Raw genomic sequence first — 44193 nt, forward strand, 5'->3', positions numbered from 1 at the left:
GACCGAAGTCTAAGCTCCCTGCACATTTGGTTCGTTCATTCTTTGTTCAGTTTTCAAAGGTCAATCGCGCATCACGTATTACGTGATTGCTTATTCATGTTATCACGGCCTCGTTTATCCGTCAAGTATTTTTTGAAATATTTTTCAAAAAGATTTATTGAAGGTCGCTCGAAGCAGCAACTTTTATATCTTATCACCATCACGATTGCATGTCAACAATTATTTTCAATTGTTTTATTTTCTCTCGTGGACAACTTCTAAATACTACCACCCGACACCTCTCATTGTCAACATTTTCTAGAAGATAAAAATCCAAAGCCTCGAATAAATGACACTATTTATGAGTTCCTTCATTATATGCACTCTCCCAAAAAAGAATAATAAAAAAGCGGATATCCGGTTTTCGCCGGATATCCGCATGCATCTATTTTATTATTTACTGATTTTCTCATAGATTTCGACGATTTCTTTTGCCAAGTCTTTGAATGCGATGGACGTCATCAAATGATCTTGTCCATGGACCATCAATAACGACAGTTCCACTGCATCTCCAGATGCTTCTTGTGTCAACAGACCGGTCTGCGCATGATGGGCTTCCACCAATGCTTTTTCCGATTCGCCGATTTTTTCGTTCGCTAATGCAAAATCTCCTGCTTTTGCCGCTTCGATCGCTTCAATCGCATTTCCTTTTGCATCGCCTCCATGCATGATCAACTGCATGATGACATCCAGGTTCTTTGGTTCTGCCATGTTATAGACTCCTTCAGTGTTGTTTTGTTTATTCACCCATTAACGTTAGAGCTGTTTTCAATACTTTTTCGCCGTTCATCATGCCGTAGTCCTGCATGTTGATGACATCCATTTTTGTGTCCGTTCCGGCAACTTTATCTTCGAATTGTTTTTTCATGTATTTAACTTGCGGTCCCAGCATCAGGACATCGATTTTTTTCTTGGCCAAATGTGCGTCTGCTTCTGAAGCGGATACTGCGAAAATTTCAGCATCCAATCCTTGCGCTGCCGCCGCTTTTTGCATTTTTGATACTAGTAAGCTGGTGCTCATTCCAGCTGCACATACTAACATGATTGTTTTGTCTGCCATATTCATTCTCTCCATCCATAAAATAATTTACTATGCGATTATTATAACACACATGATAGCGTTTGTCGAAAACACTTTCATAAACTTTCAAACGTTTTCACCACACCGCTTTCTTTCGGGTTTCGTGGAGAGAGGACACTACTTCAGATTCTTGCCGTTTTGTTCTATGACCTCTTTGTACCAGTAATAACTGGCCTTTTTGTATCGTTTCAACTCTTTCGGACTTTCTTCATCTCGGTCCACATAAACAAACCCATAACGCTTTTGATACCCGTTCAGCCAACTTAAAAGGTCGGTATAACTCCAAGTGCAATATCCGAGCACTTTCACGCCATCTGTGATGGCTTCCTGGACTGCTTTGGCATGGTCGTTCAGATAATCGATCCGGTACTGGTCATGAATCTGTCCCTCTTCAAGCTTGTCGTATTCACCCAGTCCGTTTTCGGTTATCAGTATCGGCAGTCCGTATCGACTGTTTATCCGACGTAAGGCGATGCGAAGGCCCAGCGGATCGATAACCCAATCCCAATTGGTCTTTTCAACGAATGGATTCAGTACTTCTTTGAAAACGCCTGGAATTCCGCCTCTTTTGGTACTCCCCTTTTCGCCGGAATAATTCGGTGTGCCGATGCCGACGCCATCCAATGGATTCGCGGCAACCGTTGATGTCTGATAGTAATTCACGCCCATGAAATCAGGTTTCCCTGCTTTCAGTATCTTGAAATCTTCCGGTCGGATCTCAGGCTGCAGATCGTTTTCTTCCAACCAATTCCAGATGGCGGTAGGGTATTCTCCTTTTGCATAGACGTCCATCCAAAAATAGGCGTTCATTTCGTCGAAGTTCTCCGCTGCCAGAATGTTTTCTGGGCGTGCGTCAATAGGATAGCCTGGTGAGTAAGCGAAACTCGGCCCGATTTGCCCATCCATACCAAGCGACCGATATTTGTTGATGGCTGCCGCATTCGCTACGTTCGCATGATGATTGGCTTGGTACATCCGTTTCGGATCCTTGACTGCCGGGGGATGGGTCGCCATCATGTAGCCATGGGAAATGAAAATATTTTGTTCGTTCAAGGATACCCAATATTTTACCCGATCGCCGTATCTGCGGAACACGGCTTCTGCGTAGGTGGTAAAGTCTTCGATGATCTGGCGCGATTCCCAGCCTAGATACTCATCCTGCAGATATTGTGGGATATCCCAATGATACAAAGTGACAACCGGTTCGATTTGATTCGCCAGCAACTCATCAATTAGATCATCATAGAACTGCAGACCTTTTTCGTTCGTTTCATTCATGTTGTGAGGGAAGATACGGCTCCAAGCAATCGAAAAACGATAAGCCTTCAGCCCCTGTTCAGCCATCAATGCAACATCTTCTTTGAAACGATGGTAGTGATCAACTGCTACATCCCCGTTCGTTCCTTTAAATGTCTTGCCGGGAATCCTGACAAAGGTGTCCCAGACAGATGCACCTTTTCCATCTTCATCCCAAGCTCCCTCGACTTGATAGGCGGCCGAGGCAGAACCCCATAGGAAATCTTCCGGAAAATCTTTCATTTTCTTGTGCTGCATAGTATAACCCACTTTCTGTTTAGTTTTTATGTTCAAAATGCAAAATGGACCATCAATCCTATGAGAGGTTCATGGTCCATCTATGTTTGGTGTCTAGTGATTATTTTGCGATTTTCTCATAGATTTCGACGATTTCTTTCGCCAAGTCTTTGAATGCGATGGACGTCATCAAATGATCTTGTCCATGGACCATCAATAATGACAGTTCCACTGCATCTCCAGATGCTTCTTGTGTCAACAGGCCGGTCTGCGCATGATGGGCTTCCACCAATGCTTTTTCCGATTCTGTGATTTTTTCGTTCGCCAATGCAAAGTCTCCTGCTTTTGCCGCTTCGATCGCTTCAATCGCATTTCCTTTTGCATCGCCCCCATGCATGATCAATTGCATGATGACATCCAGGTTTTTTGGTTCTGCCATGTTGGTAACTCCTTCAGTGTTGTTTGTTTATTCGCCCATTAAAGTAAGAGCTGTTTTCAATACTTTTTCGCCGTTCATCATGCCATAGTCCTGCATGTTGATGATATCCATTTTTGTGTCCGTGCCGGCAACTTTATCTTCGAATTGTTTCTTCATGTATTTGACTTGAGGTCCCAACATCAGAACGTCGATTTTTTTCTTAGCCAAATGTGCGTCTGCTTCTGAAGCGGATACTGCGAAAATATCAGCGTCCAATCCTTGTGCCACCGCCGCTTTTTGCATTTTTGATACTAGTAAGCTGGTGCTCATTCCAGCTGCACATACTAACATGATTGTTTTGTCTGCCATAAGATTTCCCCATCCTTATATCTAATTTGAGCCCCTATGAAAGGGGCTCATTTTGACGTTATATGATTATGCTACTACGTTTCCTGAAGCATCAGCTTCAACTTCACCGATTTCAACACTATATGCTTTGTTGTCTTCTATTTTGAAGAATGGGTAGAAGACTGCAGCACTGATGACTGTTTCGATGATTTGCCATACAGCACCTCTCCATCCGCTGATCAAGAAACCAGAGAATACTGGAGGAGTTGTCCAAGGAATGTTTACCCCGTTCGTAAGTGGAACCAGACCGATGCTCATCACAAAGTAAGTAAGAATAGCCAAGATTACCGGAGTCAAAATGAACGGAATCATCAAGATTGGGTTCAATACGATTGGCATACCGAAGATCAAAGGCTCATTGATGTTGAACAATCCAGGTCCAATCGCTAATCTTCCGAGTGTTTTGAATTGAGTCGATCTAGCTACGAACAAGCAAAGCAATGCCAAACCTAATGTTGAACCGGCACCACCGATTTTAATGAAGTTTGCATAGAATTGGTAGTTGACGATGTTCGGCAATTCAGCACCTGCAGCGTAAGCATCTGCATTTTCTGCAGTCAGAGTCAACCAGATTGGTTGCATTACAGCGCCCAAGATGTTTGGACCGTGAAGACCGAATGAGAACAAAAGTGTTTCCAAAATCAGTACCAAGACAGTTGCAGGCAATGTTGCGCCTAAACTAGTCAGTGGTGCTTGGATGATTTCGAAGATGAACGCTTGCGCTGTTTCGTATGGTGTCAAAGCGAATACCATACGCAGGATGTTGAAGATCAGGATGACGAATAATCCTGGGATCAAAGCGTCAAATGATTTAGCAACGTTTGATGGGACCGAATCAGGCATGGTTAATTTCCAGCCGCGAGCCAATACCCAACGGATGATTTCAACTGCGAATACAGCACTCATCATACCAAGGAACAATCCGCTTGCGCTCAAGTTACCCATTGGGATTCCTGATGCATCGTCTGCGCTCAATAGTGTTGGAGTCAAGATAAGGAATCCTACGATACCGTAGATGATTCCTGCCAGATCATCCAAGTCATAGTGTTTTGACAAATCTTGGGAAATCCCGATCATAACGAATAATGTCATGATGTTCATTGTCATGTTATAAGGAACCATGAAGAATTCTGTCCAGTTGGCACCGAAGATACCTGCCATGAAGTCGGCGTAACCAGGAATCGGCAAGTTAGCGAACAACAGGAAAATCGATCCGATGATCAGTAGGGACATTGCTCCGAAGAACCCACTCTTGATTGCTGAAAGGTAACGGTTTTCGTTTAATTTATAAGCAATTGGTCCTAATTTTTCTTGTAATGTATCTAAGAATTTATCCATAATAAAATCCTCCTCTGTTAGGAACACTTGTGAAGACAGCGTGCCGTCTCCGAAAACAGTAAAATAAATTGATATGATTGCTTGTCCGGATTCTGCCAGTCAGTCTCAGAACAATGGGCCTTCGTCTTTCGCCTTCATTTGCCGCTGTTCTTTATCAACAACGGTTGGAGCGAAAAACTTTCCTTGCTTTCTACATCTAACCTTCCAGTTTCTCCCCGTTTGACGCGATCACTCCTTTGTACCAATAGAAACTATCTTTCCGGTATCTCTTCAGATCTTTCAGATCGAAGTCTTCCCGGTTGACGTAAACAAAGCCATAGCGCTTGCGGAACCCTTGGTGGGTACTGATGAGGTCGATTGCACTCCAGGTGCAGTAGCCGAACACATCTGCTCCATCCGTAACAGCCAGGTTCATCTGTTCGATATGGTTGCGGAGATAGTCGATCCGATAATGATCATGGACCTTCCCATCTTCCAGCTTATCAATACCGCCTAAACCGTTTTCAGTAACGATCAGGGGTTTGCGATAACGAGAGTAAATTTGGTTAATCGTCGTGCGGAATCCAGTAGGGTCGATCTGCCAACCGAATTCTGTATAAGGAAGATGCTCATTGTCGGATCCTGCAAAGAATCCTTCTTGGCTATCTGATAACTGCTGATCTTTTTTGCCTGTTGCGCGTTCCGTTCCGGCCGGATAGGCTTGAACAGTCGAGCTGTTGTAGTAATTGAAGGCGATGAAGTCGCATTCCGCGGATTTCAGTATCTCCAAGTCACCCGGCTCCATATCAGGCAATGCCTCATTTTCTTCCAGGTAAGCCCACACTTGGTGATTGTATACACCATACACGGCGATATCAAGATAAAGCCAGTTACGGATTGCGGTATACAGATCGGCTGCTTGGACGTCCGCCGGGTTGTTCGATTTCGGATAGACCGCCGAAATGTTCGGTGCCGGTCCGATTTTCACATCCGGCAATTTTTCGTGGCAATTGTTCATCACCATCGCCTGTGCAACAAGCATGTGGTGGTTTTGTTGGTACAAGGATTTCAGAGTGCTTTCACCTGTACCGACTGCAGCGCCGTGCAGGATCATCATGTTCTGTTCATTGATCGTCAGCCATAATTTGACGCGGTCTCCTAAGTTATCGAAGAGGACATCGCAGTAGCGGACAAAAGCATCGATTGTGGCGCGGTTTTCCCAGCCACCTTTTTCAGCAAGTCCTTGCGGCAAGTCAAAGTGGTAGACCGTCACTAGAGGCTCGATACCGTATTTTAGACATTCATCAACCAAATCGCTGTAGAACTGAAGGCCTTTCGGATTGACTTCTCCATCCCCGTCAGGAATGACCCGTGACCATGAAATCGAGAAACGATAGGTTTTGAAGCCCATCTCTGCCAACAAAGCAATATCTTCCTGCATGTGGTGGTAATGGTCAGTGGCTACCTTAAAATCGGAAGTATCGGGAACGATTTCCTTCACATCCTGAACCGATGGGCCTTTACCATCTTCGTCCCAAGCGCCTTCAACTTGATAGGCACTAGTTGCGGATCCCCATAAAAAACCTTCTTTAAACGGCTTCAATTTCTTATGATACATGCTCTCATCCCTTCCAATCGCTTTACAATGGGCAAGCCCACATATTTTAAGCGGTTACATCCACTTGGAAAACAAATGCTCTTTCGTTAAAAAGAGCGGTTTTACAGTTGCGGATGCGCTTTCTGTTTTTCAATATAAGCTTATTATAGGGTTTGTGAACGAAATGTAAACAGTTTCATCTCGTAAAGGAACAATGACCAGCTTTTGGAATGTTGTTTCATAAAAGAAACGATTTGTTTCAAACGAAAAATCTGCTAAAGCTTGTTGTTAAGCATTTGTTGCATGTAATTATAATTGCGTCTTGCCAGTGTTTCAATCAAAAAAACGGCCGGTAACTGCGAAGTCACGTTTACTTCTTCGTCGACGTATTCAGGTGTCAAATGATAGGCCAGGTTTATATCTGACTGCCTAGCCAAAGAATTGGTAGAGGAATTCGTGATGCTTATGATTTTGCTTCCTAAACTCTTCAGATCTCCAGTTTTCCTTAACATGATTTCTGTTTCTCCAGAGACGGAGCAAATGATTGCCACTGTATTTGTATATTGCCTGCTGATCAAATGAAATGGATAATATGGATCTTGGATATGGAAAGTACTTTGACCTAGATTCGAAAATTGCCGGGATGCGTATGCAGCGATCAGGCCAGAAGTTCCTATGCCAAAAAAGAGGGCAACGTCGGAATTGGCTATCATTTTGACTGCATCCTGTATTTTTTCTTCGTATTCCGATTGCATGGAACGGCTGAAAAACTCCTCAACGATCTCCGAGGTATCGAATACCTTCTTATTGTGTTTGCGGTTGTCCATTTCCTTCAGATGCAACTTGCACTCCCAGATATTTTCAAACCCTAGCTTGCTGATGGTCCGCGTAACCGTTGCCGGCGACACATGAGTCTCGGAAGCTATCTCGCGAACGCTCATACGGATCACTTTTTGGGTACGCTGCACGATGTACTCGTATACCTTTAATTCTGTATTCGTCAGTAATTTCACATTTTCTTGATTAAACACGTAAAAACCCCTTTATCCGGAACAAAATAAGCTCTGAGGCGTGCATGAGTTCGTTTTCTTTTCTTATTAACTATTTTACCATTTATTTTGAAAAAAAAAAAAACAAAACAATTTTATGCAACTCAAAAATTGTTTTGTTTCTTGTGCTGTTATTTTCAGAAAAATAAACTATTTCTCAGAAGATATCTTCCGATAAGCTTTTTCGGAAAGCCTCGATTTTCCGTAATCTGCTCTTTTCAGCGTGTGCGATGTCCAACTCATCCAGCAAGGGAACCAACATCTCGTAAGTTTCCAACACGCTGTCCCCGCGCATTTCGATTTTTGCAGGGAAGACTTTCGCTTCAAATAGATATTTGTACAGTTCAAATTGGATATCGCGCGATTTATCGGACGCCAGGACAGTCGCCAGCAGTACTTCTCCCGATTTTTTATCCGCGATGGCCATCATCTTCACAAAGCGCGGCCGTTCCCCTTCTTTGAAGGTGATTGGTTGCGGCAAATAAAATAAGTCTATTTCGAAGGTATTTCTTAAGAAGGTTTTCTTCTCCATCATCAAACGACGGATTTCAAACTGAGAAAGCATCAGATCATACGGACCTTTCGTCAATTCACCGCCGGTCAAGAACGCCAGAATATGCTCTTCTTTCAATTTCCAGACACTGTCTTTTGTACCGGCTTGGTAATAGTAGCGCGTCGGAACGTCATCTGCCGCAAAGGACTTGTCAAAGTCCAGTTTGCTGTAGATAGGGAACATTTCCAAAAAGCTCTCCAGCACGCGTTCGAAAAGAGTGATGTCCTCTTCGGTAGCCGACCACGGAACAAGTCCCGGCGTGAAATCCAGCAGCTCCGGCCAAGCTTTTTTTCCGCGGAATTTGACATCCGTTGTGCGGATACGGTTATAATCGATTTCTTCCAGTTTGCTTCGGTCGACAAATTCCAGTCTGATGTTTTTCAGCTTTTCGGTATATTCCCCGACACCGTCTGCATCCGTGAACTCCGACTCCAGCAAATCCAAATAGAGGATGTATTCCGAAACATCCCGAAATACGCTCAATCCGATGCTGTCCTCGTCCAAACCATCCAAAGCAAAGAATACAGGCTCCTTGCGATCGGAATATTTGATGCCGACAACATCCGTGTCTTTCATTTTTTCCCAAGGCTTCAATTTATGAAAAGCCTTTATGTTTTCGTACAATTTTTGATAATCTCTCATTTATATCTCCTATCTATTTACAAAACATAAGCCTATGAACCTTTATAAAAATGAAATTCGCAGAAGATGCTGCTTTTTAGTCAGTTATCCCAAGCGCTTTCCACCGCATATGTTGTTTCAGCTTATTGTGACAAATTCCTTTCCTATGCTATCATATCTTGAAGCGTGCATCAATTTTTCTTTTTTAAGGAGTCCAAAAATGACCTTTTCTTTCAAGGATATCGAACATAGCAAGTCAGTAGTCAAAGAAACCTCTCTGTACACTCACTATCACAATGAAACGGCCCTTTTTATGTATATCGAAAATTACGTGATTTTCCATCGCGTGCCAACCTTCGCTGAATTCATCGAGGCGGAAGCCTATTTGAAATCAGCGCATCAAAAAGATAACCAGGATTTCATAAAATTCATTTGGCCCGAAGATTGCGAAATTCCGCAGCCGATCATTTCCTATCTGGGTTCGAACGACTTCAGCCTCGATGTATTGGAACTGTACGCGGCCCTTCCCGGAACCTTTGAGCCGACGCGGATTGATGAAACACCTTCCGATGTCAAAGTGGAATGGGTGAACGCCGACAACCGCAGCGCCTATCTGGCTTTGTCCGCACGGGCAGACAAGGAAGTCAGCGAGGAATTCGCAAAACAAAAGCAGCCCTACACCCAAGCTAAATTCGACAACCCAGCTTTCCGTCCCATCGCGGCCCTGCGCTCCGATGAAGCGGTCGGTTCCATCGACCTTTATCTGAAAGAGGAAAGTATTGAAATCGATAACTTTCACGTTGCTGTAGATTCCCGGGGTAAAGGGATTGGAACGGCTCTGCAGCAATTCGTGATGGATCATGCCGACGGGAAGACCGTCCTTTTAGTGGCTGATGCAGCGGATACGGCGCGCGAGATGTACAATCGTCAAAATTACACATATATTTCTTTCCGCTACGAGCTCCTTAAAGTCTTCAAATAAACGGATCAACGGGCTGTCTCATACGTAGACGGCCTATTCTGCAGGCAGCAGCCATAACTAGAGCGAAAGTTGTCCGGTAATCCGATTGAATCGGACAACCAGAGTGCTAATAGCAACAAAAAGGGCTGCATCAGATCCAGAGAGTGCTACGCTGGTTCTGATACAGCCCCTATTTACTTTTCTCATTCGATTTCGTTGATTTGGTAGATTTCCACAGGATAGTTCGATTCGATTTCCTCAATGATTTTATCCACGATTTTTTGGCAGAGGACCCGCGAACTGTTGACAACCGCCAACCCGATGACGGCCTGGTTCAGCATATCTTGTGCCGATACTTCCGCAATGCTGACATTGTACCGTTGATGCATCTTGGCAAGGATGCTTTTCACAACGCTACGCTTATCCTTCAGAGAATTGGAATCAAAAAGCCGCATAGACAGTTCAACAGCCAAAACATTCATCGTCATCGCCCCATTTATGTTTGATATAGAAATATTATCTCTTCAAGACAAAAAATAACCGAAACGGCCCCTTCAGTCAAGGGATAGCTCCGGTTATCGGATAAAACAGAATTTAGGATTCATCATATCCTAGAACGGTTCTGAATCCTTAGTAAAAAATGCATCAACAGTCTCAGTACTTAATAGGCGAAAGACCTCAAACGTCGCACTGTGACGTTTGAGTGCCTAACGCTGTTCATGCCCACTCAGCCAAAAACGGGCTGTTTGGTCCTGAACCTCGTTAGTGCTCAAACTCTGAGCTTAGGATTCATCACACACTTTAGTAGTTGAACTCTGAATCCCAGAACTCTCCGCCTAAGTTGACAACCACACGCGGACAAAAACGTCCGCTTTGCGTTTGTCCTCTTAGTGCTCGATTTCTAAACGGGATTCATCGTATCCTAGTATTCTTCTACATTTTTTCGTTCGCCTTTGAAGTTGTTTTTCTTTTGGTGGCGTTCGATGAGGACTTTGGTCACATCGGCTACGTCGACGCCTTGGTCGTACAGGAGTACGCCGAGGTGATATAGCAGGTCTGCCGTTTCGCTGGCGACTTCTTCTTTGTCGTGGTTTTTCGCGCCGATGACGACTTCGAAGGCTTCTTCGCCGAATTTCTTGGCGATTTTATCTGTACCTTTGTCCAGCAGATAGTTTGTATAGGACTTTTCATCGTGTCCGACAGCGCGTTGGCGGATGGTCTCTTCCAGGTCATCCAGACCAAAAGCAACCGGGACATCGAAACAACTCTCCGTATTGCGGTGGCAAGTCGGTCCGGCCGGATCGACCATGATCAGCAACGCATCCTGGTCGCAGTCCAGGTACATGTCCTTGACGAACTGGTAATGCTCACTGGACTCGCCCTTTTTCCAGAGTCTGTCCTTGCTTCGGGAAAAGAACCAGACAACCTCGTCCCGTTTCGTCAATTCGAAGGCCTCTTCATTCATGAAGCCGACCATCAAAACATTTTTGTTCGTAAAGTGCTGAAGAACGACAGTCAATAACCCTTTCGTAAAGTCAGGCACTAGTGCATCGTATTTAGACATTGCGCATATCCACTCCATTCTCCGTGCAGCATTCTTTCACTTCGGCGATCGACACTTCTTCATCATGGAAGATGGAAGCTGCCAATCCGGCCGATACATCCGTTTCCTTGAATAAGTCGGCGAAATGCTGGGCATTGCCGCCGCCTCCGGAAGCGATGACCGGGATCGAGACCAAAGCTTGGATTTTATTCAGTAAACGGTGATCGAAGCCTTGCTTCATGCCGTCATAATCCATACTGGTGACCAGCAATTCGCCGGCTCCTAGTGCTTCCACTTGCTGCACCCAGTCCAACGTTTTGATGTCGGTCCGTTTTTTGCCGCCGTGGGTATAGCAATACCATTCCTCTTTGTCGGCTTCCCATTTCGCATCGACAGCGATGCAGATGCATTGGCTGCCGAACTTGTCGCTGGCTTCTTTGATCAGTTGCGGATTCGCTAAAGCCGATGAGTTCAGGCTGACTTTATCCGCTCCAGCGTTCAGCAAGCGGGAAATGTCGTCCGTCGACTTGATGCCGCCGCCGATCGTCATCGGGATGAACAGCTGTTGCGCCGTTTTGCGGATGACATCGATCATCAAGTTGTGCCCGGTTTCGGTTGCGGAGATGTCCAAAAAGACCAGTTCATCCGCACCCAAAGCATTGTAGCGCTTCGCCAGTTCGACCGGATCGCCGATTTCGCGCAATCCCTTGAATTGGATCCCTTTTACGACGGTGCCGTCCTTCACATCCAAGCAGGGAATGATCCGTTTCTTTATCATGCCAAGCCCTCCCAGAAAGCATCTGTATTGGCCGCTTTGCCGACGATCGCTGCCGCCACACCCAAAGCTTCCAATTTTTTGATGTCTTCGATGTTGCGGACGCCGCCGGATGCGGTGATGGGATGGGTCGAGAGCTCGACAAGCTTGCCCGTCAACTCAAAGTTCGGTCCGGCCATCTTGCCGTCTTTCGAGATATCCGTATAGATGATGCCGCCCAAGGCCATCGGATTCGTCGCTTCCACGACATCATAGATGGTCTGGCGGCCTGTTTCGGTCCAGCCGTTCACGGCGACCAGTTCGCCTTTAGCATCCAGCCCCAGGTAGATCTTGCCGGGGTATTTCGCCGTCATCTCAGCCAGCCATGGCAGATCCTGCAGCCCTTTCGTCCCGACGATCACATAGCTGGCGCCTTTTTCGAAATAGTGCTGGATGGTTTCTTCGGAACGGATGCCCCCGCCGATTTCGACAGGCAATGCGCTCTGTTGCAAAAGTTGCTCGATGAACGGCGTCTCTTCCGGTTTTTGGTTCAAAGCGCCCATCAAATCCACGATATGGATGCGTTTCACTTGCTCAAATTGCGCATAAAAAGCAATGGCTTCCTGAGGCGTGCGCTGCATTTCTTCTTTCGTGCCGTAGTCCCCTTCGGTCAGACGGACACTCTTGTTGTCGATCAAGTCGATTGCCGGCCAAATCTCTATCATTTATTTCCATCCTCCTTGCAAAGCTTGGTTCAAAATTTCCAGACCGTAATCCCCACTTTTCTCCGGGTGGAACTGGATGCCGATGACGTTATTCTTCTGGACGATCGCCACGATTTCCTGACCATAATCCGCTGTTGCCACAACATTTTCGTCGGTCACTACCTTGTAGGAATGGATGAAATAGACATCCTTATCCAAACCTGGATGGCTTGAATGCAGATTGTTCCAGCCCAAATGCGGAACCGGCAAGTCGCTGACGATGTATTTCACTTCGCCCGGCAAAAAGCCCAACCCATCGACATCGCCCTCTTCGCTATGCTCAAACAGGAGTTGCATCCCGAGACAGATGCCGATGAACGGCTTTGTCTGCTCCAACTCAGTCAGCAGTTCCCGCAAACCGATTGCATCGATCCGCTCGATGGCATCCTTGAAATGTCCCACACCCGGCAGGACGATGACATCCGCCTTGCGTAATTCTGCTTCTTCATGCGTCAAGATCGTTTCATAGCCCAGAAAACGGATGGCGTTCGTCAGGTTCGCGATGTTCCCCAAACCATAATCAACGATTGCTATCATTCGATCACTCCTTTTGAGGAAGGCAAGCGCTGCACGTCGGAATCGGCCATCGCGATGCGCAGGCTCTGCGCAAAAGCTTTGAAGATGGCTTCGATTTCATGGTGCGTATTGCCGCCGCGGATCAAGTCGATATGTGCCGTGTAACGGGCATTGATGACCAATCCATGGAAAAATTCTTCAACCAATTCCACATCAAAGCTGCCGACTTTTTCTTTTGAAAACGAGGCATTGAAGCTCAGATAAGGACGGCCACTGATGTCGATGACGGAACGGGCCAAGGTTTCATCCATCGGCACATAGGCACTCCCGTAGCGGTTGATCGCCCCTTTGTCCTGACCCAGTTCAGCCAATAGCTGGCCCAATACGATCCCGACATCCTCGGTTGTGTGGTGATCGTCCACATCTGTGTCGCCGTCCACCTGCACATCCAAAACGAAGTGGCCATGGAAAGCGAACAGATCCAACATATGGTTCAAGAAGCCCACACCTGTGTTGATGACGGATGGTTCTAAGCCTCGTTTCAAGGTGATGGCGATTTTCGTTTCTTTGGTAATGCGCTCTTTTGATACGCTCACAGCTGTTCTCTCCATTCTCTGATGATTTCGCCTAAGGCATCCAACTGTTCATCCGTGGCGATCGAGTAACGCACAGCCGTTTCGATACACGGGATGCCTGATTTTTCATAAGTCCGCGGCTGATAGCCGTGGTCGATGATCCATTGGCCCAAAGACGGCGCCAATTCACCGTAAGTGAAGACGAAATTCGTCTCGCTCGGCAGCACGGAAAGAATATCCGCTACACCTTCATTGAAGATTTTCTTCAGTTTGGCGGAAAGCCGGCGCTGATCAGCCATGAAGGCCCGCAAACGTTCCGGATGCTCCAGTAAGTAGGCCGCTATGCTCAAAGATAAAGTATTGAGCGGATACGGATGCGCGATGGAGTTCAACAACTGCATCGTTTTTTCCGTCGAACTGGCGATGCCGATGCGCAGGCCGGCCAAGCCGTAGATTTTTGACAAGGTACGCAAAAGGATGACGTGGTCACCGACCGGACGCGCCGGTGGATTGTCCACGAAATCCATGTAAGCCTCGTCCAAAATCAGATAGCCGCCGGAGTCAGCCAGCAGATCTGCCGTTTTTTGAATGAAAGCTGCAGGGTGCAGCCCGCCCAACGGGTTGTTCGGTTGCGAAACGATGAAATAGGAAGGCTTTTCCTTCTCGATGACAGCGTACACTTGGTCATAGTCAAAGGAATAATCCGCTCGGCACGGCACTTTGATGATTTCGCGCTGGAATTGCGCGGCATACTCTTCGTACATCACGAAATCCGGCTCCAGCATCAGGATCGGCCCGTCCCCCAAAAGGATTGTGCACTTCTGGATCCACTCATCCGATCCGTTGGCAAAAGCGATCAGGGCTGGATCTTCTCCGTGGAAAGCGGCGTACGCTTCCGTCAGGCGGTCGATGGCATCGTCCGTATACTCCTGGAAGCGTGTCGATACAGCTATTTCGGCAATTTCTTCATTTGTCAGCGCCCGGATCGGACTTTCATTTTTGTTGATGCGGATCATTTCTCGTCCCCCATTCTGACAGCCAGGGAATCGTGGTGGGCTTGCAGTGACTCTTCAGTCGCAATCAGCATCCCGGCCGGGGCCATTTTTTGGAACGTTTCTTTCTTCAGGTTCAAAACAGAGTTCGGGCGCAGGAAGTCATTTACGGACAAGCCGTTCGCAAAGCGGGAATTCCCTCCGGTAGGCAGCACGTGGCTTGGTCCGGCAACATAATCCCCGATCGCTTCAGGCGAATATTCGCCGATGAAGATCGCTCCGGCTGTTTCGATGGCATCAATGTAATCTTCTGCGTCTTTTGTCTGGATCGAGACGTGCTCGCCTGCAATCAGATTCACGACTTCGATGTTCTCTTCTTTACCGCTCGTCAAAATCGGGAAGTGATTGTGCTTCAAACTCTCCTCGATGACCTCGATGCGGCTTTGTTTCGCTTTTTGGACAAGCAGTTCGGCTTCAATGGCGGCCAATTTTTCTTCGTTGTCGCAGACAAGGAAAGTGCGGGCCAATTCATCGTGCTCGGCTTGCGCCAGCAGGTCGATGGCAACCCATTCGTTGTTCGCCGTTTCATCAACGACTACAACGATTTCGGATGGTCCGGCGATCGAATCGATGCCGACATCTCCGTAGACCAATTTTTTGGCCAAGGCGACATATTGGTTCCCGGGTCCGACGATTTTGTCGACGCGCGGAATGGTTTCCGTACCGTAAGCCAAGGCAGCCACGGCTTGGGCGCCGCCCACTTGATAAACGTGGGTCACGCCGCAGATATAGCAAGCGGCCAAAGTTGCTTGGTTGATGGCGGTCTTTTGCGGTGGGGTCACGACGATCGTTTCCTTTACGCCGGCTACATTGGCCAAAACGGCAGTCATCAGAACTGTGGAAGGATAGCTCGCTTTACCGCCCGGCACATAGATGCCGACTTTGTTCAGCGGATGGATCTTCTGGTACAGTTCCCCTGCCGGAGACTGTTGCCATTTGATGCTTTCCTGGTAGACCGTGATGTTGTCGCGGGCCTCCTCCAAAGCAGCGCGCAAGACCGCATCCAAGCTGTCATAAGCTTCCTTGATGACGCTCTGCGGCACTTCCAATTCCGTGATGTCCGCCCCATCGAAACGTTTTGCGTATTCGAACAGCGCAGCGTCGCCTTTTTCCTGAACCGTCTGGATGATTTCCATGACAGCCTGCGTCTTCGAAAAGTCGATTGTATTTTTTGTTTTGTATACTTCCTTGAACGTTTTAGTTGTGTACATTATTCGTCACCTTCAATTGATTGATTATAGTCTGGATTTCATCATATTTGGAAAAAAAAGCATGCTTATTCGAAATCAGGCGTGCGTTGATGTCGTCAAGTCGGACCTGCTCGCTCAAGCCATTATCATGCAGGGTTTTGCCGGATTGGACGATATCCATGATGGCATCCGCCATATCGATGGTCGCGGCCAATTCTACGGACCCATTCAGCTTGATGATCTTCACGGGTTGCTTGATGGAATCAAAATATTGTCTGGTGAAGTTCACGTACTTTGTTGCAACTACTGGATAAACGTCCTTCTTCTCTTTGCTGGCGATGGCGAAATGGCAATAGCCGAATGGCAAATCCATCAGATTGTTGATGTTGCAGTTCTGCTCGATCAGAATATCGCTTCCGGTGATGCCCAGATCCGCGATCCCTTCCTCCACATATACGGGCACATCTTCTCCTTTAACCAAAATGAAGCGGGTGTCCTTTGTCTGAATGACCAATTCCCGAGAAACGGACTTCAATGCTGTCGACCATTCCGTCAGGTTGATTTCATCCAAATATTGGATGAAATCCTTAAGCTGTCTGCCTTTTGATAGCGCGATAGTAATCATTTTTTCCCTCCGTTAATTGTTGATGGCCATTCCGAATGCTTTGGAAGAGCTTGTGTATTGACCGCCCGACGCTACAGGTTCCGTTTGGTTTTCTCCGTACAGTTGAATAAAGATTCCCTTGTAATAGGATTGGTTCGGCAACGCCAGCATATCCGCGTAGACGTAATCTACGTTCTTGCTCTTCAGCGTCGCTTCCCATTCCGCCAATTCATTCAAATGTCCCGTCAGTTCAGGATAGTGTTCCTTCAGATAGCCGGCCTGTTCGGTAGGCGCTTGGTCCATCAGACCGATCAGCGGATGGTCCGCACCCAAACGATGCTTCAAGGCATCCTGGTTTCTTTCGCAGATGAACTTGCGGACAGAAGCATCTTCCAACTCCCGCGGGCTCAGGATTTTTTTCAGTAATTTATTATGGCTGACTACCGCAACCGATAAGGAAAGTTCCAATTCCTTCTCCATGAAGGTGATCATATCGCCCAGAACCTCGATTTGCTTCGGAATCGAGTCGGTAAATGTTTCCACACCCAATTGGTGGCGCTCTTTGAGCAGCGAATAGACCGGACCGGAGTAGGCTATTTTATCGGCGCGTAAATGGTATTGCTTGCGGTATCTCACGATGGCATTCGTCCAGTCACTGCGCAAGGCGAACAGTTTATCGCCGCTTTGCCATTTGTGCCGGTTCAGCATCAGGTGCAAGTCATCATGAGACAGTTGTGTCCACTCAAATTTCTCTACGACTCCCAGGTCGATCAGATCGTACCCTAAGTGGTGGAAATGATGGAGAAACCCCATCTCTCTCTGTTTCTTCGCTAACAACGATTCATTGGTCATCATTTCGTCCAAACTGTCTCACTCCCATTTCTTTTTGATAGGTCGTCTGTTATCCTTAGAATATCGTTAGAATACCATTAGATGTTGATGTTATCATACCATAGAACGCTGCTATAATGTATCCTAAAATGATGATACTTTATGATGAAAGGAAGCTGTATAAAATATGCTCAGCGACAGACACGTCCATACCCCCTATTGCCTGCACGGTTCATCCGATGCAATGGAAAATTATGTGAAGGTTGCCATCGAGGCCGGCCTCGAGTCCCTCACATTCACGGAACACGCTCCCTTACCGATGGCAGATCCGCTTCCGGACAAAGACAGTTCGATGCGACCTGAGGATGTCGATGCCTACTTGGCCGAAGTCCGTACACTTGCCAAGAAGTATCAAGGCATCATCGAAATCCACGCCGGTTTTGAGTTGGACTACCTCGAAGGAAAGGAACCGGAAACACGTGCCTTTCTGGAAAAATATCCCGAGACAGTCCCTCACTCGATCCTGAGCGTGCATTTCGTGCAGCTCGCTCCGGAAGAGTACTTCTGTATCGACTTGGACCGCGAATCGTTCACGCAAAAAGGCGCAGAAATAGGCTACGAAACACTTTACACACTTTACGAAGCAGCGGTCAAAAAAGCCTTGGCATCCCCGTACGGAGAATTGACCCCGAAAAAAATCGGCCACATCAACTTGATACACAAGTTCCAAAAGGCCTACAGCGTCAGCGACCCCATCGACTGGAAGTTGCTGTTGGATAAGGTGAAGGAGAACGGATACACGCTTGATTACAACTTTGCCGGAATCGACAAGCCGGACTACGGAAAAACGTACCCGGACAAAGAAATGATGGCTTACGCGATAAAAATCGGCCTCTCCTATGAGATGGGTTCCGATGCCCATGCTTCCCATGAAGTCGCCCGCTATTTCGGTACAGCGGTAGTAGAAACGGAATTATAGAAAAAAATAAGCAGCCAAGCGGTTGGATTCGCTTGGTTGCTTATTTGCTTACTGGTAAATCGCTTTGATCGGATCCATTCTTGAAGCGCTCAGAGCTGGAATAATCCCAAATAAAAGTCCTGTTCCGATTGATACAGAAGTGGATAGAATCATGATGGTCGGCGTTAAGAATACCGGCATTTGCAAAAGCATACCAACTAAACTCGCAATCCCATATCCTAAAAACAAACCGATAATCCCACCAAGAAACGTAATAAAGGCTGCCTCCAATAAGAATTGCAACAGAATCATTCTCGGTTTAGCCCCGATTGCACGACGAATACCAATTTCGCGTCTCCGTTCTGTTACAGATACATACATGATATTCATAACACCGATTCCACCGACAAATAGGGATATGGCTGTAATGGCCAGCAAGAACATCATGATTCCATTGATGTAACTGTTGACCTCTTCCATCATCTGTTCATTGGAGCGATCTTGTTCAAAGACCCCCTCATCTTCTGGATAAGCTTCCACCAGATTTTCCAAGACGGTCATTGTGACCCTTTCATTATCCATTCCTTCTGCCACTTTCACTTTCAATGATTTAATCGGCTTAGAGCGCGTTAAAGTATTGTAAGCTGCTTGAGGAATGACACTCGTATAAGCGTCTTCCCATGTATAACCCGTATTTAGGAGATTACTGTCCTCCCAGTTGTAGGGCTCCTTGATTCCAATAATCTCATACATGAATCCATTGATACTGACAGCTTGACCAATCAGCGATTCGGGATCTTCGACCACGATACCGTAATCCAATATATCGTGAGATAAGATAATCATGTCTCGGTTTACATCTGAAGGCTGAAAATCGCGTCCATACAAAATATGGTTTTCGCTTTTATTCGGCACCATCATCGTATATGCTTGCGCTCCAAAATAATCCAAATTGACGTCAATCGAGTCCATCGCCATACCATTTGAACCATAATCGGGTACAACCGACTGAACGCCATCCAACCGGGAAATCCGTCGCATATCCGCTTTTGAAAAAGAAAAATCATCTTCCACATAACCCATTCCACTGTTATCACTCATTGCGATTGTGTGTTTCACAGTCACAACATTCGCTTCCGTCGTATTCGCCAATTCCATACTTTGTTGTTTCACGCCTTCACCCAGTGCAGCAATGGTCACGACCGAAGCAATTCCGATGATAATCCCTACCATGGTTAAAAAAACGCGAAGCTTGTGTGCCCGGAGACTCAACATTGTACTGAGCAAGATATTACGAATCATCTTACGGCACCTTCTTCCACGAAACTCCCATCATGCATCCGAATAATTCGCGTTGCATACTGCAATAAATCTTCGTCATGCGTTACCATAATGATTGTTTTCCCTTGCTTATTTAATTCTCGCAGCAGGCTCATCACCCCAATTCCGGTGTCGGAATCGAGCGCTCCGGTTGGCTCGTCCGCCATAATGAGAAGCGGTTCATTGATGAGGGCTCTTGCGATTGCGACGCGTTGTTGTTGTCCACCGGAAAGTTCTTTGGTTTTGGCTTTTATCTTTTCAGGAATACCGACTAAACTTAAATACTTCTCAGCAGCTTCCAACCGGTCTTTCTTGTTCACTTCGCCAGCATAAATCAATGGGAGCTCGACATTTTGGGCGACATTCAAAGAATCAATCAAGAAAAACTGTTGGAAAATGAAACCGAAATGTTTGTTGCGTATACTGGATTTTTTATTTTCATTCAACAGGGATACGTCTTCACCCAAAAATGAATAGGTACCCGTTGTTAAGCGGTCCAAAAAGCCAATCATATTCATCAAAGTTGTTTTTCCACTTCCAGATTTACCGACAATCATCAAGAAGTCGCCTTCATGAATAGTCAAATTAACCTCTTTCAATACCACCGTTTCTAACTCGCCTTTCCCAAACTTTTTGGTCACATCTTTCATCTGAATCAGTGACCTGCGTTTTGTCGCCTCCATCTTATTCCTCCTCCAGGTCCACTTCCATCGAAGTAGGATCTAAAAGATCACCTTCTTGAACATCCGCTTCAGAAGAAACAATAATTTCGTCTTGTGCTTCTAATCCGCTTGTTACCACGATACCTGCTGCTGTCTCTTCAGTCGTTTGGATCACGCGTCGTGTGACAGTACCGAAATCATTTACCAAGACATATGTCACATCGCCGTCTGTGCGGATGGCTGCTTTGGGAACAACAACTTGATTTTCTTCTAAGTTGATGGTTGCTTGCACATGATAACCGTTCACGATACGCTCTAAAGAATCAAAACTCAATTTCACAGGATAACTCGACATAGAGGATCCCTGAGTGTACGGATCCGATACTGTGTTGGCAGGTGTTGTATCGACAAAAGACACTTTCCCTACCGTGGTGAAATTACTGGAAACGACCGTGATATCAGCTACTTGGCCAATCGTTACTTTTTCCAAATCTTTTTCATTCACTGTTCCCGCAACATAAAAGTTTTCCGAAATTAATGCCAGTACAGGCACATCCGCTTTCTTTTCTTCCGGAATAACCACTTTACCGGTGAATGGTGCGGTCACTTCTGTATAGACGGACTCTTCCAACGATAAGATATTGTTGTATATTTCCTTGATTTGCGCATCCAAGTCATATAAATTGAAGTCCATTATCAATTCATCCAATGTTTGAGCCCGTTCTTCTTCCTGCATTTCATAGAAGCGATCAATGGCAAGTTGCTGTTTGTAGGCTGTATTCGCCCGGTTCGTCTCAAGCCGCGCAGCTTCGTTATACAATTGCGTAACTTCTTTCTGCACTGTTTCATTTGTATAGCTGTACAGTAAGGTCCCCGCCTCCACCACTTGCCCATTTTCTACTTGGAGATCCCCTCTTGTACCTAAGTTTTCTTCTTGATAGAACTCCTGAGATTGTTCAGGCGTAACGACACCGTTCACAAAAATTTGTTCTATCGCGGGCACTGTATAATATTCAATGCCATACGGATCCTCTTCCACTATCGGTTCATCCTCTGCTGGTTTCCCTAAATAATTCGGCAAAAAGATTACCCCTAACACTGCTACAACTGAGATAATGCCCATCCAAAGCCACTTTTTCTTTTTCACACTCCAACCTCCTATATAGTTACGTTTGAGTGTATTATACCCTTAATACACCAAAATGCAATCCTTTTCATAAAAAGGACTGCTCCTTTAAGCAATCCATTTAAATTATCACTGAAGTTTCAAGATTGAATTTCCCGCCAAATACTGGTACATTTATCTAGTAACGAAAAACATTACATCTAGTGTCGAAAACTAGATTGAATTTCCCAGTCCAGAAAGCAGGTTGTCCCGTGAAACTTAAACCAGAATTGGAAGACCATCAGCAACAGCTGCTCAACTTGACATTCATCCGATTTGACGAATTACCTGATTTTGGCCTCTACAGCGATCAAGTGATCGCCATCATCGAAAAGCAATTAAGTTTCCTGAATGCCACCCAGGAAGAACGCATCATCACGCCGGCTATGATCAATAATTACGTAAAACTGCAGCTGATCGATAAACCCGAGAGAAAGAAATATTACAAAACGCACATTGCTCAACTGATCGTCATCACCTTGCTCAAGCAGGTGTTGCCTTTGTCGGAGGTGAAAAAAGGACTGGAGCTGCAAGTCTCCATCCGCGGATTCCAGATCGCCTTCGACACTTTCTGCCAGGAATTGGAATACGCCTTCCGGATGCTTTTCCGCGACCTTGATAAAAAAGAGCATTTCACCTATACCTTGGAGGACATCCACAGCGAAAACATCGCTTTGAAGATGATCACGTTGTCGCTTGCTTCGAAATTGTTGACACAAAAAATCATATTGGTCGATGGCGTCAGTCACGCATCCCAAAAAGGAGAGAATACAAATGATGAAATCTAATTCCATTGCCGTCTTGGCCGATTCCTGCAACGATATTCCACAGGAGTTGCTCGACAAATACCACATCTACATCTTACCGTTGATGATCAATTATAAAGACGCGAGCTATCGCGATCGGGTCGACATCACACCGGAGCAAGTCTACGAAAGATTCCAGGAAGAAATTCCAAAGACAAGCTTGCCTTTGCCGGAAACGATTGCCGACACTTTCGCAAAAATCAAAGCGGACGGTTTCGATCAAGTGATTGTATCAGCCATTTCCAGCGGTTTGAGCGGCACCTGCCAAGCCATCAGATTATTGGCGGACGATATCGAAGACATGCAGATTGTCGTCATCGACACGCTGAATATCGCCATCGCATCAGGATTTGTGGCACTTTACGCTGCCGAACAGATCGAAGCGGGACTTCCGTTCGAGGAAGTCGTTTCGAAAACACAAGCAGCCGTGAAACAGTCCACTATCCTCTTCGGCGTCGGCACCTTGGAGTATCTGATGAAGGGCGGCCGCATCGGTAAAGTTTCTGGAATCCTGGGAAGCGCCTTGAACATCAAACCGATCATCTCCTGCAACGAAGACGGCATCTACGACACGGTCGCAAAAGTGCGTGGCCGCAAACAAAGCATCCAGAAACTGATTGATATGACCCGCGAAAAACTGGGTCAGCACAAAAATTACTACCTTTCGATCTGCCATGGGGATGCCTACGAAGAGATGCTCGTTATGAAAGACCAGCTGAAGGACTTGGTTGCTGGGGCCAAAATATACGCTGAAGGTCAAATCTCGCCAGTATTAGGTGTCCACACCGGGCCCGGATTGTTGGGAATCGGCATCATGGTGCTTGAAGATTAAAAAGAGTGTGATGAATCCCGCTCTAGAAATCGAGCACTAAGAGGCAATTACGAGAACGGGCGCTTTTTGCCCGTGACGTAATCGCAGCTTAGGCGGAGATTTCTGGGATTCAGAACACGTTTAATAAGAGTGTGATGATTCGCGGGAGGGGACGAGCACTAAGAGGACTAACACAAAACGGACGTTTTTTGTCCGTGTGTGGTAGTCAACTTAGGCGGAATTCCCTGCGAATCAGAACACGTTTGATAAGAGAGTGTGATGATTCGCGGGAGGAAAGGAAAATTCAGAGGCACCTCCGGACAGGCATCACTCGCCGGAGGACATAGACGATGATTCGTCCCAACTCCGGCGAAGCATTCCTCATCGAAGAACACAAGACAAAATATTGGGCGAACTCCGGTGATGCCTGCGTTCACCGGAGTTGCGCGCAAAAAAAGTGGCTGCCTTTTTTTTACAGGGCAGCCACTCTTTTTCACGCTCATTTAATTAGTTTGATTTCATCAATTCATCGACATAAGCAACTGTTTCCGGTTGATTTGCTTCGATTTCAGCGATTTTCTCTGCGAATTGCGGCAAGTGCTCTTTGTGTGCATACAACAATTCATCCAATAACGTCTTGGCTGTTGTACCGCCCGGCACAAGTGGGTTGATTGTGAAGGCCTGCAATGCAGCACCATAGCTGCCTGTGATGGCCGCGCGGATGACTGTTTCTTCCATCGCTTTCATGCCTTGCAATAAGCCACGGGCCGCGGAAGGCATTTCACCCCAGTTGTATGGTTCTGCTCCATGGGCTGTGATCAAGGCGGAAACTTCTACGACGCAATCATAAGGTAAGTCTTGAATCGTACCGTTGTTGGCTGTCGATACAACCATGTCCGTACGTTTGTCGTTTTGGATCGACGCAATCACTTCACAGGCAGCATCACTATAGTGCGTACCGCCGCGTTGCGATAATTCTTCCGGTTTGTAGTTCAAAGCAGGATCTTTGTAAAGTTCGAACAAGCGTGTTTCCGTTGCCTTGACGACTTGCGCACGCGTTTCGCCTTTTTCGAATTCTTCAATAGAATGCTTCAACATTTCATCTTCGATATAGTAATAACGATGGTATCCGCAAGGAAGCAATCCTAAGTCCTTCAGTTGCTCGTAGTGGAATTGCGCACTGTGGATATTTTTCAGATGGTTCTCATCTTCGGTTTTTTGCGGTCCGTAAACCATATCGATCACTTCATCTGTGCGCTCCGCCCCCTTGTCATCCCAGACACGGTGCCAGTGGAAGTGGTTGATTCCGGCAAATTTGAACAGTAATTCATCTTCAGGAATCGCTAATTTTTCTGCTGCGACTTTGCGGTGTCCGATCGGAACATTGCATAGGCCGATTGTTTTCTTCCAACCGAAATGTTTGATGGCTGCTTCAGTCACCATACCTGCAGGGTTCGTAAAGTTGATCAACCAGGCATCCGGACATTGCACTTTCATATCCGCAATGATCTGGCCGATGATCGGAATCGTACGGAAAGCTTTGAACATTCCGCCTGCACCATTGGTTTCTTGACCCAAAACACCATGGGACAATGGAATGCGCTCATCTTTGATACGAGCATTCAATAAACCTACACGGAATTGCGTCGTAACGAAATCCGCATCTTTCAATGCATTGAAACGATCCAATGTCAGGTGGACTTCCCAGTCCAATCCAGCCGCCTCGACTTGGCGTTTCGCCATTGCGCCAACGATTTCCAGTTTTTCCTTGCCTGCTTCTATATCCACCAACCAAATTTCTTTGATAGGCAATTCATCTTTTCTTAAAATGTATCCTTCAATCAATTCCGGTGTATAACTGGAACCTCCACCAATCGTAACAATCTTCAAAGCTTCTTTCGACATGCATGCTTCCTCCTATTTTTGGTTTCTCTTTGCTTTCCGGCTCAAAAATTCTGTCGTGACAATGCATTCCTTAAAAAAGCGGCTATAGTTCCGCACAACCCGTTAGGAAAGGCTTTCATTCCAACCTTCCGTGAGAGGGCTTTTCGCTCTCATGAGTTCATTTTAGCACAACTCTGACACTTCCGGAGAATCCCCTTACATTCTGATTACAGGTTTGCCACAATGATTTTCGTTTCAGAAAAGAAACGATTTGTTTCATCCTCAAATGATATCTAACGCCGTTTTGAAAGTGGGCGCCGGGAACCGTGCATCCAATCGTTTCAGATCTTCATCATCCAGACGGATTGTTGCCGCCTGAGCATTGAGATACGTATGGTCAGGGTTGGAAGATCGCGGTATCGCTACAACATCTGGATGGATGAGGCACCATGCCAAAATGATCTGGAGTGCTTCGACACCGTGTTTTTTTGCGATGCTCTGCACTTCTTCACTCTCCAGCAATTGCTCGCGCAACCTGCCTCCCTGAGCCAATGGCGAGTAGGCCATGGTCGGAATGTTGTGCTCCCGTTGCCATTTCAGCAAATCGAACTCTATCCCACGTGAGCCCAAATGATACAAAACTTGATTCACTTGACACTGGTTCCCGTGTTCCATCGACAAAAGATCCTGCATATCATGGATGTCGAAGTTGGAAACGCCCCATCTGCCGATCTTTCCTTCCGCCTTCAACTGCTCCATTCCGGCTATCGTTTGCGACAATGGCACATTTCCTCGCCAATGCAGCAAATAGAGATCCAAGTGGTCCGTATCCAATCTGCGCAAACTTTCGGCACAAGCAGCCAAAATCTCGTTTCGGCTCGCTCGATGCGGGTACACTTTGGAAACAAGATAGACTTGGTCACGGATGCCTTTGATCGCTTCCCCAACCAAGCGTTCCGACTTCCCGTCCCCGTACATTTCGGCTGTATCGATCAACGTCATTCCCAATTCCACACCTAAACGCAAAGCTTCTATTTCCTCTTGCCTTTTTGCAGGATCCTCACCTAAGTACCATGTTCCTTGCCCCATTTGCGGCATGATGCTGCCATCCGGTAACGCCACCATCCGATTGGCATTCGCTATCCGTAGCGAAGCCTTGATGTTTTCGTCTATGTTCGTCATTTATAGACCCCATCCTTTCTGTTCTTTGACACCGTTCCTTACCTCAAGTATACCTTTTTTTGTCGTTAATACAAAAAGAATCGCAGCGCTTCCATTTTTTCGATTTGTTGGCCTTTTCCTTTGGCGAATTCGATTTTGTGGCTTATGATAAGGACAGAAAGCTATTTCGGCTATCATCAAAGTCTGATTAAATGAATCAAGGAGGACGAGTGGATGAAATACAGGAATCTAGGGAAAAGCGGTTTGCGTGTCAGCGAAATCGCATTGGGCAGTTGGTTGACCTACGGAAAATCAGTAGCGGATCAGACAGCGGAGGCATGCATCCGAACCGCTTATGATGCCGGCATCAACTTTTTCGACACAGCCAACGTTTATGAAAAGGGTGCTGCTGAGACCGTGCTCGGAAAAGTGCTGAAGGACTATCGGCGCTCCAGTTTGGTCGTCGCCAGCAAAGTTTATTTCCCGATGGGGGATCGTCCGAATGACCGGGGCTTGTCACGCAAACACATCATCGAAGCCTGCGACGCCAGCCTGAAGCGTCTGGACATGGATTATCTGGATCTCTACCAATGCCACCGTTACGATCCGAGCGTACCGATGGAGGAAACACTCTGGGCGCTCGACGATCTGCAGCGTCAAGGCAAGATTCTTTATGCCGGAGTCAGCGAATGGCCGGCCGCCAAAATCCAGGAGGCTCACCAGATTGCAAAACAGCATAATTTCCGGCCGCTCATTTCCAACCAACCGATCTACAATATGATTGAGCGTTACATCGAGGTCGATGTGCTGCCCGTCTCCGTCGCCAATGGCATGGGGCAAGTCGTCTTTTCTCCATTGGGACAAGGCATCCTGACCGGCAAATACAGATCCGGCCAACACGTTCCGGAAGGCAGCCGTGCCGCCAACAGCAAACTGAACAGTTCAATGCAAAAGTATCTGGAAAACGAGTCCCTGTTGGAAGCCATCGGAGAAATCGAAGCCATCGCGCATGAATTGGAAATAACCATGCCGCAACTGGCTCTAGCCTGGATTCTGCGCCAACCCGGCGTCAGCTCAGCCATCATCGGCGCCAGCCGTCCAGAGCAGATCGAAGATAACATCAAGTCGGTGGATATCGAATTGACGGATGAATTGCTGCTTGGCATCAACCAAATTTTGTTGAAAGTAAGCAGCTTTAAGCCGAGAAGCTGAGCATACGATGAATCATTCCGGACATCAAAAAAGCCATCCTTATATCCAGGGTGGCTTTTTTTGCCTGTTCTCCATCCATTTGTTCTCCAAATCGAAGAAAAACGTGTGACCTCCGGCGAACGGTGGCTTCGCAGGAGGTCGCCTACATTTTCGGTTACGTTCTCCGATGAGGGAGGCTCCGCAGGATTTGCGTTTGCTGACGATCAGTTTACTCCGGCAAGCGACGCTTCACCGGAGCTGAGCGGAAATCCGAAAGTTCCGAACCGATCTGTTCCGCCCGCACGTTCTTAATCCAGCGCCAGAATTTCCAGGATGGAACGGACATCGCGGACAGATACCTGACCGGGTGCAGAAACATCTTTGGCCGCCGCAAAAGTCAGGCAGGAACCGAACAGTTCTCCGGCCAAGCGCGAAATGACGCCGTATTTGCCCATCGACATCGTGATGCAAGGGCGGTCAGCTTTCTCTTTTTTCATTTCCAACGTCGCCGCCAGCAGCGTCAAGACATCTTCCTCGCTCTGCGGCATGACCGCGATCTTTGTAATGTCTGCCCCGAGTTGCTGCATTTTCACCAATCTTGCGACGATCTCCTCTTTAGGGGGCGTTCGGAAGAACTCGTGGCTCGACAGAACGACTTTCACGTTTTGTTCGTTCGCTTCGGCAATCAACTTGATTACGTCTTCTTCCGAACTGAACAGTTCCAGATCGATCATGTCTACCATGCCGCTCCGGATCGCGAAACGGTTCAATTCAAAATAGCGGTCCAAGCTCAGCTCGCGCTCGCCGCCCTCTTTTTTAGTGCGGAAGGTGAACAGCAAGGGCTTTTTATAAAGGCTTTTGATTTCGGCCAATAAAGCTTCCACTTGCTCGGGATGCTCCACTCCTTCGAAAAAATCGATGCGTAACTCCGCCAGATCAAAAGCGACGTTTTCCAGTATTTTGACAGCAGCAAGGATGTCCTGTTTTGTTTTCCCTACCAACGGCACGCAGATTTTCGGCCTGCCTTCATTGAAGACTATATCTTTCACTTGAACGATTTTCACTGGTGTATCCCCTCCATGGCGCATTCGCGTCCCTGCTTCCTTGAACAAACCCTTCCGATCAAAGGAAGCGGAACTTCCGAGTATATGATACTTCCCATTTTATCGTTAATCGCACCAAAAGCATAGGGACACTTTGCGGAACTTTTCCGCTCCGTTCATTTTTCGATCTGTTTTTCTATCTTGTGACAAAAAGAGCGACACCATGGGCCGCGAGAAAAGTCGTTTGTGCTTCGGCCACCGACACGGTCCGGTTTGCCCAAACTTCATGCATTTCTCCTCCAATGGATTGTAGCCATTCCCCGGCCACTTCAGGCAAACGGGCCGGTTCATCCGACAGATTGAAGCAGGCGACATATTTCCTGGTGTCACTTTCCGAAACCCAGATCACCAACTCTTCCTTTCGGTACACTTCTCTTGCATCGCGCCCGTTCTGATGGGCGTCGATCAGATAAGGTTCGGTCAACAGCGACCGCGTCCAATCATCCAACTTCCGCAGATCCCCGCCGAACAGCAAGGGCGAACGGAAAATCGACCACAATGTCATCAGTGAGCGCTGCTCCTCTTTCGTGAACCGCGTCAGCCGCGCCTCCGATCCGTCAGCCACGGTCCGGGCACCGATATGCCCCAGCGGCAGCATATCGCAATCCGGCCAAGTTCCGGCGCCGACAAAAGCCGACCACTTTCCGCAGCGTCCGAACATGTCATACAGCTGCTCCCAGTTGTCCCACAGATCGTCTGTCAGCCGCCACATGTTGGCATTCCGTTGGAAAAAGGTACCCCGTTCGATCGGGGCGGGTTCCGGTGAGAGGCTCAACACCATCGGCCTGCCGCAACTGTCGATGACTTTGCGGATCAGCTCGATTTCTCCGCTGTGCGTTCCGTACAATTTCGAATCCGCGATATCATCTACTTTCAGAAAATCGACTCCCCAGGAAGCGTACAGAGCCAGTAACGAATCGTAGTACGCTTGTGCACCGTCCTTCGTGTTGTCCACGCCGTACATATCTGTGTTCCACGGGCAGATGGAATTTGTATCCGCAATGTCCCGGGCTGTTTTTTGCGTACCCAAAATCGGGCTATTGCCATGCACCGCCTGCCTCGGGATGCCGCGCATGGTATGGATGCCGAATTTCAGACCCATTGCGTGGACCGCATCCGCCAATGGTTTGAACCCTAGTCCCCCTCTGCTCGAAGGGAATCGGTTTTCGGCAGGGATCAGCCGGCTGTATTCATCCTGACGGAGTTCGATGAACGGATGATAGGCGCAGGAATCAGCGAGAGGTTCATACCACTGGATATCCACGACAATGTATTCCCAACCGTAGTCCTTCAAACTTTTCGCCATCACTTCGGCGTTGCCCAATACTTCCTCTTCCGTCACGCTGGCTCCGAAAGAATCCCAGCTGTTCCAACCTTTTGGTGGTGTTTCTGCGTAGCTTCTAAACATGCGTATCCTCCTTATCGACCCATACTTGCATTTCTCCCAAAGAGCGATTACCCCAGTTGTAGTAGGGGATGAACGTGAGCATTTTGGGAATGGTTTGCGGTTTCTGATGAACGCGGTACAGCTTGCCCTGCCACCCATCTTCCATCACTTGCAGCTCCCCTTCAGCTTCCAGGAAGACGCTATCGCCGAGCAGCTTATCCGATCGGAAACGTGGTCGGACCGATCCGGTCAATGCCAGCAGATGCAGTTGTATCCCGTTGTCCTGTTCTTCCAGGCAATAAATGAAAGGTCCCCGTTGCAGGGCGACTTTTCCCTTATCCGCTTTGACAAGTGGATGCGCCTCGATTTCGTTGATGGCGATGGTGTATGTTAATTCGATAGCCATCGAATCGGAGATGACGGTCACATAAGTGTAGCCATTGCTGCTTTCGGCAACCGTTTCTTGACCGTCCACAACCAGTACCGGATTTTCCGCCCAATAAGGGATACGGATGCCCAAACGCAGCTGTTCGGAGGATGCTTTTTCAACTGCGATTACGGTCTGGCCCGTTTCCGATACCGTATGCTTTTGCCGAATTGTGTAAGGTTCGCCGGCTTGCTCCCCGGCCAGTTCGCTGTCGATGAACAGATTCAGCAGCACTTCATCTTCCTTTTGCGTGAAGGCGTATCCCCCGACAGCGGGCAGCGTGCGCGCCAAGTTCGGCGGACAGCAGGCGCAGCCGAACCAGGAAGGCCGCGTCGCCTTCACATGGCTCTTATCCGGATTCTCAGCGCTCGCTTGGGGATCGACTTCCAACGGATTGACGTAAAAGAAGTGCTTCCCGTCCAAGGCCATGCCGCTGATGATGCTGTTGTAAAGTGTCCTCTCCATGATGTCCGCATATTGGCTGTCGGTTTCGGTCTTCAGCAATTCATTCGAAAAATTCAGCAGCCCGATCGCCGCGCATGTTTCGCAGTACATCAGATCGTTCGGCAAATCATAATCATAGGTGAAAGCTTCCCCGCGGACCGTCGAACCGATGCCACCCGTGATGTACATGCGCTTTTGGACGATATTCTCCCAGATTTTTTTCGCGGCACCGATCAGCTTTTCATCTTGCTTGTGGCGACCGGCCCCAGCCATTGCCTGCGCCATATAGACCAACCGAACGGCATGCCCTCTTGCCGAATCCTGCTCGATAACGGGCTTATGCGCTTGATGATAGACGGTATTGATGACAGGCTTCGGCCCTTGCTGCAGTCCCAAGCGATCATTTTCTTCCAGTTGCTCCGCAAAGAAATGTGGGTTCTGTCCGCGCACCTCCAGGAAGTAGCTGCTCAAATCCAAGTATTTCCGGTTGCCCGTCGACTCGTACAGCCGCACAAGCGCGAGTTCGATTTCCTGGTGGCCATCGCTACCGTCGATTTTCCCTTCCGATTTGCCGAAACGCGCTTCGATGCAGTCGATCGCTTTGTCGGCAATCTGAAGCAGCCGACCGGACCCGGTCGCTTCCTTATAAGCGATGGCGGCTTCGATCAGATGACCGATGCAGTACAGTTCATGGCTTTCGAACAACCTTCTGAACTTCAGGTGCGGGGCATCGATTTGATAATAGGTACTCAAATACCCGTCATCGTCCTGCGCCGCTTCCAAGAGTTCGATCGTTTCCTCCACTTAGGCGACCAGAGCTTCATCCTTTTCCAACGCGATTGTGTTGGCTGCCGCTTCGATCCATTTGTACAGATCGCTGTCCTGGAAAAGCCAGCCGTAATGGTGTCCTTCCTTCTGTCCAGCCGCAATCCTGAAATTTTCGATCACATGGCTTTTTTCCGTCGGGATGGTCGCATCCTCCCTTTCGCTTTCGATGACGATGTTCCCTCTGTTGTTGAGGACATCCCATTGGAATGGGATCATTTCCTCCCTCACCAGTTGCCTGTACTTCAGTCAGAAGCTGTCTGATACTGTCACTCTCGGGTGTTGTTGCAGCAATGGTTTGATCATTATCTATCCCCATTTCATCCAAATTTCAACCTGATTTTATGTCAAGATGCAAGAAAAGCCACCAGCAAGCCGGCAGCTATTCCTGTTGATATAAACGCTGATACAAAAGCGGTGCCTAAGCTGGATGGCGTTACCACTTACCCAAGGGGCAGCGTTTGTCCTGCAGACTGGCACGGAAGCGAACGAAGCAGCCACAATGCTTGCACGTATGCTCCGAAAGCGCCGGACACGCACTACAGACAATCAACCGCTGGTCCCGCAGCTCGTTTGAGGCGTGGTTCAGCTCCATCGACAGTTGCTCATCGATGGCGCTCTCGATATCCATCTCCATCATCTGATTGTTACGTTCGCAGCCTTTGCAGGTCATGTCAGTTTTCCTTTGCGTATACGGAAACGACACTCATCGGAGGCAGCGTGATCGTCAATTCGTTGCCATCCACCGCGAAATCAGTGAATGTTTGTTTCGCAACGGCTTCAGGATTTTCGAACGAGTTATGATCATCCGTGCTGTTTCCGAAGATGCCCTCTGCTGCTGTTTCCCCGAATACGCCGTCGACACGGCTCAACGTGATGGTTTCTGTGTCAGTCAGACTGTAGTTGCAGAAAGATGCCGTCATGACGCCGTCTTTTTTGGAAACCGTGTAACTGGTCGTGCCGGAAATGACCCCATCCGCATCGACAAGGGTTGCGTCCTGGTGATTTTTATAGAGATCGAACACATAGTAGGTAGGTGTCTTGATCATTTCTGCGCCCTCAGTCAGAATCATAGCTTGCAGCACATTGACCATTTGGGCAATATTCGCCATCTGTACGCGGTCTGCATGCTTATGGAAAATATTCAAAGTCAGACTTGCGATCATCGCATCCCGGATTGTGTTCTGTTGGTACAGGAAGCCCGGGTTCGTGCCTGGCTCCACAGCCAGCCAAGAGCCCCATTCATCCACGATTAGACCGACGCGTTTATCAGGATCATATTTGTCCATGATCGTGGTGTGCCGCGTGATCAATTCATCCATCTTCAAAGCGCTGTCGATCAGTGAAAACCATTCTTTTTCAGGGAACCCCAGTGCCGGGCGCTTGTCTTCCCATACGGAAGCCAGCGCATAATGGTGCAGGCTGATGCCGTCCATGAACGGCGCTGCATGCTTCATCAGCACATCCATCCAGTTGTAATCATCGATGTTCGGGCCGCAGGCGATTTTGTAAAGCGGTTCTTTCGTGTACTGTCTGACGTAGGTTTGGTAACGGCGATACAGATCAGCGTAATATTCCGGACGCATGTTGCCGCCGCAACCCCAGCTCTCATTGCCGACGCCAAAGAATTTGACTTTCCACGGCTCGTCCTGCCCGTTTTCACGGCGCAATTTGGACATCGGCGAAAGACCGTCCATTGTCATGTATTCGACCCATTCCTGCATTTCCTGGACCGTGCCGCTGCCGACGTTTCCGTTGATGTAGGCTTCAGCCCCGACCTGTCTGCATAATTCAAAGAACTCATGCGTACCGAAATGGTTGTTTTCCGTCACGCCGCCCCAGTGCGTATTCACGATTGTGGCGCGCTCTTCGGTAGGACCGATGCCGTCTTTCCAGTGGTACTCGTCCGCAAAGCAGCCGCCCGGCCATCTGATGACCGGAACCTGGATGGCTTTTAGCGCCTCCACGACATCTTGTCTGATTCCGTTGACGTGCGGGATTTCTGAATCGGTTCCTACCCATACCCCTTCATAGATGCATCTGCCCAGATGCTCCGCAAATTGACCATATATATAGCGAATGATTGTTCCTGTTTCTCTGTTCAAGGTTACTTGTATCTTATTCAAATGATTGTCCTGCCTTTCTGATTGTTGTCTGTTCCGGGTTCGCCGAAAATCGGAAAACCATCCGCGCTCCAGGTGAAAACTTGCGCGTGCGCATGGCGATCGGGCACATCCAAGGGATCACCCTCTGTCACGATTTTTGGGCGTACGTGGTAAACCAGCACATCATCCTCTCCATCCTCGCTGCGGGTGAAGCTATTGTGCCCGGGCCCGAACAACTGGTTTTGTTCGGAACTCCTGATGACACACTGGAGCAGATTGACATCAGCATGGAAATCAGTTCCGAATTCCCTTTTTCGAATGATGTTTGGCCGTCCGATATCACATTCACCTTGAACGGAACAGAGTTGGGCACATGGACGAGCCCAGGCGACTTCGCGGATACGCGCGGAAAGCTGAATCCATCTTGGTGGCCCTCGAATTTGAACCAATACGGTTTATTGAAGACACTCAGGGTAACCCACCACGGCACTTACATGGACGGAGACCTGCTTTCCCAAGTCAGCATATCGGATCTGAATAAGACAGCCGAAACATGGGAAATCCGCATCGAAGTGAAGCCCGATGCTGAAAATGTCGGAGGCGTAACCCTGTTCGGCAAAAAATTCGGGAATCATGACCAGGACATCAACTTCAAAGCCTACTATTCCTGATAAGCACCAGAAAACTGCAGCCCACTCCTTTCGAGTGGACCGCAGCTTTTTTGGCTTTCCTTCGATTGACGGAGATGCATAGCGGCGATCGAAGGAAAGCCTCTGCTCCGTCGAAGCCGCACTCGCCGGAGCACAACGGTAACTTCAGGCCGCAACCCCGGCGAGTCCCCGCTTATCGGAGAATGCACCCCGAAATGTTGTCCGACCTCCGGTAAGGCCTTTGTTTACCGGAGGTCAGGGATTATTTTCATCCTGATGCGTTTGATCTGATCAAACGGCATTTCCGATGCAAAAACTCTGGACAAGGACAAAAAAAGCGTGGGCTGCCTCAATTTCGAGACAGCCCATGCTTTTTTGTTCATCCGTTAGGAAGTTTATTTTGCGAATTTTGCTTGATAGGCTGCAACCACTTTTTCAGTAGTAAAGCCATATTCCGCCATTACCACGTTGCCGTTGCCGCTTGCGCCGTAAGTGTCGATGCCGTAAGCCAATCCGTCTAGGCCGACATAGCGTTCCCAACCGAAGGTCGCGCCCATTTCAATGGACATGCGGTCGCGGACTGCGCCAGGCAAGACTGTTTCTTTGTAGGCAGCATCCTGGGCTTCGAACAGATCGAAACTCGGCATGGAGACGACAGAGACATCCACTCCGGCTTCACGCAATTGTTTTTGCGCTTCCACAGCCAAGTTCACTTCCGAACCGGTTGCGATCAGGATGCCGGCAGGCGTTTCGCCTTGTTGCGGAGAAAGGACATAAGCACCCTTCTTCACGCCTTCGCGGGCCATTTCTTTTGTGCCTTCCAAAACAGGCAAGTTTTGGCGCGTCAACACCAACATTGTTGGTTTGTCGGCTGAAGACACTGCAATTTCCCATGCCGCGCTGACTTCGTTGCCGTCTGCAGGACGCAGAACCGTCAAGTTCGGCATGCCGCGGTAGCTGGACAAGTGTTCCACCGGCTCATGCGTCGGGCCGTCTTCGCCGACCGCAATCGAGTCGTGTGTCATCACGTAAGTGCCCGGCAAGTGCGAAATGGCAGCCAAACGCATCGCTGGACGCAAGTAATCCGTGAAGACGAAGAACGTCCCTACATACGTTCTGGTTCCGCCGTGCAGAACGATGCCGTTCATGATAGCGGCCATCGCGAATTCGCGCACGCCGTACCAGATGTTGCGGCCGGCATAGTTGCCCGGTTCAAAGTCGCTTGCCGATTTGATCATTGTGTTGTTTGAAGACGATAAGTCCGCAGAACCGCCCCAGAAATAAGGTACAGCTTCACCCAATGCTTGGATGGATTCCGCGCTGGTCACACGGCTTGCTTTCGCTGCGCTGCCCACTTCATAAGTCGGCAATTTGTCTTGCCAACCTTCAGGCAATTTGTTAGCGATGGAATCTTCGAATTGTTGCGCCAATTCCGGATAAGCCGCTTTGTAGTCGCTGAACATAGCAGTCCAGGCTGCTTCAGCCTGTTGGCCTTCTTCAACCATTTTTTCATTGAAACGGGCTGTGACTTCAGCCGGAACACAGAAAGCTTCATCCGGACAGCCGTATGCCGCTTTCGCGAAAGAAACGCCTTCCGCTCCCAATGGAGCGCCATGAACTTTGTGCGTTCCTGCATCAGGTGCACCAAAGCCGATGATGGTTTTGATTTCGATCAAAGTCGGTTTTTCGGTTTCAGCTTTCGCTTCTTCGATGGCTTTCGAGATGGCTTCCAGATCGTTGCCGTCTTTCACCAAGATATGTTGCCAACCGTAAGCTTCGAAACGGGCAGCTACATCTTCCGTAAAGGATTTCGAAGTCGGGCCGTCCAAGGAAATATCATTGGAGTCGTACAAACCGATCAGTTTTCCCAATTTCAGGTGGCCGGCCAAGCTGGCTGCTTCGTGGGAGATACCTTCCATCAGATCGCCGTCGCCGTTCAAGAAATATGTATAGTGATCCACAACCGGGAAGTTTTCTTTGTTGTAAGTAGCAGCCAAGTGCGCTTCCGCCATCGCGAAACCTACCGCATTCGCGATCCCTTGTCCCAAAGGACCAGTCGTCGCTTCCACGCCGTCCGTGTCATGCACTTCCGGGTGTCCAGGTGTTTTGCTGCCGAATTGGCGGAAGTTCTTCACGTCGTCCAGGCTCACATTGAAGCCGGATAAGTGCAACAAGCTGTACAACATGGATGACCCATGTCCAGCTGATAATACGAAACGATCACGGTCTACCCACAAACTGTTCTTAGGGTTGACTTTCAAATGTTTTGTCCAAAGCGCATAGGCCATCGGAGCGGCTCCCATCGGTAAACCGGGGTGCCCTGAATTGGCCTTCTGTACGGCGTCGATGCTAAGTGTACGTACTGCATTAACTGCTAACTCATCAATTTGATCAAACATTTTTTTCCTCCTCAAGATAGTGAATCTAGTATTGAACTCCTCAACAAACTTTTTTAATCATGATTTAATCTTATTATAACATATTCCGAATCGGTTTATATCAATTTATTAACTTAGATATGCATCAATAATGGATTATCAATCCGACAGTTCCACCAATCGCTCACTCTCAGCTTCCTTGATTCTATTCTCTTCCAATAAGGTCAATTTCCTTTTCAACTGACGATAGGCGTACATCATGGGAATAGTAGCCCCTACCCAAGCAACGGGGTTGGCAAAAGCAACAGCTTGGTAGCCCAGCAGACCGGAAAATCCCAACGGAACAAGGACGCGTGCGACCATCTCCATCACACCTCCAAAGGTAGGCGCGGTATTATCGCCCACCCCTTGCAGCGTATACCGCAAAATGATCAGCGTCGCCAATACAAGGTAGAAGCTGGCCGTCGCAATAAAATATGTGTGCGCATACGCCAATACGGCCGGATCGTTCTGTTTGAACAATAGCCGAATGATGTCCGTCCCGAAGCACAAAAGCGCTCCTCCTAAAACAATGCTGTAGACGAAGGTCAACAGCAAACTGATACGCACACCTTCCCAAATCCGCGAATATAATCCGGCACCGTAGTTTTGGGCTGCGAAAGTGGCCATTGCGATACCGATGGAGGCTATCGGCAAGGTTGCCATGATGTCCAATTTTTGGGCGATGGCGTATCCACCAACTGCTTCCGGTCCGAAGCCATTCAGACTTTTCTGCAATACAATCAAACCGATTGAAATGATGGAGGCTTGCAGACCAATCGGGAGCGAAATTTTCAACGGCAAAGAGAAGTCCGCGGGCTGCATACGCCAATCTTCTTTGGAAAAGCGCAGAATCGCCATTTTTTCCCGGATGTATACGAAACAGAGAAAACTGGCGAATAATTGCGCAGCAACTGTCGCAAGTGCTGCTCCTGCGACTCCCATAGAAAACCAGACAATGAACACATAATCCAATACCACATTCAATATGGAAGCAATCATCAGGATGACCAACGGAAGTTTGCTGTCACCCAGTGAACGTAAGATGTTGCTCAACAAATTGAATGCCATGATCGCCACCGAACCCCACATCAGGACCAAAAAGTAAGCTTCGGCTTCCTTAAGTATTTCTACCGGCGTATTCATGAGCAGTAGAATCTCTTCAGCGAACAACACGCTCAAAATTGTGATGAGGATAGTCGTGAAAAGGGTTATCCAGACGCTTATTGTGATGCTTTTCCGGATACGCTCCTCATTTTTCGTGCCAAAACGCTGCGCGATGACGATTCCTAAACCAGAAGTGACCCCAATCCCGAAGCCATGAATAAAAAAGAGTACTCCGCCGACCGATCCGATGGCCGCCAATCCCTCCACTCCCAAAGTCCTGCCGATGATGACTGTGTCGGCTAAACTGTACACTTGTTGGAAAATATTCCCGATCAGCATCGGAATCGCGAACAGTAAGAGTAGCTTCGCAGGACTGCCGGCAGTCATATCTTTTGTCATCCTTCACCTCCATTTGATGATCCTTGGCCTTTCTGATTTATATTATACCAGAGATGTACGAACAAATTAACAAAAATATATAAATTGTACCTACAAAAATTCCGATCTATTCGTTTGGATTGATTCCGAATCCGTTGTCGACGAGAATTTTCTCGCACAGTGAGTGGCTCAGGTAGCTTGATTCCGTGGAGACGGGGTTTGTACGTTCTTTGACTCCTGCGATAAACGAACCGATCAACGGCGCGAATCCTCGCTTGCGGAGCGTCCATTCCCAATCGCCAAAAGCAATTTGCTGTTTGCTATTTTTTTGTTCGATGGTCATGTCGGTCAAATTCATGACGCGCACAATCCCATCAGGACTTTGGATTTCCATGACTTCCTGATTGGCACCCGCCTCATAGTTCATCGAGACGAAACAAGTCGTGCTCTTCGTTTCGAGCATCAGCCAGAGTCGTTTCAATTCCCCTTCATTTTCGACCAGATACGATTGCACCGAAACCACTTCATCATCCAACAAATACAAGGCGGCATCCGCGATATGGATGAACAAGTCGTAGACAGCGAAACGGACCGGTTCCACGTTCTTCACACGATCCTTCTGAATCAGGATCATTTTTTTGTCAGGGATCTCCTTCAGCCGTTCCACCATCGGAGCAAACCGGCGATTGAAGCCAGCGGTAAGCAACAGGCCCTTGGCGTCCGCCAACTCGATCAGTTCCTTTGTTTCTTCCAGATCATCACTGATGGGCTTGTCCACATAGACCGAAATGCCGCGCTCCAGTAATTTGCGGATGATTTCCGCATGGGCAACGGTGGCTACATGCACAAAGGCCGCTTCGATTCCGCTGTCCAACCATTCTTCCATCGAAGTGTACAAATGCTGGAAGCCGAATTTTTTCCCTACAGTTTCCAGCGTCTCCCCGTTCCGCGAGCACAGATGCCATTCCACCTCATCCTGCATCTCAACCATAACCGGCAAGTACGCTTTTTGCGCAATGTTCCCTAATCCGATGACTCCAATTTTCATCACCTATCGCCTCCAAACCTGTTTGTTCTCTTTATACCATAATCAACCCCCCAATTCTCGCCAAAACGCTGAAATAATTGTGAAATAATAAAAATATATATTTTCGAATGAAATCGATTGCATTTTCTTTTATCGTTTTGTATAATTCTATTTGAAGTTATGTATAGACATAGAAACGGAGTTGTTTAGATGAAATATGAATTTCCTGAAGGTTTCTGGTGGGGTTCGGCAGCAAGCGGACCACAAACAGAGGGTACGGTGGCCGGAGACGGCAAGGGGGACAATATCTGGGATCATTGGTACAAGCAGAACCCTGAGCTGTTCTTCAATCAGGTAGGACCCGAAAACACATCTTATGTATACAATCGCTACAAAGAAGATATAGCACTCATGAAAAAAACGGGACACACGACGTATCGAACCTCCATCCAATGGAGTCGTCTGATTCCGGATGGGATTGGCGCAGTGAATCCGGAAGCAGTGGCTTTCTACAATAGCTACATCGACGAGTTGTTGGCCAACGGCATCGAACCTTTTATGAATCTTTATCACTTTGATATGCCGTTGTCATTACAACAGAAAGGAGGCTGGGAAAGCAAAGAAGTCGTGGATGCCTATGCAGATTATGCGCGCATCTGCTTCGAGCTGTTCGGCGACCGCGTAAAAAAATGGTTCACCCACAATGAACCGATCGTTCCGGTCGAAGGTGGCTATCTCTACCAATTCCACTATCCTAGTGTCGTGGATCTGAAAAAAGCCGTTCAAGTCGCTTATCATGAAACTTTGGCAAGCGCAAAAGCCATCAAAATTTATCATGAAATGAACCTTGCCGGACAAATCGGCATCATCCTCAATTTGACGCCTAGTTATCCGCGCAATGAGAATGATCCTGAAGACGTTAAGGCAGCCCGTCTTGCTGACGCATTCTTCAACCGCTCTTTCTTGGATCCTGCCATCAAAGGCACCTTCCCCGAGGATTTGGTTTTGCTGTTGAAGGAATTGGATTATCTACCGGAATATACGCAATCGGAACTGGAACTCATCAAACATAATACCATCGACATTCTGGGGATCAATTACTATCAGCCTAGGCGCATCATGAAAAAAGAAAGCACAGAACGCTTGTCGGATAAACCGATGCCGGATGATTACTTCGATAACTATATCTGGCCGGAACGCAAAATGAATCCGTACCGCGGTTGGGAAATCTACGAAAAAGGTATTTACGATTGCCTGATCAATGTCCGTGACAACTACGGCAACCTGCCTTGCTTCATCTCCGAAAACGGGATGGGTGTAGAGGGCGAAGAGCGCTTCGTCAACGCCGATGGCATGATCGAAGATGATTACCGTATCGAATTTGTCCAAGATCATCTGAAATATGTCCATCAGGCGCTGCAGGAAGGTTGCAATGTCAAAGGCTACCACATGTGGACGTGCATGGATAACTGGTCCTGGACCAACGCCTACAAAAACCGCTATGGCTTCATAGCAGTGGATCTAATGCAAGAAGGAAAACGCACAATCAAGAAAAGTGGCTACTGGTTCAAAGAGGTTTCTGACAATAATGGTTTTGACGCATAAGGTTTCCAGGAAAGGAAAATGATTAATGAATAATTTTATTGATAATTTAGCCGAAAAATTGACTCCCCTTGCCGGCAAACTCGGCTCAAACAGATACTTAGCAGTGTTGCGTGATGCTTTTATGCTTTCTTTCCCACTGACTATGTTCGGTTCGATCGTAGTGGTGCTGAACAACTTACCCTTCTGGAGCGATGACTTGAAAGGGACTTTGGGCGGTCTTTTCGGAAACGGTCAAAACGCGACCATGTCGATCATGACGATTTTCATCACGTTCGGTATCGGGTATTACCTGACCCGTTCCTATGATGAGGACGGCATCTTCGGTGGAGCAGTTTCGTTGGCTTCCTATCTGATTTTGACGCCTTTCAACTTTACGACTGCAGATGGTGCTGAAGTAAGCGGCGCGCTGTCCTTGGATCGTTTGGGTGCAAAAGGAATGTTCATCGGGATGCTGGCTGCTTTCATTGCAGCTGAAATCTATGTCCGCATCACGAAAAAAGGGATCGTCATTAAAATGCCTGAAGGGGTTCCTGATGCCGTTGCCCGATCTTTCGCTTCCCTGATTCCTGCCATTTCGACCTTGACAATCTTTTTATTTTTGAATGCTTTTGTTTCTGGCGTGTTTACGACGAACTTGCATGACGTAGTTTATACCGTTATCCAAAAACCGTTGGTAGGTTTGGGCAGCGGCTTGCCTGCAACACTGTTATCCTTGTTCTTCGTCCAAATTCTATGGTTCTTCGGATTACATGGTCAAATCATCGTCAACTCGGTAATGGATCCAATCTGGAATACTTTGGCTCTTGAGAACCTGGATGCTTTTAAAGCAGGTGAAGCCTTGCCGCACATCATCACGAAACCTTTCATGGAAACATTCACTGTCGGCCTGGGCGGTTCCGGTATGACATTGATGGTAGTCATCCTGATGGCATTCGTCATGAAGAGCAGACAAATGAAAGATATCGGTCGTTTGGCGATCGGACCTGGCTTATTCAACGTAAACGAGCCTGTCATCTTCGGCTTGCCGATCGTATTGAACGCCTCCATCCTGATTCCTTGGGTATTGACACCGCTGATCGTCACTACTATCAACTACTTTTCGATGGCTTCAGGATTGGTTCCTGCTCCAACAGGCGTAACGGTTCCTTGGACTGTTCCCTTGTTCTTCAGCGGAATGATGGCCACCAACTCGCTTATGGGCGGCTTGTTGCAACTGATTGATGTGGCAATCGTCGGAGTGATGTGGTATCCATTCCTGAAAGTTGTCGATAAAGCGAATTTGGCCCTTACTGTCGAAGAAGCTGCATAATCGGTTTGCCCCAATCCGAAAGCCCGAGGCAGTATGCTTCGGGCTTTTGTCTTTGCTTATTCGGCTAAATGTAGAGCTTAACTTGTTTCACATCTAGCCATTACGGTATAATGGGAATCAAAATCGTTTAATTCCCAGGAGGAGCGACTGTAATGAAAAAATATGAAGAAATTGCGGATGAGCTGCGGCGCCGCATCGCCGATGGGGAGTATGCGGAAGGTGAAATGCTCCCGGACCAGATTGCTTTGGCAGAAGAATTTGGAGTCAGCCGGATGACCTTAAAGAAAGCCATCGATATGATCGCAATGGAGGGCCTGATTTTCCGCAAACGGGGTGTCGGTACTTTTGTCATCAAGAGCGCCCTATGGAATAGTGGGGATTCCAAAGCAGATGAATATGCCGGCTTATCCAAACAGTTTCCGAATAAAACGGTAAAGAGCAAAATCATCCTTTTTGATATCCTGTTCCCTCCCGACAATATCCAATCCTTGTTGATGCTGGAAGACAATCAGCCGGTCTACCATCTGCAACGCCTGAGGATTATTGACGACAAACCTTATATACTGGAAGATACTTACTTTGTAGCCGGATTGGTCAAGGACTTGACTGAAGATATTATCCACCATTCCATCTATGACCATATCCGCGATACCTTAGGGCTAAAAATCGGTGGTGCTTACCGAAAAATCCACGCTGATCGTTCCAATGAACTGGATTGGCAAGAATTGGCATGCGATCAACATACGCCGATTCTTGAAGTGGAACAAGTCGTTTATCTTACGAATGGGACTCCTTTCGAATATTCGACTGCTCGCAGTCGCTTCGATACACGTTCCTACACCATCACCGATATTATTAAACAATAACAAATAAAAATATTAGGAGGAAAAACATGCAAGAGCCATTGTTCATCCAACCTGTCCTGCAAGAAAAAATCTGGGGCGGCACCAAGCTGCGCGACATCTACGGGTATGATATCCCCAGCGACCATACCGGGGAGTGCTGGGCGATCAGCGCCCACCCCGACGGCACCGGCGCGGTGGAAAACGGTCCCTATGCCGGCACCAAGCTGGACGTCCTCTACGCGGAGCATCCTGAACTGTTCGAAAATCCGACTTCGCCCGTCTTCCCCTTGCTGACCAAAATCATCGACGCTGCCGAAGCCTTATCCGTCCAAGTGCATCCCGATGATGCTTATGGGCTGAAGCATGAAGGCGAGCTCGGGAAAACCGAATGCTGGTACATCATTGATGCCGATGACGACGCCGAAATCATCTACGGACACAATGCCCAAACAAAAGAACAGTTCTCGGAAATGGTCGCCGCAGGCAACTGGGAGGGGCTTCTGCGCCACATCAAAGTGAAGAAAGGCGACTTCTTCTTCGTACCGAGCGGCACCATCCATGCCATCGGCGGCGGCATCACGATTCTGGAGACGCAACAGAGCAGCAACACGACATACCGCGTCTACGACTTCGACCGCAAGGACGATCAGGGCAACACGCGCGATCTGCATATCCAGCAATCGATTGATGTGTCGCTGATCCCGCACAAAGATCCGTCGAACCACTTCGAAACAACCACAGTGGATGACAATACCGTCACGACATTCATCGAAAGCGATTATTTCACTGTCCATAAATGGGACATCCTATCGGAAATGGCCTTCCAGAAAACTGCTCCCTACACCTTGGGGAGCGTCATCGAAGGCAGCGGCAGCCTGACTGTCGCCGGAAAAGTCTATCCGTTGCAGAAAGGCGACCACTTCATCCTGCCTGCGACCGTTTCCGCTTGGACCCTGTCCGGCAACCTGGAACTGATCGCCTCCACACCCGGACCGAAAAACAGCTAAGAAAAGCGAAGCCGGCTCATAATCCAATGAGCCGGCCTCTTTTATTTGTTTTTGAAGCCCTCTAAACAGCTGGGCGTGCATTAAATAAGGCTATCTGTCCCTTTCTACTCCGGCGAGGGGGCTTCTCGACGGAGTTGGGCTCTTCGGTATTCGTCTTCCTCCTGTGAGAGAATGTTTGCCGGAGCTGAGCATG

The 44193-nt window shown here is 47.9% G+C and carries 41 protein-coding genes and 3 pseudogenes; 10 read left to right on the forward strand and 34 right to left on the reverse strand.

Features of this window, described 5'->3' with window-relative positions; all coding sequences use genetic code 11:
* Positions 1–432: 432 nt before the first annotated feature.
* The 9 genes from BMZ71_RS07815 to BMZ71_RS07855 form a co-directional block, all read right to left on the reverse strand.
* A complete protein-coding gene (locus BMZ71_RS07815) occupies positions 433–750 on the reverse strand; it encodes a PTS lactose/cellobiose transporter subunit IIA (RefSeq protein ID WP_068561593.1) in 318 nt (105 codons plus the stop codon).
* Between the two features lie 28 nt (positions 751–778).
* Positions 779–1099, reverse strand: a complete 321-nt coding sequence (locus BMZ71_RS07820; protein WP_068561594.1) for a PTS sugar transporter subunit IIB — start codon at positions 1097–1099, stop codon at positions 779–781.
* A 138-nt stretch (positions 1100–1237) separates the two neighbouring features.
* Positions 1238–2674 (reverse strand): glycoside hydrolase family 1 protein, encoded by a 1437-nt coding sequence (locus tag BMZ71_RS07825; protein WP_086989266.1) that lies wholly within the window; start codon positions 2672–2674, stop codon positions 1238–1240.
* Positions 2675–2774: 100 nt separating this feature from the next.
* Positions 2775–3092 carry a PTS lactose/cellobiose transporter subunit IIA gene (locus BMZ71_RS07830; protein WP_068621897.1) on the reverse strand — a complete coding sequence of 106 codons (318 nt, stop codon included), beginning with the start codon at positions 3090–3092 and terminating at the stop codon, positions 2775–2777.
* Positions 3093–3119: 27 nt separating this feature from the next.
* Positions 3120–3440: a PTS sugar transporter subunit IIB gene (locus BMZ71_RS07835; protein WP_086989267.1), complete on the reverse strand. Its 321-nt coding sequence runs from the start codon at positions 3438–3440 to the stop codon at positions 3120–3122.
* Between the two features lie 66 nt (positions 3441–3506).
* Complete coding sequence (locus BMZ71_RS07840) at positions 3507–4817, reverse strand: PTS sugar transporter subunit IIC (protein WP_086989268.1); 1311 nt, start codon at positions 4815–4817, stop codon at positions 3507–3509.
* Between the two features lie 196 nt (positions 4818–5013).
* A complete protein-coding gene (locus tag BMZ71_RS07845) occupies positions 5014–6414 on the reverse strand; it encodes a glycoside hydrolase family 1 protein (protein ID WP_086989269.1) in 1401 nt (466 codons plus the stop codon).
* A 254-nt stretch (positions 6415–6668) separates the two neighbouring features.
* Complete coding sequence (locus BMZ71_RS07850; protein WP_068561600.1) at positions 6669–7424, reverse strand: MurR/RpiR family transcriptional regulator; 756 nt, start codon at positions 7422–7424, stop codon at positions 6669–6671.
* 175 nt (positions 7425–7599) lie between these two features.
* Complete coding sequence (locus BMZ71_RS07855) at positions 7600–8637, reverse strand: DUF7309 domain-containing protein (protein ID WP_086989270.1); 1038 nt, start codon at positions 8635–8637, stop codon at positions 7600–7602.
* 199 nt (positions 8638–8836) lie between these two features.
* On the opposite strand from BMZ71_RS07855, the gene BMZ71_RS07860 reads away from it, so the two are divergent.
* The gene (locus BMZ71_RS07860) at positions 8837–9598 is read left to right on the forward strand and encodes a GNAT family N-acetyltransferase (RefSeq protein WP_177187541.1); all 762 of its coding nucleotides are present in this window, start codon (positions 8837–8839) and stop codon (positions 9596–9598) included.
* Positions 9599–9780: 182 nt separating this feature from the next.
* On the opposite strand, the gene BMZ71_RS07865 is transcribed toward BMZ71_RS07860, so the two are convergent.
* The 10 genes from BMZ71_RS07865 to BMZ71_RS07910 form a co-directional block, all read right to left on the reverse strand.
* A complete protein-coding gene (locus BMZ71_RS07865) occupies positions 9781–10065 on the reverse strand; it encodes a DUF503 domain-containing protein (RefSeq protein ID WP_232309344.1) in 285 nt (94 codons plus the stop codon).
* A 434-nt stretch (positions 10066–10499) separates the two neighbouring features.
* Entirely contained in the window at positions 10500–11141 is a 642-nt protein-coding gene (hisIE, locus tag BMZ71_RS07870; protein ID WP_086989272.1) for a bifunctional phosphoribosyl-AMP cyclohydrolase/phosphoribosyl-ATP diphosphatase HisIE, read from the reverse strand.
* Positions 11134–11898, reverse strand: coding sequence for an imidazole glycerol phosphate synthase subunit HisF (gene hisF, locus BMZ71_RS07875; protein ID WP_086629785.1), 765 nt, complete (start codon positions 11896–11898; stop codon positions 11134–11136). The genes hisIE and hisF overlap by 8 nt, the downstream gene beginning before the upstream one ends.
* Positions 11895–12599 carry a 1-(5-phosphoribosyl)-5-((5-phosphoribosylamino)methylideneamino)imidazole-4-carboxamide isomerase gene (gene hisA, locus BMZ71_RS07880; RefSeq protein ID WP_086989273.1) on the reverse strand — a complete coding sequence of 235 codons (705 nt, stop codon included), beginning with the start codon at positions 12597–12599 and terminating at the stop codon, positions 11895–11897. The genes hisF and hisA overlap by 4 nt, the downstream gene beginning before the upstream one ends.
* Positions 12600–13175 carry an imidazole glycerol phosphate synthase subunit HisH gene (hisH, locus tag BMZ71_RS07885; protein WP_086989274.1) on the reverse strand — a complete coding sequence of 192 codons (576 nt, stop codon included), beginning with the start codon at positions 13173–13175 and terminating at the stop codon, positions 12600–12602.
* Positions 13172–13750, reverse strand: a complete 579-nt coding sequence (hisB, locus tag BMZ71_RS07890; protein WP_086989275.1) for an imidazoleglycerol-phosphate dehydratase HisB — start codon at positions 13748–13750, stop codon at positions 13172–13174. The genes hisH and hisB overlap by 4 nt, the downstream gene beginning before the upstream one ends.
* On the reverse strand, positions 13747–14745 hold the full coding sequence (locus BMZ71_RS07895; RefSeq protein ID WP_086989276.1) for a pyridoxal phosphate-dependent aminotransferase: 999 nt from the start codon (positions 14743–14745) through the stop codon (positions 13747–13749). Before BMZ71_RS07895 ends, hisB begins: the two co-directional genes overlap by 4 nt.
* Positions 14742–15992 carry a histidinol dehydrogenase gene (gene hisD, locus BMZ71_RS07900; protein WP_086989277.1) on the reverse strand — a complete coding sequence of 417 codons (1251 nt, stop codon included), beginning with the start codon at positions 15990–15992 and terminating at the stop codon, positions 14742–14744. Before hisD ends, BMZ71_RS07895 begins: the two co-directional genes overlap by 4 nt.
* Positions 15979–16596 carry an ATP phosphoribosyltransferase gene (gene hisG / locus BMZ71_RS07905; RefSeq protein WP_086989278.1) on the reverse strand — a complete coding sequence of 206 codons (618 nt, stop codon included), beginning with the start codon at positions 16594–16596 and terminating at the stop codon, positions 15979–15981. The genes hisD and hisG overlap by 14 nt, the downstream gene beginning before the upstream one ends.
* Before the next feature lie 12 nt (positions 16597–16608).
* Positions 16609–17430, reverse strand: a complete 822-nt coding sequence (locus tag BMZ71_RS07910) for an ATP phosphoribosyltransferase regulatory subunit (protein WP_232309350.1) — start codon at positions 17428–17430, stop codon at positions 16609–16611.
* Positions 17431–17593: 163 nt separating this feature from the next.
* Here BMZ71_RS07910 and hisJ point away from each other — a divergent pair, with 163 nt between their 5' ends.
* Complete coding sequence (gene hisJ / locus BMZ71_RS07915; RefSeq protein WP_086989279.1) at positions 17594–18385, forward strand: histidinol-phosphatase HisJ; 792 nt, start codon at positions 17594–17596, stop codon at positions 18383–18385.
* A 48-nt stretch (positions 18386–18433) separates the two neighbouring features.
* On the opposite strand, the gene BMZ71_RS07920 is transcribed toward hisJ, so the two are convergent.
* From BMZ71_RS07920 to BMZ71_RS07930, 3 genes are read right to left on the reverse strand one after another with little or no spacing between them, the layout of a single operon-like run.
* Positions 18434–19666 (reverse strand): ABC transporter permease, encoded by a 1233-nt coding sequence (locus BMZ71_RS07920; protein ID WP_068561614.1) that lies wholly within the window; start codon positions 19664–19666, stop codon positions 18434–18436.
* Complete coding sequence (locus BMZ71_RS07925) at positions 19663–20367, reverse strand: ABC transporter ATP-binding protein (protein ID WP_086989280.1); 705 nt, start codon at positions 20365–20367, stop codon at positions 19663–19665. The genes BMZ71_RS07920 and BMZ71_RS07925 overlap by 4 nt, the downstream gene beginning before the upstream one ends.
* A gap of 1 nt (position 20368) precedes the next feature.
* The gene (locus tag BMZ71_RS07930; RefSeq protein ID WP_086989281.1) at positions 20369–21493 is read right to left on the reverse strand and encodes an efflux RND transporter periplasmic adaptor subunit; all 1125 of its coding nucleotides are present in this window, start codon (positions 21491–21493) and stop codon (positions 20369–20371) included.
* 230 nt (positions 21494–21723) lie between these two features.
* Between BMZ71_RS07930 and BMZ71_RS07935 the strand changes: the two genes are divergently transcribed.
* Together BMZ71_RS07935 and BMZ71_RS07940 are read left to right on the forward strand one after the other, a co-directional pair.
* Positions 21724–22299 (forward strand): DUF1836 domain-containing protein, encoded by a 576-nt coding sequence (locus BMZ71_RS07935; RefSeq protein ID WP_177187542.1) that lies wholly within the window; start codon positions 21724–21726, stop codon positions 22297–22299.
* Positions 22289–23149 (forward strand): DegV family protein, encoded by an 861-nt coding sequence (locus tag BMZ71_RS07940; RefSeq protein WP_086989299.1) that lies wholly within the window; start codon positions 22289–22291, stop codon positions 23147–23149. Before BMZ71_RS07935 ends, BMZ71_RS07940 begins: the two co-directional genes overlap by 11 nt.
* A 486-nt stretch (positions 23150–23635) precedes the next feature.
* Here the strand turns inward: BMZ71_RS07940 and BMZ71_RS07945 are convergent, their stop codons facing one another.
* Positions 23636–25033: a 6-phospho-beta-glucosidase gene (locus BMZ71_RS07945; RefSeq protein WP_068561618.1), complete on the reverse strand. Its 1398-nt coding sequence runs from the start codon at positions 25031–25033 to the stop codon at positions 23636–23638.
* A 261-nt stretch (positions 25034–25294) separates the two neighbouring features.
* The gene (locus BMZ71_RS07950; RefSeq protein ID WP_086989283.1) at positions 25295–26194 is read right to left on the reverse strand and encodes an aldo/keto reductase; all 900 of its coding nucleotides are present in this window, start codon (positions 26192–26194) and stop codon (positions 25295–25297) included.
* Positions 26195–26407: 213 nt separating this feature from the next.
* On the opposite strand from BMZ71_RS07950, the gene BMZ71_RS07955 reads away from it, so the two are divergent.
* Entirely contained in the window at positions 26408–27385 is a 978-nt protein-coding gene (locus tag BMZ71_RS07955) for an aldo/keto reductase family protein (RefSeq protein ID WP_086989284.1), read from the forward strand.
* Between the two features lie 287 nt (positions 27386–27672).
* Here the strand turns inward: BMZ71_RS07955 and aroD are convergent, their stop codons facing one another.
* The 7 genes and pseudogenes from aroD to BMZ71_RS15295 all read right to left on the reverse strand — a co-directional run.
* Positions 27673–28428 carry a type I 3-dehydroquinate dehydratase gene (gene aroD / locus BMZ71_RS07960; RefSeq protein WP_245734404.1) on the reverse strand — a complete coding sequence of 252 codons (756 nt, stop codon included), beginning with the start codon at positions 28426–28428 and terminating at the stop codon, positions 27673–27675.
* Between the two features lie 175 nt (positions 28429–28603).
* The gene (locus BMZ71_RS07965; RefSeq protein ID WP_086989286.1) at positions 28604–29875 is read right to left on the reverse strand and encodes a glycoside hydrolase family 27 protein; all 1272 of its coding nucleotides are present in this window, start codon (positions 29873–29875) and stop codon (positions 28604–28606) included.
* Positions 29868–30260, reverse strand: a complete 393-nt coding sequence (locus BMZ71_RS15490; RefSeq protein WP_342724759.1) for a hypothetical protein — start codon at positions 30258–30260, stop codon at positions 29868–29870. The genes BMZ71_RS07965 and BMZ71_RS15490 overlap by 8 nt, the downstream gene beginning before the upstream one ends.
* A 24-nt stretch (positions 30261–30284) precedes the next feature.
* Positions 30285–31781, reverse strand: a pseudogene (locus BMZ71_RS07970) (glycoside hydrolase family 127 protein); the annotation flags it as partial.
* A gap of 205 nt (positions 31782–31986) precedes the next feature.
* Positions 31987–32223 (reverse strand): DUF6171 family protein, encoded by a 237-nt coding sequence (locus BMZ71_RS15290; protein WP_086989289.1) that lies wholly within the window; start codon positions 32221–32223, stop codon positions 31987–31989.
* A 1-nt stretch (position 32224) separates the two neighbouring features.
* Entirely contained in the window at positions 32225–33676 is a 1452-nt protein-coding gene (locus BMZ71_RS07985; RefSeq protein ID WP_218142787.1) for an alpha-N-arabinofuranosidase, read from the reverse strand.
* A pseudogene (locus BMZ71_RS15295) lies at positions 33673–33918 on the reverse strand (family 43 glycosylhydrolase); the annotation flags it as partial. The gene BMZ71_RS07985 and the pseudogene BMZ71_RS15295, both read right to left, overlap by 4 nt.
* On the opposite strand from BMZ71_RS15295, the pseudogene BMZ71_RS15300 reads away from it, so the two are divergent.
* A pseudogene (locus BMZ71_RS15300) lies at positions 33913–34326 on the forward strand (transcriptional regulator); the annotation flags it as partial. The pseudogenes BMZ71_RS15295 and BMZ71_RS15300 overlap by 6 nt on opposite strands.
* Before the next feature lie 374 nt (positions 34327–34700).
* Here the strand turns inward: BMZ71_RS15300 and tkt are convergent.
* The 3 genes from tkt to BMZ71_RS08005 all read right to left on the reverse strand — a co-directional run bounded on the left by tkt (position 34701) and on the right by BMZ71_RS08005 (position 39255).
* The gene (gene tkt / locus BMZ71_RS07995) at positions 34701–36704 is read right to left on the reverse strand and encodes a transketolase (RefSeq protein ID WP_086989291.1); all 2004 of its coding nucleotides are present in this window, start codon (positions 36702–36704) and stop codon (positions 34701–34703) included.
* 138 nt (positions 36705–36842) lie between these two features.
* On the reverse strand, positions 36843–38228 hold the full coding sequence (locus tag BMZ71_RS08000) for an MATE family efflux transporter (RefSeq protein ID WP_086989292.1): 1386 nt from the start codon (positions 38226–38228) through the stop codon (positions 36843–36845).
* A gap of 106 nt (positions 38229–38334) precedes the next feature.
* Positions 38335–39255 (reverse strand): Gfo/Idh/MocA family protein, encoded by a 921-nt coding sequence (locus tag BMZ71_RS08005; protein WP_177187544.1) that lies wholly within the window; start codon positions 39253–39255, stop codon positions 38335–38337.
* A gap of 189 nt (positions 39256–39444) precedes the next feature.
* Between BMZ71_RS08005 and BMZ71_RS08010 the strand changes: the two genes are divergently transcribed.
* The 4 genes from BMZ71_RS08010 (at position 39445) to manA (ending at position 44000) form a co-directional block, all read left to right on the forward strand.
* Positions 39445–40839: a glycoside hydrolase family 1 protein gene (locus BMZ71_RS08010; RefSeq protein WP_086989294.1), complete on the forward strand. Its 1395-nt coding sequence runs from the start codon at positions 39445–39447 to the stop codon at positions 40837–40839.
* Positions 40840–40864: 25 nt separating this feature from the next.
* Positions 40865–42148, forward strand: coding sequence for a PTS cellobiose transporter subunit IIC (gene celB / locus BMZ71_RS08015; protein ID WP_086989295.1), 1284 nt, complete (start codon positions 40865–40867; stop codon positions 42146–42148).
* A gap of 152 nt (positions 42149–42300) precedes the next feature.
* Complete coding sequence (locus BMZ71_RS08020) at positions 42301–43014, forward strand: GntR family transcriptional regulator (RefSeq protein WP_086989296.1); 714 nt, start codon at positions 42301–42303, stop codon at positions 43012–43014.
* A gap of 26 nt (positions 43015–43040) precedes the next feature.
* The gene (gene manA, locus BMZ71_RS08025) at positions 43041–44000 is read left to right on the forward strand and encodes a mannose-6-phosphate isomerase, class I (protein ID WP_086989297.1); all 960 of its coding nucleotides are present in this window, start codon (positions 43041–43043) and stop codon (positions 43998–44000) included.
* The last annotated feature ends 193 nt before the right edge of the window (positions 44001–44193 follow it).

Source organism: Trichococcus flocculiformis (genome assembly GCF_900113645.1).
In the GTDB taxonomy this organism is placed as follows: Bacteria; Bacillota; Bacilli; order Lactobacillales; family Aerococcaceae; genus Trichococcus; species Trichococcus flocculiformis.

What these genes read in the sequence shown, in the direction of transcription:
- hisJ (WP_086989279.1), top strand. Translation starts at nt 17,594, where the DNA reads ATGCTCAGCGACAGACACGTCCATACCCCCTATTGCCTGCACGGTTCA.
- hisF (WP_086629785.1), bottom strand. Translation starts at nt 11,898, where the DNA reads ATGATAAAGAAACGGATCATTCCCTGCTTGGATGTGAAGGACGGCACC.
- BMZ71_RS07860 (WP_177187541.1), top strand. Translation starts at nt 8,837, where the DNA reads ATGACCTTTTCTTTCAAGGATATCGAACATAGCAAGTCAGTAGTCAAA.
- BMZ71_RS08005 (WP_177187544.1), bottom strand. Translation starts at nt 39,255, where the DNA reads ATGAAAATTGGAGTCATCGGATTAGGGAACATTGCGCAAAAAGCGTAC.
- BMZ71_RS07865 (WP_232309344.1), bottom strand. Translation starts at nt 10,065, where the DNA reads ATGACGATGAATGTTTTGGCTGTTGAACTGTCTATGCGGCTTTTTGAT.
- BMZ71_RS07840 (WP_086989268.1), bottom strand. Translation starts at nt 4,817, where the DNA reads ATGGATAAATTCTTAGATACATTACAAGAAAAATTAGGACCAATTGCT.
- BMZ71_RS15490 (WP_342724759.1), bottom strand. Translation starts at nt 30,260, where the DNA reads ATGGCTATCGAATTAACATACACCATCGCCATCAACGAAATCGAGGCG.
- BMZ71_RS07855 (WP_086989270.1), bottom strand. Translation starts at nt 8,637, where the DNA reads ATGAGAGATTATCAAAAATTGTACGAAAACATAAAGGCTTTTCATAAA.
- BMZ71_RS07830 (WP_068621897.1), bottom strand. Translation starts at nt 3,092, where the DNA reads ATGGCAGAACCAAAAAACCTGGATGTCATCATGCAATTGATCATGCAT.
- BMZ71_RS08010 (WP_086989294.1), top strand. Translation starts at nt 39,445, where the DNA reads ATGAAATATGAATTTCCTGAAGGTTTCTGGTGGGGTTCGGCAGCAAGC.
- BMZ71_RS07820 (WP_068561594.1), bottom strand. Translation starts at nt 1,099, where the DNA reads ATGGCAGACAAAACAATCATGTTAGTATGTGCAGCTGGAATGAGCACC.
- BMZ71_RS08000 (WP_086989292.1), bottom strand. Translation starts at nt 38,228, where the DNA reads ATGACAAAAGATATGACTGCCGGCAGTCCTGCGAAGCTACTCTTACTG.
- BMZ71_RS07955 (WP_086989284.1), top strand. Translation starts at nt 26,408, where the DNA reads ATGAAATACAGGAATCTAGGGAAAAGCGGTTTGCGTGTCAGCGAAATC.
- BMZ71_RS07920 (WP_068561614.1), bottom strand. Translation starts at nt 19,666, where the DNA reads ATGATTCGTAATATCTTGCTCAGTACAATGTTGAGTCTCCGGGCACAC.
- BMZ71_RS07965 (WP_086989286.1), bottom strand. Translation starts at nt 29,875, where the DNA reads ATGTTTAGAAGCTACGCAGAAACACCACCAAAAGGTTGGAACAGCTGG.
- BMZ71_RS15290 (WP_086989289.1), bottom strand. Translation starts at nt 32,223, where the DNA reads ATGACCTGCAAAGGCTGCGAACGTAACAATCAGATGATGGAGATGGAT.
- hisG (WP_086989278.1), bottom strand. Translation starts at nt 16,596, where the DNA reads ATGATTACTATCGCGCTATCAAAAGGCAGACAGCTTAAGGATTTCATC.
- BMZ71_RS07925 (WP_086989280.1), bottom strand. Translation starts at nt 20,367, where the DNA reads ATGGAGGCGACAAAACGCAGGTCACTGATTCAGATGAAAGATGTGACC.
- BMZ71_RS07940 (WP_086989299.1), top strand. Translation starts at nt 22,289, where the DNA reads ATGAAATCTAATTCCATTGCCGTCTTGGCCGATTCCTGCAACGATATT.
- hisIE (WP_086989272.1), bottom strand. Translation starts at nt 11,141, where the DNA reads ATGTCTAAATACGATGCACTAGTGCCTGACTTTACGAAAGGGTTATTG.
- BMZ71_RS07895 (WP_086989276.1), bottom strand. Translation starts at nt 14,745, where the DNA reads ATGATCCGCATCAACAAAAATGAAAGTCCGATCCGGGCGCTGACAAAT.
- BMZ71_RS07910 (WP_232309350.1), bottom strand. Translation starts at nt 17,430, where the DNA reads ATGATGACCAATGAATCGTTGTTAGCGAAGAAACAGAGAGAGATGGGG.
- BMZ71_RS08020 (WP_086989296.1), top strand. Translation starts at nt 42,301, where the DNA reads ATGAAAAAATATGAAGAAATTGCGGATGAGCTGCGGCGCCGCATCGCC.
- tkt (WP_086989291.1), bottom strand. Translation starts at nt 36,704, where the DNA reads ATGTTTGATCAAATTGATGAGTTAGCAGTTAATGCAGTACGTACACTT.
- celB (WP_086989295.1), top strand. Translation starts at nt 40,865, where the DNA reads ATGAATAATTTTATTGATAATTTAGCCGAAAAATTGACTCCCCTTGCC.
- manA (WP_086989297.1), top strand. Translation starts at nt 43,041, where the DNA reads ATGCAAGAGCCATTGTTCATCCAACCTGTCCTGCAAGAAAAAATCTGG.
- BMZ71_RS07815 (WP_068561593.1), bottom strand. Translation starts at nt 750, where the DNA reads ATGGCAGAACCAAAGAACCTGGATGTCATCATGCAGTTGATCATGCAT.
- BMZ71_RS07945 (WP_068561618.1), bottom strand. Translation starts at nt 25,033, where the DNA reads ATGTCGAAAGAAGCTTTGAAGATTGTTACGATTGGTGGAGGTTCCAGT.
- BMZ71_RS07845 (WP_086989269.1), bottom strand. Translation starts at nt 6,414, where the DNA reads ATGTATCATAAGAAATTGAAGCCGTTTAAAGAAGGTTTTTTATGGGGA.
- hisA (WP_086989273.1), bottom strand. Translation starts at nt 12,599, where the DNA reads ATGATAGAGATTTGGCCGGCAATCGACTTGATCGACAACAAGAGTGTC.
- hisD (WP_086989277.1), bottom strand. Translation starts at nt 15,992, where the DNA reads ATGTACACAACTAAAACGTTCAAGGAAGTATACAAAACAAAAAATACA.
- hisH (WP_086989274.1), bottom strand. Translation starts at nt 13,175, where the DNA reads ATGATAGCAATCGTTGATTATGGTTTGGGGAACATCGCGAACCTGACG.
- BMZ71_RS07835 (WP_086989267.1), bottom strand. Translation starts at nt 3,440, where the DNA reads ATGGCAGACAAAACAATCATGTTAGTATGTGCAGCTGGAATGAGCACC.
- BMZ71_RS07825 (WP_086989266.1), bottom strand. Translation starts at nt 2,674, where the DNA reads ATGCAGCACAAGAAAATGAAAGATTTTCCGGAAGATTTCCTATGGGGT.
- BMZ71_RS07950 (WP_086989283.1), bottom strand. Translation starts at nt 26,194, where the DNA reads ATGACGAACATAGACGAAAACATCAAGGCTTCGCTACGGATAGCGAAT.